54 protein-coding genes and 7 tRNA genes (2 of these 61 only partly in view) are annotated in these 57,671 nt (G+C 45.3%); 28 read left to right on the plus strand and 33 right to left on the minus strand.

The genetic code is table 11. The features are described 5' to 3' along the window. From cysZ to crr, 5 genes are all read left to right on the plus strand, one after another. On the plus strand, positions 1–163 hold the end of the coding sequence (gene cysZ, locus F7Y48_RS03475; RefSeq protein ID WP_025998633.1) for a sulfate transporter CysZ. It extends 581 nt beyond the left edge of the window; the window shows 163 of its 744 coding nt (coding positions 582–744); its start codon lies beyond the left edge, outside the window; the stop codon is at positions 161–163. Between the two features lie 164 nt (positions 164–327). Beyond that, a complete protein-coding gene (gene cysK, locus F7Y48_RS03480; protein ID WP_005382045.1) occupies positions 328–1,296 on the plus strand; it encodes a cysteine synthase A in 969 nt (322 codons plus the stop codon). 300 nt (positions 1,297–1,596) lie between these two features. Continuing rightward, a complete protein-coding gene (locus tag F7Y48_RS03485) occupies positions 1,597–1,854 on the plus strand; it encodes an HPr family phosphocarrier protein (RefSeq protein ID WP_005382043.1) in 258 nt (85 codons plus the stop codon). 140 nt (positions 1,855–1,994) lie between these two features. Further along, positions 1,995–3,719 (plus strand): phosphoenolpyruvate-protein phosphotransferase PtsI, encoded by a 1,725-nt coding sequence (gene ptsI, locus F7Y48_RS03490; RefSeq protein WP_005393100.1) that lies wholly within the window; start codon positions 1,995–1,997, stop codon positions 3,717–3,719. Positions 3,720–3,840: 121 nt separating this feature from the next. Beyond that, entirely contained in the window at positions 3,841–4,350 is a 510-nt protein-coding gene (gene crr / locus F7Y48_RS03495; protein ID WP_005382041.1) for a PTS glucose transporter subunit IIA, read from the plus strand. Positions 4,351–4,430: 80 nt separating this feature from the next. Here the strand turns inward: crr and F7Y48_RS03500 are convergent, their stop codons facing one another. The 16 genes from F7Y48_RS03500 to F7Y48_RS03575 all read right to left on the minus strand — a co-directional run bounded on the left by F7Y48_RS03500 (position 4,431) and on the right by F7Y48_RS03575 (position 21,891). After that, entirely contained in the window at positions 4,431–5,555 is a 1,125-nt protein-coding gene (locus F7Y48_RS03500) for a flagellin (protein WP_316681196.1), read from the minus strand. A gap of 117 nt (positions 5,556–5,672) precedes the next feature. Then, on the minus strand, positions 5,673–6,806 hold the full coding sequence (locus tag F7Y48_RS03505) for a flagellin (protein WP_005393103.1): 1,134 nt from the start codon (positions 6,804–6,806) through the stop codon (positions 5,673–5,675). A 506-nt stretch (positions 6,807–7,312) separates the two neighbouring features. Beyond that, the gene (locus tag F7Y48_RS03510; protein WP_006743025.1) at positions 7,313–8,467 is read right to left on the minus strand and encodes a flagellin; all 1,155 of its coding nucleotides are present in this window, start codon (positions 8,465–8,467) and stop codon (positions 7,313–7,315) included. Positions 8,468–8,890: 423 nt separating this feature from the next. Next, positions 8,891–10,084, minus strand: a complete 1,194-nt coding sequence (gene flgL, locus F7Y48_RS03515; protein WP_005393113.1) for a flagellar hook-associated protein FlgL — start codon at positions 10,082–10,084, stop codon at positions 8,891–8,893. 13 nt (positions 10,085–10,097) lie between these two features. Then, complete coding sequence (gene flgK, locus F7Y48_RS03520; protein WP_316681201.1) at positions 10,098–12,038, minus strand: flagellar hook-associated protein FlgK; 1,941 nt, start codon at positions 12,036–12,038, stop codon at positions 10,098–10,100. Positions 12,039–12,197: 159 nt separating this feature from the next. Beyond that, a complete protein-coding gene (gene flgJ / locus F7Y48_RS03525) occupies positions 12,198–13,124 on the minus strand; it encodes a flagellar assembly peptidoglycan hydrolase FlgJ (protein WP_316681820.1) in 927 nt (308 codons plus the stop codon). Positions 13,125–13,140: 16 nt separating this feature from the next. After that, positions 13,141–14,232 (minus strand): flagellar basal body P-ring protein FlgI, encoded by a 1,092-nt coding sequence (locus tag F7Y48_RS03530; RefSeq protein ID WP_145532375.1) that lies wholly within the window; start codon positions 14,230–14,232, stop codon positions 13,141–13,143. Between the two features lie 43 nt (positions 14,233–14,275). After that, positions 14,276–15,055 carry a flagellar basal body L-ring protein FlgH gene (flgH, locus tag F7Y48_RS03535; RefSeq protein WP_006743029.1) on the minus strand — a complete coding sequence of 260 codons (780 nt, stop codon included), beginning with the start codon at positions 15,053–15,055 and terminating at the stop codon, positions 14,276–14,278. Between the two features lie 30 nt (positions 15,056–15,085). Then, positions 15,086–15,874 (minus strand): flagellar basal-body rod protein FlgG, encoded by a 789-nt coding sequence (flgG, locus tag F7Y48_RS03540; RefSeq protein WP_005382032.1) that lies wholly within the window; start codon positions 15,872–15,874, stop codon positions 15,086–15,088. An 18-nt stretch (positions 15,875–15,892) separates the two neighbouring features. Next, the gene (gene flgF, locus F7Y48_RS03545; RefSeq protein WP_005382031.1) at positions 15,893–16,642 is read right to left on the minus strand and encodes a flagellar basal-body rod protein FlgF; all 750 of its coding nucleotides are present in this window, start codon (positions 16,640–16,642) and stop codon (positions 15,893–15,895) included. Between the two features lie 289 nt (positions 16,643–16,931). Further along, a complete protein-coding gene (gene flgE / locus F7Y48_RS03550) occupies positions 16,932–18,245 on the minus strand; it encodes a flagellar hook protein FlgE (protein ID WP_005393123.1) in 1,314 nt (437 codons plus the stop codon). A gap of 30 nt (positions 18,246–18,275) precedes the next feature. Continuing rightward, the gene (gene flgD / locus F7Y48_RS03555) at positions 18,276–18,986 is read right to left on the minus strand and encodes a flagellar hook assembly protein FlgD (RefSeq protein WP_005393125.1); all 711 of its coding nucleotides are present in this window, start codon (positions 18,984–18,986) and stop codon (positions 18,276–18,278) included. 17 nt (positions 18,987–19,003) lie between these two features. Beyond that, positions 19,004–19,417: a flagellar basal body rod protein FlgC gene (flgC, locus tag F7Y48_RS03560; RefSeq protein WP_005393132.1), complete on the minus strand. Its 414-nt coding sequence runs from the start codon at positions 19,415–19,417 to the stop codon at positions 19,004–19,006. Between the two features lie 5 nt (positions 19,418–19,422). Continuing rightward, positions 19,423–19,818, minus strand: a complete 396-nt coding sequence (gene flgB / locus F7Y48_RS03565; protein ID WP_005382026.1) for a flagellar basal body rod protein FlgB — start codon at positions 19,816–19,818, stop codon at positions 19,423–19,425. A 307-nt stretch (positions 19,819–20,125) separates the two neighbouring features. After that, on the minus strand, positions 20,126–20,953 hold the full coding sequence (locus F7Y48_RS03570; protein WP_005382024.1) for a CheR family methyltransferase: 828 nt from the start codon (positions 20,951–20,953) through the stop codon (positions 20,126–20,128). 11 nt (positions 20,954–20,964) lie between these two features. Further along, positions 20,965–21,891 carry a chemotaxis protein CheV gene (locus F7Y48_RS03575; protein ID WP_005382022.1) on the minus strand — a complete coding sequence of 309 codons (927 nt, stop codon included), beginning with the start codon at positions 21,889–21,891 and terminating at the stop codon, positions 20,965–20,967. Positions 21,892–21,967: 76 nt separating this feature from the next. Here F7Y48_RS03575 and flgA point away from each other — a divergent pair, with 76 nt between their 5' ends. The 3 genes from flgA (at position 21,968) to F7Y48_RS03590 (ending at position 23,598) form a co-directional block, all read left to right on the plus strand. Beyond that, on the plus strand, positions 21,968–22,714 hold the full coding sequence (gene flgA / locus F7Y48_RS03580; RefSeq protein ID WP_005393139.1) for a flagellar basal body P-ring formation chaperone FlgA: 747 nt from the start codon (positions 21,968–21,970) through the stop codon (positions 22,712–22,714). Positions 22,715–22,830: 116 nt separating this feature from the next. Next, positions 22,831–23,145: a flagellar biosynthesis anti-sigma factor FlgM gene (flgM, locus tag F7Y48_RS03585; RefSeq protein ID WP_005382018.1), complete on the plus strand. Its 315-nt coding sequence runs from the start codon at positions 22,831–22,833 to the stop codon at positions 23,143–23,145. A 27-nt stretch (positions 23,146–23,172) separates the two neighbouring features. Continuing rightward, entirely contained in the window at positions 23,173–23,598 is a 426-nt protein-coding gene (locus F7Y48_RS03590; protein WP_012842057.1) for a flagella synthesis protein FlgN, read from the plus strand. A 112-nt stretch (positions 23,599–23,710) separates the two neighbouring features. Here the strand turns inward: F7Y48_RS03590 and flgP are convergent, their stop codons facing one another. Further along, complete coding sequence (gene flgP, locus F7Y48_RS03595; protein WP_047009552.1) at positions 23,711–24,142, minus strand: flagellar assembly lipoprotein FlgP; 432 nt, start codon at positions 24,140–24,142, stop codon at positions 23,711–23,713. 9 nt (positions 24,143–24,151) lie between these two features. After that, positions 24,152–24,790: a FlgO family outer membrane protein gene (locus tag F7Y48_RS03600; protein WP_005382013.1), complete on the minus strand. Its 639-nt coding sequence runs from the start codon at positions 24,788–24,790 to the stop codon at positions 24,152–24,154. Between the two features lie 169 nt (positions 24,791–24,959). Here F7Y48_RS03600 and F7Y48_RS03605 point away from each other — a divergent pair, with 169 nt between their 5' ends. The 3 genes from F7Y48_RS03605 to F7Y48_RS03615 all read left to right on the plus strand — a co-directional run bounded on the left by F7Y48_RS03605 (position 24,960) and on the right by F7Y48_RS03615 (position 27,131). Continuing rightward, a complete protein-coding gene (locus F7Y48_RS03605; RefSeq protein WP_316681374.1) occupies positions 24,960–26,093 on the plus strand; it encodes a flagellar assembly protein FlgT in 1,134 nt (377 codons plus the stop codon). 177 nt (positions 26,094–26,270) lie between these two features. Further along, positions 26,271–26,347, plus strand: a tRNA-Arg gene (locus tag F7Y48_RS03610). Positions 26,348–26,624: 277 nt separating this feature from the next. Next, positions 26,625–27,131 carry a hypothetical protein gene (locus tag F7Y48_RS03615; protein WP_031780328.1) on the plus strand — a complete coding sequence of 169 codons (507 nt, stop codon included), beginning with the start codon at positions 26,625–26,627 and terminating at the stop codon, positions 27,129–27,131. 113 nt (positions 27,132–27,244) lie between these two features. On the opposite strand, the gene F7Y48_RS03620 is transcribed toward F7Y48_RS03615, so the two are convergent. The 4 genes from F7Y48_RS03620 to chiP all read right to left on the minus strand — a co-directional run bounded on the left by F7Y48_RS03620 (position 27,245) and on the right by chiP (position 32,294). After that, entirely contained in the window at positions 27,245–28,207 is a 963-nt protein-coding gene (locus tag F7Y48_RS03620; RefSeq protein WP_006743033.1) for an OmpA family protein, read from the minus strand. A 640-nt stretch (positions 28,208–28,847) separates the two neighbouring features. After that, entirely contained in the window at positions 28,848–30,275 is a 1,428-nt protein-coding gene (gltX, locus tag F7Y48_RS03625; protein ID WP_258670457.1) for a glutamate--tRNA ligase, read from the minus strand. A 178-nt stretch (positions 30,276–30,453) separates the two neighbouring features. Continuing rightward, on the minus strand, positions 30,454–31,047 hold the full coding sequence (locus F7Y48_RS03630; RefSeq protein WP_316681379.1) for a DUF2057 domain-containing protein: 594 nt from the start codon (positions 31,045–31,047) through the stop codon (positions 30,454–30,456). 125 nt (positions 31,048–31,172) lie between these two features. After that, complete coding sequence (chiP, locus tag F7Y48_RS03635) at positions 31,173–32,294, minus strand: chitoporin (RefSeq protein WP_006743034.1); 1,122 nt, start codon at positions 32,292–32,294, stop codon at positions 31,173–31,175. 478 nt (positions 32,295–32,772) lie between these two features. On the opposite strand from chiP, the gene F7Y48_RS03640 reads away from it, so the two are divergent. Both F7Y48_RS03640 and F7Y48_RS03645 read left to right on the plus strand, forming a co-directional pair. Beyond that, positions 32,773–35,502, plus strand: coding sequence for a heavy metal translocating P-type ATPase (locus F7Y48_RS03640; RefSeq protein WP_316681380.1), 2,730 nt, complete (start codon positions 32,773–32,775; stop codon positions 35,500–35,502). 21 nt (positions 35,503–35,523) lie between these two features. After that, positions 35,524–35,973, plus strand: coding sequence for a DUF411 domain-containing protein (locus F7Y48_RS03645; protein ID WP_012842060.1), 450 nt, complete (start codon positions 35,524–35,526; stop codon positions 35,971–35,973). A 55-nt stretch (positions 35,974–36,028) separates the two neighbouring features. Here the strand turns inward: F7Y48_RS03645 and F7Y48_RS03650 are convergent, their stop codons facing one another. Together F7Y48_RS03650 and F7Y48_RS03655 are read right to left on the minus strand one after the other, a co-directional pair. Further along, positions 36,029–36,721 (minus strand): oligogalacturonate-specific porin KdgM family protein, encoded by a 693-nt coding sequence (locus tag F7Y48_RS03650; protein ID WP_005382004.1) that lies wholly within the window; start codon positions 36,719–36,721, stop codon positions 36,029–36,031. A gap of 437 nt (positions 36,722–37,158) precedes the next feature. After that, complete coding sequence (locus F7Y48_RS03655; protein ID WP_316681386.1) at positions 37,159–39,810, minus strand: beta-N-acetylhexosaminidase; 2,652 nt, start codon at positions 39,808–39,810, stop codon at positions 37,159–37,161. A 495-nt stretch (positions 39,811–40,305) separates the two neighbouring features. Here F7Y48_RS03655 and F7Y48_RS03660 point away from each other — a divergent pair, with 495 nt between their 5' ends. Both F7Y48_RS03660 and F7Y48_RS03665 read left to right on the plus strand, forming a co-directional pair. Next, positions 40,306–41,178 carry a TraB/GumN family protein gene (locus F7Y48_RS03660; protein ID WP_006743037.1) on the plus strand — a complete coding sequence of 291 codons (873 nt, stop codon included), beginning with the start codon at positions 40,306–40,308 and terminating at the stop codon, positions 41,176–41,178. Between the two features lie 127 nt (positions 41,179–41,305). Continuing rightward, positions 41,306–41,728, plus strand: coding sequence for a hypothetical protein (locus tag F7Y48_RS03665; RefSeq protein WP_182037321.1), 423 nt, complete (start codon positions 41,306–41,308; stop codon positions 41,726–41,728). 303 nt (positions 41,729–42,031) lie between these two features. Here the strand turns inward: F7Y48_RS03665 and F7Y48_RS03670 are convergent. Then, positions 42,032–42,108: transfer RNA gene (locus F7Y48_RS03670), tRNA-Pro, on the minus strand. Between the two features lie 260 nt (positions 42,109–42,368). Here F7Y48_RS03670 and F7Y48_RS03675 point away from each other — a divergent pair. The 3 genes from F7Y48_RS03675 (at position 42,369) to rluF (ending at position 44,476) form a co-directional block, all read left to right on the plus strand. Next, on the plus strand, positions 42,369–42,509 hold the full coding sequence (locus F7Y48_RS03675) for a DUF3149 domain-containing protein (protein ID WP_005382236.1): 141 nt from the start codon (positions 42,369–42,371) through the stop codon (positions 42,507–42,509). 132 nt (positions 42,510–42,641) lie between these two features. After that, a complete protein-coding gene (gene smrA, locus F7Y48_RS03680) occupies positions 42,642–43,223 on the plus strand; it encodes a DNA endonuclease SmrA (protein ID WP_005393162.1) in 582 nt (193 codons plus the stop codon). 95 nt (positions 43,224–43,318) lie between these two features. Further along, on the plus strand, positions 43,319–44,476 hold the full coding sequence (gene rluF, locus F7Y48_RS03685; RefSeq protein ID WP_054868252.1) for a 23S rRNA pseudouridine(2604) synthase RluF: 1,158 nt from the start codon (positions 43,319–43,321) through the stop codon (positions 44,474–44,476). 65 nt (positions 44,477–44,541) lie between these two features. On the opposite strand, the gene ybaK is transcribed toward rluF, so the two are convergent. The 8 genes from ybaK to hemA all read right to left on the minus strand — a co-directional run bounded on the left by ybaK (position 44,542) and on the right by hemA (position 52,329). Beyond that, complete coding sequence (gene ybaK, locus F7Y48_RS03690) at positions 44,542–45,015, minus strand: Cys-tRNA(Pro) deacylase (RefSeq protein ID WP_005382231.1); 474 nt, start codon at positions 45,013–45,015, stop codon at positions 44,542–44,544. A 102-nt stretch (positions 45,016–45,117) separates the two neighbouring features. Further along, positions 45,118–46,800, minus strand: a complete 1,683-nt coding sequence (ushA, locus tag F7Y48_RS03695; protein WP_182037320.1) for a bifunctional UDP-sugar hydrolase/5'-nucleotidase UshA — start codon at positions 46,798–46,800, stop codon at positions 45,118–45,120. Between the two features lie 151 nt (positions 46,801–46,951). Beyond that, entirely contained in the window at positions 46,952–47,803 is an 852-nt protein-coding gene (gene kdsA, locus F7Y48_RS03700) for a 3-deoxy-8-phosphooctulonate synthase (RefSeq protein ID WP_005384095.1), read from the minus strand. A gap of 53 nt (positions 47,804–47,856) precedes the next feature. Further along, on the minus strand, positions 47,857–48,666 hold the full coding sequence (locus F7Y48_RS03705; protein WP_005384098.1) for a SirB1 family protein: 810 nt from the start codon (positions 48,664–48,666) through the stop codon (positions 47,857–47,859). A 6-nt stretch (positions 48,667–48,672) separates the two neighbouring features. Continuing rightward, a complete protein-coding gene (locus F7Y48_RS03710) occupies positions 48,673–49,056 on the minus strand; it encodes a SirB2 family protein (protein ID WP_005382225.1) in 384 nt (127 codons plus the stop codon). A gap of 40 nt (positions 49,057–49,096) precedes the next feature. Next, the gene (gene prmC / locus F7Y48_RS03715) at positions 49,097–49,951 is read right to left on the minus strand and encodes a peptide chain release factor N(5)-glutamine methyltransferase (protein WP_182037319.1); all 855 of its coding nucleotides are present in this window, start codon (positions 49,949–49,951) and stop codon (positions 49,097–49,099) included. A 3-nt stretch (positions 49,952–49,954) separates the two neighbouring features. Next, complete coding sequence (prfA, locus tag F7Y48_RS03720; RefSeq protein ID WP_006743330.1) at positions 49,955–51,043, minus strand: peptide chain release factor 1; 1,089 nt, start codon at positions 51,041–51,043, stop codon at positions 49,955–49,957. Between the two features lie 29 nt (positions 51,044–51,072). Continuing rightward, the gene (hemA, locus tag F7Y48_RS03725) at positions 51,073–52,329 is read right to left on the minus strand and encodes a glutamyl-tRNA reductase (RefSeq protein ID WP_005384104.1); all 1,257 of its coding nucleotides are present in this window, start codon (positions 52,327–52,329) and stop codon (positions 51,073–51,075) included. Between the two features lie 161 nt (positions 52,330–52,490). Here hemA and lolB point away from each other — a divergent pair, with 161 nt between their 5' ends. From lolB to F7Y48_RS03775, 10 genes are all read left to right on the plus strand, one after another. Then, positions 52,491–53,102, plus strand: a complete 612-nt coding sequence (gene lolB, locus F7Y48_RS03730; protein ID WP_248381591.1) for a lipoprotein insertase outer membrane protein LolB — start codon at positions 52,491–52,493, stop codon at positions 53,100–53,102. Further along, positions 53,099–53,971: a 4-(cytidine 5'-diphospho)-2-C-methyl-D-erythritol kinase gene (gene ispE / locus F7Y48_RS03735; protein WP_046874292.1), complete on the plus strand. Its 873-nt coding sequence runs from the start codon at positions 53,099–53,101 to the stop codon at positions 53,969–53,971. The genes lolB and ispE overlap by 4 nt, the downstream gene beginning before the upstream one ends. Before the next feature lie 27 nt (positions 53,972–53,998). Further along, positions 53,999–54,943, plus strand: a complete 945-nt coding sequence (locus F7Y48_RS03740; protein ID WP_005393176.1) for a ribose-phosphate pyrophosphokinase — start codon at positions 53,999–54,001, stop codon at positions 54,941–54,943. A 151-nt stretch (positions 54,944–55,094) separates the two neighbouring features. Next, positions 55,095–55,685: an aminoacyl-tRNA hydrolase gene (pth, locus tag F7Y48_RS03745; protein WP_005384112.1), complete on the plus strand. Its 591-nt coding sequence runs from the start codon at positions 55,095–55,097 to the stop codon at positions 55,683–55,685. Positions 55,686–55,695: 10 nt separating this feature from the next. After that, complete coding sequence (gene ychF, locus F7Y48_RS03750) at positions 55,696–56,787, plus strand: redox-regulated ATPase YchF (RefSeq protein ID WP_005393178.1); 1,092 nt, start codon at positions 55,696–55,698, stop codon at positions 56,785–56,787. A gap of 284 nt (positions 56,788–57,071) precedes the next feature. Continuing rightward, positions 57,072–57,148 (plus strand) — tRNA-Met (locus F7Y48_RS03755). 40 nt (positions 57,149–57,188) lie between these two features. Next, positions 57,189–57,273: transfer RNA gene (locus F7Y48_RS03760), tRNA-Leu, on the plus strand. Between the two features lie 32 nt (positions 57,274–57,305). Beyond that, positions 57,306–57,380: transfer RNA gene (locus F7Y48_RS03765), tRNA-Gln, on the plus strand. A gap of 77 nt (positions 57,381–57,457) precedes the next feature. Next, a tRNA-Met gene (locus F7Y48_RS03770) sits at positions 57,458–57,534 on the plus strand. Positions 57,535–57,588: 54 nt separating this feature from the next. Continuing rightward, positions 57,589–57,671: transfer RNA gene (locus tag F7Y48_RS03775), tRNA-Leu, on the plus strand (it continues 2 nt past the right edge of the window).

Genomic DNA, 57,671 nt, shown 5'->3' on the forward strand with positions numbered 1-57,671 from the left:
CGACATGCGTTACAAATTGAAACAAAAGCAAGGTAAGGCCTATGGCTTTGGGGTATTGGTGTCTGTGTTTACGACGATCCCAATTTTGAACCTCATTGTCATGCCTGTAGCAATATGTGGCGCAACCGCTATGTGGGTGGCGGAGTTTAAGCACCAACGATAGTCGATTAGAGATTAAGGAAAGGGATCAGCGCCAGCTTTTCCCTTTTCTTTTATCAAGTTCTGGGCCAACCTAATAAGATATAACTTTTTAATCCTTTTCCCTTTTTTTCATACCGCATATTCTTCTATCCATATTCACACAACGTGTAATGAAGGAACATCACTATGAGCAAAATCTACGAAGATAACTCTCTTACTATCGGTAATACACCTCTCGTTCGTCTAAACAAAGTAAGCAAAGGCAAAGTTCTCGCGAAAATTGAAGCGCGTAACCCTAGCTTCAGTGTTAAGTGCCGTATCGGTGCAAACATGATTTGGGAAGCAGAGAAAGCGGGGCTTCTTAAGCCAGGTGTAGAGCTTGTAGAACCTACCAGTGGTAACACAGGTGTTGCTCTAGCATTCGTAGCGGCCGCTCGCGGTTACAAGCTAACATTGACCATGCCTGAATCAATGAGCCTAGAACGCCGTAAGCTACTTAAAGCACTGGGCGCTAACCTTGAGCTGACTGAAGCGGCGAAAGGCATGAAAGGGGCGATTGCTAAAGCAGAAGAAATCGTAGCAAGCAACCCTGAGAAGTACCTACTTCTTCAACAATTTGACAACCCTGCGAACCCAGAGATCCACGAAAAGACTACGGGCCCTGAGATTTGGGAAGCGACAGACGGTGAAATCGACGTATTCGTTGCTGGTGTCGGTACGGGCGGTACTATCACAGGTACAAGCCGTTACATCAAAGGTGAAAAAGGCAAAGCCATCACTTCTGTCGCAGTTGAGCCAGCAGAGTCTCCAGTTATTGCACAAGCACTTGCTGGAGAAGAAATCCAACCTGCTCCGCACAAAATCCAAGGTATCGGTGCTGGTTTTATCCCAGGTAACCTCGATTTAGACATTATTGACCGTGTTGAGCAAGTCACCTCAGAAGAAGCGATTGAGATGGCTCGTCGCCTAATGGAAGAAGAGGGTATCCTAGCTGGCATCTCATCTGGCGCGGCTGTTGTTGCAGCCAACCGACTTGCAGAACTCCCTGAATTTGAAGGAAAAACAATTGTAACCGTTCTACCAAGTTCAGGTGAGCGTTACCTAAGTACAGCACTCTTTGCAGGTATCTTTACCGAAAAAGAGAACCAACAATAATATGTGTTCAAATCAATTTTTAGTTTAAAAAAGCCCCGTTTAGGGGCTTTTTTGTTGATCCCTGCCCTACCTTTGGTAATATCAGGGTGTTTTATTTCTAGCTTCAAAATAAAGAAGCAGAACACAAAAAGGTTTCAAAGTGATTACGCACGCAAACAGTTGCGTAGTTACCAAACTTTTGACTAGTATCAGAACTGACGCGCTTTGAACTCTTCCCGTGCTAGCGCACAAGATGTAAAGCAGTTAAGCTAAAATCTAGTCACAAACTAACAAAAAAATACATTTATTGGGGTATATCACATGTACGAGAAGCAAGTAGAAATCACAGCAGAAAACGGCCTTCACACTCGTCCAGCTGCACAGTTTGTTAAAGAAGCAAAAGCATTCGACGCAGACATCACTGTGACTTCTAACGGTAAAAGCGCTAGCGCTAAGAGCCTATTCAAACTACAAACACTAGGCCTAGTAAAAGGTACTCAAGTAACTATTTCTGCTGAAGGCCCACAAGCTCAGCAAGCAGTTGACCACCTAGTTGCTCTAATGGACCAACTACACTAATCCGGTCTCCTACTCCAGAAGCCATTTTGTGAAAGCAAAATGGCTTCGTTGGAAATAGGCTCAAAACTAAGCTAAAACTATTCGTTAGCGCACCCATTATTCTCCCGTTTTATAAAGTTGACCAAACTTAAGGTAAGGCTATGATTTCAGGCATCCTAGCATCTCCTGGTATTGCAATCGGTAAAGCACTACTACTTCAAGAAGATGAAATTGTCCTAAACACAAACACTATTTCTGACGATCAAGTAGAAGCTGAAGTTCAGCGTTTCTTCGACGCTCGTAACAAATCTGCAGCTCAGCTAGAAACTATCAAGCAAAAAGCGCTTGAAACGTTTGGTGAAGAAAAAGAAGCGATCTTTGAAGGTCACATTATGCTTCTTGAAGACGAAGAGCTAGAAGAAGAGATCCTAGCACTTATCAAAAACGACAAGATGACAGCGGATCACGCTATCCACTCAGTTATCGAAGAGCAAGCATGTGCTCTTGAGTCACTAGATGACGAATACCTAAAAGAACGTGCAACTGACATCCGCGATATCGGTTCTCGTTTTGTGAAAAACGCACTGGGTATCAACATTGTTTCGCTTAGCGACATCAATGAAGAAGTTATCCTAGTTGCTTACGACCTAACGCCATCTGAAACGGCACAAATTAACCTAGACTACGTACTTGGTTTTGCTTGTGATATCGGCGGTCGTACATCTCACACTTCAATCATGGCTCGCTCTCTTGAGCTTCCAGCTATCGTTGGTACTAACGACATCACGAAAAAAGTTAAGAATGGCGATATGCTGATTCTTGACGCGATGAACAACAAGATTGTTGTTAACCCATCAGAAGCTGAACTAGAAGAAGCGAAAGCGGTTAAAGCGGCATTCCTAGCTGAAAAAGAAGAGCTAGCGAAACTGAAAGACCTGCACGCAGAAACGACTGACGGTCACCGTGTAGAAGTTTGCGGTAACATCGGTACAGTGAAAGACTGTGACGGTATCCTCCGTAACGGCGGTGAAGGTGTTGGTCTGTACCGTACTGAATTCCTATTTATGGACCGTACTGCGCTACCAACTGAAGAAGAACAGTACCAAGCGTACAAAGAAGTTGCAGAAGCAATGAACGGTCAAGCTGTGATCATCCGTACTATGGATATCGGCGGCGATAAAGATCTCCCATACATGGATCTTCCAAAAGAGATGAACCCATTCCTAGGCTGGCGCGCTGTACGTATCAGCCTGGATCGTCGTGAAATCCTTCGTGATCAGCTACGTGGCATCCTACGTGCGTCTGCACACGGTAAACTGCGTATCATGTTCCCAATGATCATCTCTGTCGAAGAAATCCGTGAGCTTAAGAAAGCGATCGAAGAGTACAAAGAAGAGCTACGCGCTGAAGGCCACGCATTCGACGAAAACATCGAAATCGGTGTTATGGTTGAAACTCCTGCTGCCGCAGCGATCGCACACCACTTAGCGAAAGAAGTATCTTTCTTCTCTATCGGTACAAACGACCTAACTCAGTACACGCTAGCGGTAGACCGTGGTAACGAGATGATCTCTCATCTTTACAACCCACTATCACCAGCAGTACTAACCGTGATCAAGCAAGTTATCGACGCTTCTCACGCAGAAGGTAAATGGACTGGTATGTGTGGTGAGCTTGCAGGTGACGAGCGTGCAACGCTTCTACTTCTAGGTATGGGTCTGGACGAGTTCTCAATGAGCGGCATTTCAATCCCTAAAGTGAAGAAAGTAGTTCGTAACTCTAACTTCGCAGAAGTGAAAGCAATGGCTGAAGAAGCCCTTTCTTTACCAACAGCTGCAGAAATCGAAGCAGTGGTAGAAAAGTTTATTGCTGAGAAAGCTCAGTAATCGGTAGTACCAAGTAATTCAATACTTAATGGCCATTAGACGGCGAAAAAAGTCGTCTAATGCGCTATATTGGTATACTATAATTCGACAGAATAAAACCAAACCTTAGGAGCATGACACAATGGGTCTGTTTGACAAACTTAAGAAGCTTGTATCTGATGACAGCGCTGACGCTGGTGCTATCGAAATCATCGCGCCACTTTCTGGTGAGATTGTAAACATCGAAGACGTGCCAGATGTTGTTTTCGCTGAGAAAATCGTTGGTGACGGTATTGCTATCAAGCCAGCAGGCAACAAAATGGTAGCTCCTGTAAACGGTACTATCGGTAAGATCTTCGAAACTAACCACGCATTCTCTATCGAGTCTGACGACGGTGTTGAGCTTTTCGTTCACTTCGGTATCGACACAGTTGAACTAAAAGGCGAAGGCTTCACGCGTATCGCTGAAGAAGGTCAAACTGTTAAAGCTGGCGACACTGTAATTGAATTCGATCTAGCTCTTCTAGAAGAGAAAGCGAAGTCAACGCTAACTCCAGTTGTTATCTCTAACATGGACGAAATCAAAGAGCTGAACAAGCTTTCTGGTTCTGTGACTGTTGGTGAAACTCCAGTTCTACGTGTAACTAAGTAATTTTTACTTAGCCGAACACGAAAAAACGCTGCCATTGGCAGCGTTTTTTATTACCTGAAGTTTATGCTTTCTTACCAGATTCAACTGAGTAGACCAAGTGCCGAACTCGGCCTTTGTTTTGCCTGAGCCAATAACGCAGTTGTCGCATCTTGGAGCACTTGAGAACGCACCATTTCCGTAGATTCTCTTGCGAAGTCTGTATCTCTTATTCGACTCTTGGATTCCGTAACACTCCGATTCACGGTATTTAAGTTATACACCGAACCATTTACACGGTTCTGAAAGCTGCCAATTTCACTTCGGTGCGAATCAACGTACTTAATTGCTGCATCAATCACCCCAATTGAAAACTGCGCCTTACCAGCCGTCGACATATCGATGTCATCCATTGTGACTGATTGACCGGTGCTTATATCAAGCTCATCCGCTAAACTGCCTTCTAGATGCACGCCCTCTGGCGCAATCATCGTAGAGGCAAAGAATTGCAGCTCATTATTTTCCGTTACTGAGGCACTCACTAGCGATTGTTGAGCATTGATGTAAGTGGCGACCTGTTCTATGCGATCACCCAATTTGAGCCCAATGGATTCCGTTTGGGTTTGCCCTTTACTGTCTTGGTATTCGACTTTTAGAGTTTGGTTATCTTTAGTGACTCGCCAATCTTTATCGACCGCATCACCAACATAATGCTGCCCTCCCATCTCTGGGATATGGCTACGCATATTACGTAACGTCAAAGAGATTGAGTTAGCGTTCGCTCCAATATGGAAACTTTGTGAACCGTAAGATCCATCAAACAGGTTTTTATCCGCAAATGTCGTTGTGATCGCGACACGATCAAGCTCATCCTGCAGCGCTACGACCTCGTATTGGATGCTTTGTCGGTCACTGGTATCGTTACTACCATTTGCCGCTTGAAGCCCTAGAGAGCGTAAACGTTGCAAAATATCACTGCTCTCATGTAACGCGCCTTCCGCGGTTTGCGCGACCGAATAAGCATCGTGCGCATTTCTTAAGGCGACATCAAGCCCTCTCGTTTGCACATGGAGAGTATTGGATATCTGTAAACCTGCCGCATCATCACTCGCCGAGTTAATTCGAAAACCAGAAGTGAGGTTCCGTTGTGACTCGACGTTTTGCGCTGCCGCTTGACTCAGGTGTCTCTGCGCCACCATCGCGGCAACATTGGTATTTAAAGAGACCATCTAATCGATATGAGTGCCTTGTCGAACATCCTGTTGGGACGCATCTAAATCGTTATAGCCGATAAGCAAAAAAGCCAGGGATGAGCCTGGCTTTTGTATCTTGTCTTATTAAGGTGATTAACCTAGCAGACTTAGCGCTGAGTTTGGCGCTTGTTTCGCTTGCGCAAGGATTGAGCTTGACGCTTGCGATAGAATTTGTGACTTGGTCATTTGAGTCGTTTCTTTCGCGAAGTCAGTATCTTTGATACGGCTCTTCGACGCGTTCACGTTCTCGTTGATGTTATCCAAGTTACTGATTGCATGGTTGAAACGGTTCTGGAATGCACCCAGCTCTGCGCGGTGGCTGTCTACGTATTTCAGTGCCGCATCGATGATAGCCACAGATTCTTGTGCGCCACCAACTGAGGTTACGTCGATAGTATCTACCGTTACTTTTTTACCTTCGCCCAAACCTAGCTCGCCAGATAGGCCGCCTGAAAACTCGACTTCGCCTTCGACTTTGTTGTTGCCAGCAAAGATTTGCAGTTTACCGTCTTGGTCCACTGAGGCTTTCACTAGGTCAGTTTGACCGTTAATGTAAGTCGCAAGCTCTTCGATATCATCACCCGCTTTTGCGCTGATGTTGATTTCTTGCTCTTGACCGTAGCTGTCCGTTAGGTTGATTTTTAGGTCGTTCTTACCTTCAGCAACGTTCCAGTCTTTACCTTTACCACTTTCAGCTTGGTAGCTCACACCGCCCATCATTTTGTTGTCTGAACGCATGTCTTTTAGCTCAAGCATCACTGCTTCACCGTTATCCGCACCGATTTGGAACGATTTCGCACCGTGTGTGCCGTTTAGTAGCTTGTTACCACCGAAAGACGTGGTTTCTGCGATACGGTTTAGTTCGTCGTTTAGCGCGGTCACTTCTTCTTGAATCGCCACACGCTCTGATTTCGAGTTTGAGCCGTTTGCTGATTGTAGAGACAAGTCACGCATACGTTGAAGAATGTTAGTGGTCTCGTTCATTGCACCTTCAGCGGTTTGTGCAATTGAGATACCGTCGTTCGCGTTGCGAACCGCCACATCCAGGCCACGGCTTTGTACGTTCAAACGGTTCGAGATTTGTAGACCCGCAGCGTCATCTTTTGCGCTGTTGATTTTGAACCCCGAAGACAAACGCTCCATAGAGGTTTGTTGAGCTGAGTTTGCGTTGTTTAGGTAACGCTGAGCCGTCATCGCTGATACGTTAGTGTTTACATTCACTGCCATGGTGATTTCTCCAATTGATTTTCCGGTATAGCGGTTTCCGACGTCTCGGAAAACCAAGTAGTTCTCTCAAAGTTACCCCTATTAACGACACCAAATTCAGAAGCTTTAGAAAAAATTTTAAAAAAATAACATTGCGAGATTTGGCTAAAAAAATTGAAGAAAAGTAAGAAAAAGTGCTCAAGTTTCCACAAATCGAGCCGAGTGGGCCAAATTGTATAGAAAATCAGCAAAAGGAAACAATTGAAGGTAAGTTCGCAGACGATAGACGTGAGAATTAGAAAAGAAAAAGCCCCTTTTCCTTTGAGAGAACTGGGGCTAGGTTGGTCGCCAGAGCCTATGTGGAGATCAAGAGAAATGAACACATTTCCGGCATACCGAGTGCAACTTTACATTGAAAATGATTGGCAGGTGAGAGATGAGAGAGCCGCTCATTCTATTATAAAGTTGCTTGCCAAAAGCCTGCATTCCCATCCACGTCTGAATGTATTGAGTACAGGCTAAGTAAACTACTGCAATAGTGACATTGCGGAGTTTGGCAACTGTTTCGCTTGAGCAAGAATCGATGTACCTGCTTGTTGCAAAATTTGTGCTTTGGTCATTTGCGTGGTTTCTTTCGCAAAGTCCGTGTCTTTAATTCGGCTGTTCGACGCGTCAACGTTTTCTTGGATGTTTGCCAAGTTGTTGATGCTGTGACTCAGACGGTTTTGCTTCGCACCCAGATCCGCACGTTGTGAATCCACGTATTTCAGTGCCGAATCCAGCACAGAGATAGCGTTTTGAGAACCTTGTACGGTTGTCATATCAATATCTTGTACTGATGTTCTAAGAGGTTCATCGCTCAAACCAAGCTCAGACGCCAATCCACCCGAAATTGAAATTTCACCCTGAACGTTTGGATGTGCAACAAAAACTTGTAACTTGCCATCTTCACTTACAGACGCGTTGATCATATCAGACTGACCATTAATGTACGTTGCAAGCTCTTCGATGTCGTCACCTGCTTTTGCATTAATGTTGATTTCTAGATCATCGACATTGCCGTCTTCGTCTTCACCCATACCTGGCAAAGTGATTTTTAGATCCGATTTAGCTGGGTCAACGCCCCAATCTTTATCTTTACCGTTTTCCGATAAGAAGGTCACACCGCCCATGCGAGTATCGTCCGCACGAATGCTGGTTAGCCCCATAATCATTGCTTCACCTGAGCTCGCACCAATCTGGAATGCCGCTTCACCGAATGAGCCGTTCAATAGACGACGGCCACCGAATGACGTGGTTTCTGCGATACGGTTTAGCTCGTCAATCAATGCCATTGACTCTTCGTTGATCGCCTGACGCTCAGCCGGAGAGTTAGTACCGTTCGATGATTGAATAGCAAGGTCACGCATACGTTGCATGACAGATGTTGCCTCATTCATCGCACCTTCAGCGGTTTGTGCAATCGAGATACCATCGTTCGCGTTACGCATTGCGACATCTAGACCACGAGACTGTGCAGTTAAGCGGTTAGAGATCTGTAGACCTGCCGCATCATCTTTTGCACTGTTAATCTTATGTCCTGAAGATAAGCGCTCCATCGACGTATTTAATTCGTCAGTCGCTTTGTTTAGGTAACGCTGCGCGGTCATCGCGGAGACGTTAGTACTAACTGTTACAGCCATTTTGCTCTCCTTTTGAGTTCGCAAGCTTTTGCGAAGCGGCCAGCTTTACTCTCATTTGGATAAGCACTGACCGTAAAAATTACTTGCTAAATCTGCCTTAAACGCAGGGTTTAGAATCTCTAAATCTGTTCTGATATTTTCAATACAATTTGTGTGCCAACTTATAAAATTTATTTCACCGCCTTTAAAAGAAGCACATAAACAATAAGTTAGCGTTATCACTAAACCATTTCCGGATAATGAGGCTCATCTTGCTTCATGGATATTGACCGCTACTTTGTTGCCGCCCGACTTGCCTCTTGCGTCATTGCCGCTTTGGGTAAAATCGTGCCGCATAGCATGACTCTCAATTTACGTCGATTTATCGCACTTAAGGCTTTGCACATAAGGCATCAAAAATCAGACAGTGTGTCTTAAGTCAGACTAAATATAGTTAAACAACGTTAGATCTTTGGTCTTACCGAATGCTTGTTGCGATGCCTGTAACGCTCGTGAGTTTTCACTGAACTCGATAACGGCTTTAGAGTAATCCAAATCCTCAAAGTTGCTCTTCGCTTTCGCCAGAGACAAATTAAAGTCTTCGTGGTTTTGCTCTTGGATATCGAGCGTGCTCAATCGAGCGCCCGCATCAGTACGCGCTTTATTCAAATGGATAAAAGCAGCGTGAAATTCTTCTGTCATTTGGTGCAATTTGGCGGTCGCCGACGTATCCGACACCGATTTATCTGACCACGCCATTGCATCCTTGAAGGTATCGAAAATGCTGAACTCTGCCCGCTTTTCGATCTCGATGCTATCGCCAGGCGTAATTTGACCTTTTACGTGCACTTTCAGGCCTTTGTACTCAATGCCTTTTTCTGGAGAAAACTCATCGGCATCCACGACTTTACCGTTACGCTCTAGTTGGTAACCAAATTTGCCGTTGTTCATATCGACAAATGTCACGCGATACGCGGCATCATCCTTCGTATCAACGTTAGTGGCTCTGTTTAATAGCAACTCAGAACCGTTTTGTAGATCGTAATTCGGCTGATAGTCGCCAAATGGGTTTGGTATCTCCATAAACAGCTTGCTGCCAGGATCGTTCATTGGCATCTCAAGCATGCTGGAGACTTTCATTTTGCGCTGGTAATCGTCTCCAGCGTACTGAACACTACCGTCTTTATCGCGATAGAATGGTTGGCTTTTTGGCTTAGTGCCAGCAAACACGTAGTTACCAGATTCATCTTGCGAGTTCACTAAGTTAAGGAAGTTGTTCGCAATCTCTTCTAGCTCACGCTTCTTTGCTTGTCGGTCTTCCGCAGAAAACGCACCGTTAATCATCTCCATCGTTAAACGCTTCGACTCGTCGGCAAAATTCTCCGCATTGGCGATATTAACTTCGTGGTTTTCTAGACGATTACGCACCAACACTATCGAGCTAAGATATTGTTGTAGCTGTTCTTGTTGCTGACTAATATTTTGAATGTAATGCGACGCAAGGGGATCGTCGCTAGGTTTCAGTAACTTTTTCCCTGAAGCAAGTTGCTCTTGGTTATGGTGAACCTTATTCTCTTGACGACGCAAATCATTTTGTACGGACTGATAGTTATGGAAACTAGAAATTCGGGTTAGCACTTATCTCTTCTCCTTACCTCAGTTGTAAAATGGTATTGAAGGTATCATTCGCCGCTTGCATCACACGTGATGAAGCCATGTACGCTTGTTGAAACTTCATCATGTTGGCCGCTTCTTCATCGAGGTTAACGCCAGAGATAGAAGCAACGCGCTCTTGTGCCGCCTCATGTTCTAAGCGAGCGACAGAGGCTAATCGGTTTGCTGTAGAAGATTTCAATCCGACTTCGGTATTGAGGTTGTGATAAACATCAATCAAAGTACTGGATTTTCCGTCCATCATCTTATCTGTTTGGATCTTCTGCATTTTTCTCAAGTTGCCATTACCACCTTCCGAAGGCACCAAGTTAGCGGTGAACTTGTCATTCATCAGCGCACCTTCGCTCAGCTCAAATACAGTCGCATCGCCGTTTTTATACAGCGGATGACTTTTCGGCACTGAGATTTCAATCATCGGGTTATCTTTGTCTAGCGGGTATGAGTATTTGTCCGATAGCAAATTGCCTTTGTTGTCCGTGATCTTTAACCATGGCTTATCATGTTTCTCGTCGGCTGGTTGTACGGTGACCTCAAATTCTTTGACATCTCCCGCCTCACGAATTTTGAACTTGGCATTACCTTGAGCAAAAGTGGTTGAAGCTTCATAACTTTGCGCGGCAATGGCTTTTGCATCATTGGTTTCCATCTTGATGATGGCTGCGCCACTTCGTGTTGGGCGCAACAATACGCGCTCACCAGCGACAAGACCTTCACCAATTTGCACTTTCATACCATCCAGAACAAACGAAGAATCCGATTGATCAATGTTCAACGACATTTGCTCACCTTTCGGTGTTGTCACGCTATACTGGTCGCCATCATAACGTAGCGAATATTCGCCACCTTTGATCGCTGAGATATCATCAATGTAAACCGCAACATCAGCCTGAGAGTCAGGCGCAGCAAAAACTCGAGATTTTGCCACCAGCTCAGAGTTCACGTCGGTAAATACGTCTTTACCTATCTTACCGTTAAGATCCAGACCTTGAGATTGCAGCTGATTAATTTTGTAGGAAAATCCCGTCGCTAAACGGCCCATTTCATCCTGAAGTTGTGGAATGTGTTTGTCGCGCATTTCAAGCAAGGCACCGATTTTGCCATCCATGTCGTCAGACTTGATCGCTTTAATGCCATCTCCTTCCACCATTGCTAATCGTCTTTGGTGAACATCAGGATAGCCGTCAATCATTTTGAGCTGGCTCGCTTCCGTGCCCGAAACTAGCGTGTGTCCATTGCCGATGTGAACATTAAACCCTTCCGCATTTTTGCGTGGGGTTACGGTTACTTTGGTGTACTCAGATAGCTCAGTAACCAGCTTTTCATGCTGGTCCATCAAATCATTGTGTGGACCGGGTGTGCGCATCATTAACCGATGCACATCGCGGATTTCCAACGCAAGTTGGTTCACGCGTTCAATGCCCATATCCAATTTTTTATTGGTCACATCAGATTGCAATCGCACGGTTTCATGGAAGTCATTTAATGTATCAGAGAAGATTTTCGCCTTTTCCAATACCACTTTCCGTGCCCCCAAATCGTTCGGGGTATCTGCCATGGTTTTGACCGCATCGAACCACTCGTTCAAGTTCTCTGGAATTTTCTTCGATGCAACTGAGCTCAACATGCTAGAGAGCATATCAAGATTGTCTTGGGTATCCGTTTTGTTGGCATTGTTGGTTGACGACAAGTTCAGTTCATTCACGGCAAACTGATCCCACGAGCGGCGAACATTTTCCACATGCACACCCATGCCGTAGGTAGAACCACCAAACATGCGCGGATCATTCGTACCTTGGATAACAGACTGGCGGCTATAACCCTCTGTATTAACATTAGAAATGTTATGACCAGTGGTGTTTAATTGTCTCTGAGCAGTAAGCACACTTTGAGTACCTACATTCAGAAGATCTGACGCCATACATGCCCCCAAAAACGAAATAAAATCGGCAAAACCGATCACCTAGACACATCAAAGCAAAAGGTGTGCCAAATAAAATAGAGGTGTGAATATTCAGAAAAAGTAAAGGCTTGCACTGTGGCAAGCCTTCGAAAACAACATGAACTGGCGAAGAGTAAATTACATACTTTCGATTTTCTGCTTCACCTGCAGGACTTTGTCTGCATAATTCGGATCGGTCGCGTAACCCGCGCTGTGGATGCCGCGAATGAACGACTCTGAATTCCCTCGCTGTTGCAATGCCGTCTCGTAACGTGGGTTGTCATTTAAAAAGCGCACAAAGTCATTAAAGCTGTCTTCGTAATTTGAGTAGGCGCGAAACGCTGCCGTCTCTTTCACTGGCGTATTATCGTGGAACTCTAGCGTTTGAGTCGTCACTTTGTCACCCTGCCAACTTCGATCTGCTTTGATGTTAAATAAGTTGTTGCTGCTGCCACGCTCGTTCTTCACGACCTTTTGTCCCCACCCGGTTTCCAAAGCCGCTTGCGCAAGTAGCAGAGATGGCTCGACACCTAGGGCTTTCGCGGCTTTCTCCGCGTATGGCTTCATCGAGTTGACAAAAGATTCTGGCGAATCGAATCGAGTTGGTTCATTGCTTGGTCGAGATAGCTGACCAGATTCAATCAAGCGCTGTTCAATCTCACGCGCTTTTTTCGGGTCAACACGACGATATTCCACGGCATTATTTGCCGCATCACGCATTGCCGTTTCACTCTTGTCGTTACCTTGCCCAGCAGTTAATTGCTTAACAATCATATCGGCCAAGCCCATTGAACCAGACGAACTGAGCTCACTCGCCATCTGCTCATCCAGCATTTGTCGGTAGAACTTCTCGTTCTGGCTGTTCATCATGTTGGACTCAAAGCCCTCATTGGCTTCTCGCATGGATTTCAACATCATGGAGGTGAAAATAGATTCGAACTGACGAGCCGCTGCACGCAGTGCTTCTTGCTCGCCATCTTTACCTTCTTTCACTGCTTTTTGACGCAGGGTATCCAGCGAACTGATGTCATGAATAAAACCAATGTCGTTAGGATTGTTCATTATACCTACCTCCTAACCATTAAATGATGATCAACTGGCCTTCAATGGCACCAGCTTGTTTCAATGCTTGCAAGATAGCCATCAAATCCGACGGCGCTGCGCCGACTTGGTTAACGGCACGGACCAAATCATCCAACGTTAAGCCTGGCTCGAACTTAAACATCTTGCCCTGCTCTTCGCTAACTTCGATATCCGAGTCTGGCACGACAACGGTTTGCCCACCAGAAAAGCCGTTAGGTTGGCTAACATTCAGGTTTTCTTTGATTGCGACCGTCATTCCGCCATGGGTTACCGCAGCAGGTTTAAGGCGAACATGTTTACCAACTACGATGGTACCCGTGCGAGAGTTAACGATGATTTTGGCTGCGCCATCTGCTGGGTCGAATTCTAGGTTTTCAATTGCCGATAAGAACGCCACACGCTGGCTGACGTCACGAGGAGCACGCACACGTACCGACGTCGCGTCTACCGCGCTCGCCATTTGTGGGCCAAGGAAGTTGTTTACCGCATCCGCCATACGTTGAGCCGTTGTGAAGTCTGACTCAAGCAAGTTGAACGTGATGTAATCGCCACGACCAAATGGGTTTGGAATTTCTCGCTCTACTGTCGCACCACTAGAGATAAGACCAACGGTTGGATTGTTACCTACGATTTTTGAACCGTCAGCACCTTCAGCGCTGAAGCCGCTCACCACTAAGTTACCTTGAGCAACCGCGTAAACTTGACCATCGAGACCTTTGAGGAACGTTTGCAGTAGCGTACCACCACGCAAACTTTTGGCACTTCCGATGGAAGAGACTGTCACGTCTACTTGCTGACCTGGTTTAGAGAAAGGCGGCAACTCTGCCGTTACCATGACTGCAGCAACGTTTTTAATTTTTGGCTTTGTGCCCGGCGGCATCTGAATGCCGAAGTTTTGCAGCATAGCGGCGAAACTTTGCTCCGTAAACGGGTTCGCTTCGCCTGTGCCAGGTAAGCCTGAAACCAAACCATAACCCACGAGTTGGTTGCTTCGTACACCTGCCACTTGCGCGACGTCTTTGATACGTGCAGCTTGGGCAGCGGTAGCAAACAGAGCAACGCTCATCAGTATTAAAAGGAGTTTTTTCATGCTTACTTATCTCTTGCAGTCAAATTGCCGTCAGCACGGCGTGTTATAGCGCTACATTAAAGAATCGTGCCAAGAAACCCGGCTCTTGCATATCTTGTTGTACACCGGTGCCAGAATACTGAATTCTTGCGTTAGAAACGCGGTTTGATGCAATAGTATTGTCGAAACTAATGTCATCCGGACGAATAGTGCCGCTTAAACGTATGTACTCATCACCCGTATTAAGCGTCATCCATTTTTCTCCACGGATAACGAGGTTGCCATTTGCCAAAACTTCAATCACCTCAACAGTAATGTAACCACTGATGCTGTTACTCTGCTTAGCAGAGGAGTCACCCGCAAATGAGTTTGAGTTATTTAAGTCATAAGAGAAATTGTATTTGCCACCAATTTGCAGCTCTTCCCCGCCCACTTGAAGCGGGTCCATTTGCGCTTCATTGGTTTTCGATAAATCGGCATTGGCGCTTTTCGTGGCGCTGGTTGTCTCATCCAGAGTTACGGTAATAATGTCGCCAATACCACGTGGCTTGGAATCGTCGTAAAGATCGGTAATGTGCTCGGCGCTAAACAGTGAACCTGTTGCAGCAGCATAATGCTCAGGTTTCTTTTTCGGATGAATAGGAGCCCATGCAGGATCACCCGCAACCGGATCGCTTCTGCCACGCAGTGTATCCACGATACCGCTGCTCTCTTCTTTCGATTTATCGCCTTCTACCGCGTCAACCACCGTCGTTGCTTGTGTCACTTCATCCGTTTCAATCGGCTCTAACATGGCACAACCCGACATCGTGGCAATCAAAGCAAGTAGACAAATACGTTTCATCGTGAGCTCCTCAATTCTTGCTCTTAACCGTTATAACTGCTGGTTAACGAAGCTCATCATCTTATCGACTGACGAGATCACTTTTGAGTTCATTTCGTAAACACGCTGGGCTTCGATCATGTTGACCAACTCTTCCGTTACATTCACGTTAGACGCTTCCAGCATGGATTGACGGATTTCACCCAAACCGTCCAAACCAGGAACACCTTCTTGTGGATCGCCACTGGCACCCGTTGGTAAGTAAAGGTTCTGGCCAATTGGCTCTAGGCCACCTGGGTTAACAAAGTCTGTAATGGTTAGCTGACCAACGACTTGGTTGTCTTGCTGACCACGGACGCGAACCGATACTTCACCATCCGTACCGACAGTGATAGAAATCGCATCTTCTGGAATCACAATTTCAGGTTCTACAGGGTAGCCAGAACCCGACGTGACTAACGTGCCTTCACCATTTAACGTGAACTGACCGTTACGGGTGTAACCGATGTTGCCATCCGGCAATGTCACTTGGAAGAAGCCGTCGCCTTCAACCATCATGTCTAGTGCGTTGGTCGTTGTCTGCGCATTACCATGTGTGTGCACTTTTTGCGTCGCAACCACTTTAGAACCCGCACCTAGCATCAAGCCACTCGGAAGCTCAGTGTTCTGAGATGATTGGCCGCCAGGCTGGTTGATGTTCTGATAGAACAAATCTTCGAATACCGCACGGCTCTTTTTGTAGCCCACAGTAGAGGCGTTCGCCAAGTTGTTCGAAATCGTGGCAATGTTGGTTTGTTGGGCGTCTAGACCTGTTTTACTTACCCATAGTGCTGGATGCATAGTGAACCTCTAACTCTGTTAACTCATACGAAGCAGTGAATCTGAAGATTTATCCATCTCTTCAGCAGTGCTCATCATCTTGACTTGCATTTCAAACTGACGCTGTAAGTCAATCAATGCGGTCATTTCACCTACGGCATTCACGTTACTGCCTTCAATCGCTCCTGTCTGGAGGCTAACAGTCGCGTCTGCTTCGTAAGGTTGGTTTGGAGTTTTATGGCGAAATAAGCCATTGGTGTCTTTAAACAAGCTTTGATCATTAGGCTTAACAAGCTTAATGCGATCAACCGCTTGGAATTCTTCTGCCGGGGCACCTTGAGGAAGTACAGAGATGGTGCCATCCCGACCGATTTCAATTTTAGAGAGAGGAATAGGCAAAGTAATCGGCGCATCGTTTTCACCCAGCACCAAATGACCACTTGCGTTGGTAAGCATGCCATTTTGATCGACTTTTAGGTTACCGTTACGGGTCAACCCTTCTTTACCCGTGTGATCGAGTACCGATATCCAGCCGCTGCCTTCAATAGTCACATCCAGATCACGCCCTGTTGTAATCACGCTACCTTGAGCAAAGTTATGCCCTGGACGCTCTGTCATGCTGAACACACGTGAAGGATGGCCTTCACCATAAGCCTGCATTGAGCGAGCCTGTGCTAAATCCGCACGAAACCCTGTCGTGCTTACGTTAGCCAAGTTATTAGCACGCAATTGTAGTGCCTGCATATTTTGCTTGGCCCCACTCATTGCGAGAAACAGTGCGCGATCCATAAATTACTCCAAAAACTTCTCTGTACACGGAGTAAAAGCAATAGTTATGCCAACATGGAATTAGCTTATTTATCAAATATTTAAATAAGAAACAAAAGATTAAGAGGGGTTTCAGTGGCAGAAAACTGCAACAAGGGGCAAGGTTTTGATCCACATGGCGGCAACGGCGGCAAATCAGAGATCAAAGCATGCTTAACCTGAACTGAGGTATTTTCAGGCTAAGCATCAGATGAATGTCATGATGTTATCAAGCCAAGCGGCGAAAGCTCGCCTAACTTGATGATGCAGATTATCGGATCTGCAGGATATTTTGTTGTAGCTGGTTGTGCACTTCTAGCGAACGTGAGTTTGCTTGGAAGTTACGCTGAGCAGAAATCAGGTCCACCAGCTCCTGCGTCATATCAATGTTTGACTGTTCCAGCATACCGTTGTTGATGGTGCCAAAAGAGCCTTTGTTAGATTCACCCCAAATCTTGTCACCAGAGAACTGAGTTGAATCCCATTGCGTACCGCCCTTCTTATCCAGACCTTGCTCGTTTGGAACACGTACTAGCGCGACACGACCCAATGTGACGTTTTCACCGTTTGAGTAAGTCCCCATTACGCTGCCGTTTTCATCGAAGTCAACCTTGGTTAGGAAGCCCGTTGTTGCACCGTCTTCATCGAACTTGGTCAGTTCGAACGGAGCAGCAAACTGTGTTGCCGAGCCTAAACCGAAATTAAGCGTCTGCGCAGGATCGGCACCATTCATATCGACTGGTGTCGTGTTCGTCGCCGGATCGCCCAGTGCCACAGACGTAATTGGCTGACCATTGTTCAAGCTCGCCAACGTACCATCGTTGTTGAACTTCATGGTATGACCCACATGGCCTGTTGGCGTTTGTGCATCACCTGCCGCAACATTTAAAGGCTTTTCACCTTCTTTATCTGTCACGGTGTAGTAAGTGTTCCACGTGTTTGGCTGAGTCTGATCTTTCAAGTAGTACGTCGTTAGCTTGTAAGACTGACCCATCGAGTCATAAATAGTCGAAGAAGTTGAACGGTTGTATGTATCTGGGTCTGAAAAATCAAACTGAGTCGGATCTTTCAAATCGCCGTTAGCTGGCAAGTTCACGCCCACTTCAATGTTTGCTGTTTGCTTTGGCTTACCAAATTCAGCAGGAATATTGATAGGTTGTGGCTCGTATGAAGAAACCTCACCAGAGCTTGGATCCACTTGGTAACCCAATAAGAACTCATCGTTCGCGGTCACCATGTAGTTTTCTTTATTTAAATGGAATGCACCATTACGTGTCAGTTCATTCTGTTGTGGAGTCAGACGCTCCTTCGCCACGGCGAAGAAACCTGTACCCGAAACACGCAGATCCATTGGGTTGTTGGTGTAAATGCTTGAGCCTTCATGGAACTGCTGCGCCACTTGGCTTGCTTGCGCACCACCACCCGGCGTGGTTTTTGCGTTAGTAAATAAAGAGTTAGAGTAAACATCAGCAAACTCAGCACGGGACTCTTTAAAGCCGTACGTGTTGGCGTTCGCAATGTTGTTACTGGTGGTGTTCAAATCCAGTTGTGCGGCGGACAAACCGCTTAAAGATACATATGACATTCCAAAATCTCCTAATCTAGCGAGCTATGACTACGCTTTGCCAACTTCCAATACTTCTGCAAGTCGAACTGGCGATTCAAAACCAGCCAGATTGAGTAATACGTTTCCGTCACCTTTGCCGAGCAATACGCTATTTACGTTGGCATATGTCGATACTGGGAACTCTTGCGACTCCCCTTCAACCAAGCCAGACGCTTTCACTTTGTATTTGCCAGCAGGCAGTGGATTTCCGCTTTCATCTTTACCGTCCCAAAGCACACGCGTGTCGCCGGCTGGTTTCGCCCCTACCTCAAAAGTACGAACCAGTTGGCCAGCTTCATCCTCTACACGAACAAACAGATTATCGATAGATTGTGAAAGCTTAACCATTGCCGCCATTGGCGCGTCGTCCTGCTTCACACCTGCCGCTCCTGGGACCAATACGTCACGTCCTACCAAAGAGGAAGCTTGTAACGCTTGGTTTGATGTCATTGACGAGTTCAAACTCTCAAACTGAGTGTTCATCTTGCCAATGCCATCAACGGTCGCAAATGAAGCCATTTGCGCAATCATCTGGTCATTACTTACCGGCTTAAAAGGGTCCTGTTGAGACAATTGCTTCGTGAGCAATGATAAGAAGTCTTCCTGCTTTAGGTCCTGCTTACCCGTGCTCTCTTCCGTCTTCTTGTTACTCTCTTGTAGACTTTTAAGCTGGTCGATATAGGACAAGCCGCTTTGACCAACGTTGTTAATTCCGGCCATACGCTACCTCCTTATCCTTATTGACCCATCTGCAGCGTACGCAGCAGCATTTGTTTACTAGAATCCGCTACTTGCACATTGGTTTGGTATGCGCGAGAAGCTGAAATCATGTTCGCCATTTCTTCCATTACATTCACGTTCGGCTTGTAGATGTAGCCTTCTTCGTTTGCAAGGGGATGGTCTGGGTTGTACTCCGCACTCAGCGGTTTATCGCTTTCTACAATGCCCATCACTTTCACTGGCACCGTATCACCGCCACGCATGGCGTTACTTAACTCAGCACCAAACACAGCATGGCGCGCTTTATAAGTGTCTTTCGCAGAGCTGCTGACACTGTCGGCGTTCGCCAAGTTGCTTGAGGTAGTGTTCAGACGAACGGATTCAGCGCTCATTGCGGAACCTGTCACATTGAAAACGTTAAATAAGCTCATCTAAATTATTCCCCTTTGATTGCTTTGGTTAAGTTCTTGAATTTGCTGCCTAGAAAGTCGAGTGATGCTTGGTGTCTGATTTGGTTTTGCATAAACAAGTTACGCTCTAAATCCAAATCTACCGTGTTGCCATCACCTGTATCAGGTTGCGTAGGAAGACGATATAGCTTGTCCCCGACCAACGTTGTAGTGGCAGGAATATGCCGACCATCCGTACGACTAAGACCAATGCTTGCCCCAGATGTTGCCGCTTGCAATTCCTTCGCAAAGTCTAAACCTCTTGCTTTGTAACCAGGCGTGTTGGCTTGTGCAATGTTGGTGGAAATCACCTCAGCATTGCGCTCACGTACGCCCACCGTGTGCTGGTGGATGCCTAGTGCATTGTCAAAAGATATAGCCATGTTTGCCTCTACAATTAAGAACTGACCGTGATTGATAACCAAAAAGCAACTATCATGCCAAAAATATAAATCGCTCTATCTACTTAATAGCTATCACCCATTGGAATAGCAATAAGTGAGCCAAAGTGACTGGAATGTCATGTCGTTTCACTTTGTTCACTTAATAAAGATACACCGTGATGAGGGAACAAAGCAAAATCGCGCTTCAATTTAGCAAGTGAAAACGTGGAAACACTCGAAGGCAGGAAACCAGCAAACAAAAAAAGCCTGACACGAGGTCAGGCTTTTTATCAATGAAGAGATACCGCTATTTAAGCTTGTAAATGATACCCGGATTACAGCGCACCATTTCAAATTTATCAGTCAGACCAGTTAGCGACTCTGATGCCCCTAACAGCAGATAACCACCTGGGTTTAAGCTGCTCGCCATTTGGTTAAGCACTTTTGATTTCATTTCCGGTGAGAAGTAAATCAGCACGTTGCGACAAAAAATAATGTCGAACTTACCCATCAGTGCATAACTGTCCATCAAGTTTTGTGGACGAAAGTTCACCAAACGTTTGACGTTGTCTTTGACTTTCATACGGCCACCGTCCGCATTCTCAAAGAAGGTGCGGCGACGTTCTGGTGAAAGTCCGCGCCCTAGAGCCAAATTGTCATACACACCTGCACGACACATTTCAAGCATACTTGCTGAAATGTCTGTTGCTGTAATAGACACGTTTGGTAACAAACCCGGCTTGCGCTGTTGCGTTTCCAGAATCGTCATTGCAATAGAATACGGCTCTTGGCCCGATGAACTGGCTGCAGACCAGATCTTGATTGGGCGCTTGCTTGCCGCTACTTCTGGCAATAATTTGTCAGCTAAAACTGTGAACGGATAAGTATCTCGAAACCACAAGGTTTCGTTAGTCGTCATCGCGTCCACAGCGGCCACTCGTAATTCACGATTGCGCCCTGTAACAACATCACGTAGCAAATCTGATAACGATGCGAGCTTAAACTTCGTCACTAAAGGACTCAGTCGGCTACGCACAAGGTATTGCTTGCTATCACCTAACACGATGCCACATTGCGATTCTAGAAAACGGCTAAAGTCACGATACTCTTGATCACTGATTGTAATAGCAGTCATTAATGTCTCTTTTATTGTGTTAATGCAGATTTAACCGCGTTACCCAATTCATCTGGGTTAAATTTCGCAATGAAGGTATTGGCACCTACACGCTCAACCATAGCCTGGTTGAATACACCACTTAATGAAGAATGGAGGATAACATAAAGGTCTTTCAAATCGGCATGTCTGCGAATTTCAGCCGTTAAGGTATAGCCGTCCATTTCTGGCATTTCAATATCGGAAATAACCAACGAAATTTGATCGTAGATATTGCCTTCTTGAGCCATTTCAATCAACTTATTGTACGCTTCTTTGCCATCTTTGACAGATACGACCTCGAAACCGATTGATGTAATCGCACGCTCTACCTGTTTACGCGCGACAGTCGAGTCATCAGCAATCAATATACGGCGTACAATAGGCTTTTCTTGTTCTGCTTGCGCGATTTCTTCACCGATAGCGGAATCCATCGTTTCATCAACCGGCGCAATCTCTGCCAGGATTTTTTCAACGTCAAGGATTTCAACCAGCTCGTTGTCGATGTTCGTCACTGCGGTCAAGTAGTGCGCTTTACCCGCACCGTCTGGCGGTGGCAAAATCGCTTCCCAATGCATATTGATAATACGCTCAACCGATGATACCAAAAATGCTTGGATCGTACGGTTAAATTCTGCGATAACAACAAAACATTTATCCAGATCAGTGGTTGGGCGGCCACCAATTGCCAGGCTCAAATCAATAACGGACACGGTATGGCCGCGGATATGAGCGATACCTTTTACCAGCGGGTGTAGATTTGGCATTGAAGTCAGCTTAGGGCACTGCAGTACTTCTTTCACTTTGAATACGTTAATGCCGTAGCGCTGTCGGCCCATCAGTCGAAAGGTCAATAATTCCAATCGGTTCTGACCGACGAGTTGCGTACGCTGATTCACCGAGTCAAGAATCCCCGTCATATGCTCATCTCCATCTCAAACTTTTTGTTTTTAAATGATACTCTACCACTGGCAAGCACGATACCAGGGAGACAGTATGGCGTATTTCACTTTCACTTCGACACCATTGACTATGACAATATGTAGAGCGCTAATTACAAAGTACGCTAAGTCTATCGGCATTTTGCTCAGTATGTTTAGCTTTTTTGTTCATTCAGCTTCAGATAATCAGATCGAGCAAATAAAAACGGCAGCAGAACAACATATTCTTGCTACAGTTGATCAGCCTGATGGTGGCGAGCTATCTGTTAATGCGGCAGATATCGACTCGAGAATAAAAGCAACGGATTGCCCAGTGCCCCTAGATACGTCAGCTTCTTCCACCAGCAGTACTCGAAGCAACATCAATGTTCTAGTGGAATGCCCACCTGATGACTGGAAAGTCTATGTGCCTGTAAGGATCTCTGTATCGGTGCCAATGATCGTCGCAACACGAACACTAGGGAGAGGAGAAATCGTCAGCGCATCGGATGTCACCACTTCTATGATCGAGCTGCAGCGCTTTCGCAAAGATGGCTTTTCTAACTACGATCAAGTGGTTGGCGCAAAGCTAAAACGCAACGTTCGCTTAGGTGATGTTGTTGAGCGTAATGATGTCTGTGTCGTTTGCCGGAATGAAAAGGTCACAATTAAAGCGGTGAATTCTGGCATGACAATCACCACGCAAGGCACAGCATTGCAAGATGGTGCGGCTGGCGATCAAGTAAGAGTGAAAAATGATAAGTCACAGCGTATAATAGAAGGCATAGTGACTGGCATTGCGGAAATCACTGTTAATTTTTAACACCGACTGGTAGCGTGTTTAAACTGATCAATAAAAATGCAAAAAATGACTAAAGTTATTTTTGCACTGGTCGATAGTCTGGATACCAGTATTACGATACAAGGCAAAGGTTAAACATGGCAGGTATAGATAATATACGTTCAGGGCAAATGATGACGACGACAAGTCGTGCACCTGCGCGTAACGATTCCAATGCTACCAGCACGACTGAATCGAAAAAAGCACCCGCACAACAAGACGCTGTATCACTCAGCCAGCAAAGTAAAGCCGTCAGTAAACTCCAGAAGGATATGGCAGCTTCTCCGGCATATGACAGCGCCAAAGTTGCAGCAATCAAAGAAGCTATCACAAACGGTTCATACAAAGTCGATCCTGAAAAATTGGCTGACAACATGATTAAGTTTGAAAACGAATTGCAAGGCAAAAGCTAACTGACTTAGGCCGAAGGTAAGTATTTTATGGCAGCATTAGTCGATCTCGTTAATTTCCAGCTAGAAAATGCTAAGGCACTTTCCGCTGTTTTACGCCAAGAAACACAAGCAATAACGGCGCGTGTCTCTACCGAGATTGAGAACATTGCCAAACAGAAGATGACGCTCATTGATCAGCTCAGAACAACTGATCAGCGAATCGCCTCTCACCCGCACGTCAATCAACTTACTGAAGATGAGCACCTAAGTCAGGTTGTTGCTCAAATCCAATCGATCGTCCTCGACTGTCAACAAGTCAACAAAGTAAATGGTGAATCGCTTAGTCGCGCACAGCTGAGTTTCAATAAACTCAATAACATGCTTCAGCGAACTCATGGCAAAGTGGGCATGACCTACAATGCCGGTGGCAAAACCCATACTATTTCGACACTTGGCACCAATATAAAAGCCTAAACGTCACTCCTGCCCCACCACCTCTAGAATGTAGATATAAAAAAGCGACTCATTGTTGCCAATCAGCCGCGGGAAAGATTATCTGGTCTTCTGAAGTAATGCGCTTAGGGCATTAGAACAAGGTTTGTTGACGCTTCTCAGGCACCTGTTGAACTTCTCCGTAATCACGTAGCTTATCCATTTTACGAATATCAAGACGCAACTCTGTAACGTAACTGTCCTCAACAAGATAACTACGCACAACTTCTGCACCGCGAATCACACCATCAACCGCGCCTGTAGTGCTCTCAATACCTAAACGCTGGTCTTGCAGTTCTGCACGTCCACTAACACGCATACCATACACTTGTTCTGCCAGTTCACGGTACGCATCAATTTTTGATGCGCGCATCGCTCGTACGCGCTTTTCTTCTACTGTGCGGCCTGTTTGCTCACTGACACTCGCATAACCCACTGCCACTAAGATTTCATCTTGACGCATCTGTTGTAGTGGCTGACACCCCACCAATACCAGTGTGGCAATAATAAATAATAACTTCTTCATGCTTCTATCCTATGGACGCAGAATCACAGTGTACGGCTGACGAATGGTTGGGTCTGAGCGAATCAACACGCCATCTTGCGTACGGATACTGTTTAACGTATCTAAGTCACGACCAATACGGTCAGCCGGAAGGAAACCCTGCGCCGTTGCTACAACCACACGGCTCTGCATACCGACCACACGTGCATTGACCAGCACCCCGCCCTCTTGGCGAAGCATCGTGCCGGTCAGTACATACTGAATTTGTTGCTCTTGCGCCAGATCTTGCCAATCACGGCTTAAAGCAAAATCGCCCTGCTGCGTCACTTGGATAGAGCCCGTAGTTTTGAAATCAACCACTTTAAACCCTCGGCGCTGGAACTGATGGATAAAACCTTCCGAGACCGAGTTACCTAACCAGTTTGTTGCATCCATATTTTGTAGATCAACAAACGAGGTAATCGCAATCGGTGTCCGCGCAGATACCGCCACATTAGAAACCATCAGGTCTTCGGTCATGCTTTCAATGAAAAAGTCCATCGTATGACGTGGACTATCCATAAGCATGAACTGGCTTCCCGAGTACGGTTCTTTACCATTGTAAATCGGTGAGTACGCGCACGATGTCAGAAGCGTCATCATCGATGCGGCGACAAGCCACTTTTTCATGGTTTGATTCTCCAGATAATCTTAGGTGATACCGTTCTTGATTAATTCCTTTCTAAGAAAGTGAATATTGGAACAGTCTTTGCTTTTCTTTGTTTGCCTAACGAAGAAAAATCCACCAAACTTCACTGAAATTGTTAAAGCAATATTTATACCCGAACGGTTGTAATCAATGAAAAAAATATTAAACAGTCTGTTTTTAATCACTTTAGTGATGCTTGTGCCTTTTAAAGTAATGGCATCTTGGTATGAAGTAACAGGCGTTGCCACTATCGTTTCTTCAGAAGAGACGGCAAGGCTCCATGCGTTGGAAGACGCGCTGTTCAAAGCCGTCAATTTTTCGGGCGCAGATATTGGCAGTATTAGCAATTTGATGCCGCTGTTAGAGGAAAGCCGTAACGAGTACCAGTTTACCAACCATGAAGTCCGTTACATTTTGGTCGAGTCTGAGCGTAAACGTCGAGGTAAAGTCGAGGTAAAAATTCGCGTCGATATTTATCCATCGGCAACGGGTTGCCACACCGATCAATACAAAAAGACGCTCCTTGTCGGCAATATTGAGGTTGCCTCACCACAACAAGCGGTGATGGGACAGATTTACCAAGTGGGTGACGATTTTAGCCGCGTGGTGAATCGCCAGCTGGATCAAACCTCTCGCAGCTTTGTGTCTGTGGGTACAACGGACTATTCAATTAGCAGTAACTATCCCGCTCGTACTCAAATGATCGCACAAGACAACGGCGCACAATACATCATTGGGGGAGTCATTACCGATCTCACTGCGACAGTCGAATCTCAGCTACTGCAAGATGACATCATCAATCGTCAGTTTGCGTTAGAGATGAAAGTATTTGATGGTAAAACTGGCCATGAAGTCTTCAACAAAGCCTACCGTGAAGTGGCGCGTTGGCCATTTGCCAAAACGAGCCAAGTAGATACTCGCAGTGCGCGCTTTTGGGCGTCTACCTATGGCGAGATGATGCTACGCGTTAGTCGCAATATAATGCTGGATCTAGAGTCAGAGCTGTCTTGCAAAATTACGCTGCCAGAGGTCGTTGCTGTCTTCGGCAATACCGTAACGATGGATCTCGGCCGTATGCATGGCGTAAAAGAGGGAGACAAATTGCAGCTTTGGCACACCGCATCATTTATCGACCAAAACGGACTACCAAGAAATAAAGTATCGCAAAGTGAAATTACATTGACGGTATCACGTATATACGAACACGAAGCCGAGCTTACGATTGATCAGCCAAATTTAGCCTCTAGTGTTCAAATTGGCGACGTAATGAACAAGATCCTATAAAAGCAAACATTAAGTCTTGAGATATGCTCACTTTTGAATATCATAGGCAGCGCATCTTATTTGATTATACCAATGACCGTAGTGAGTCGTTCAAAGTGATGCTGATAAAGACCTAAACAAAGTTGCTAGGTTTGCATTCAGTAAAACGGTTCAATGAACTGCAACTATTGGTATTACGCCCCCATGGCACAGCTGGATAGCGCAGTCCCCTCCTAAGGGACAGGTCGTAGGTTCGAATCCTACTGGGGGCGCCATATCATAGCCTTAGTTCCCACTTGAGCTAAGGCTTTTTTGTATCCACTATTTCGAGCTTCACAGAGCGTTTGCAAGTAACGTGTGAAACAATTTCTTCAGTAATCAATATGATCGTCTCACTCCTTTACTCGACGAGATAAAACCTTTTACTGTTCCGACCTCTTCCCCTTGAAATCATTTCAACAAGCCCTATTTACAGTTTTGTATTTTATTACTTTAATTATCTATGAGTTTTGCTTACCCTTTTAGCTATTAATAAAATTATTAGTTAGCACTATGTCTAAGAGCAATTTAATAACTAACACTGGACACCGCTTTATTTCTAAAGGCAAGACTGCCTTTAAGATTCATATCCATACCCCCGAGGACACGGTACTGCACCGCTCGGTTGGGTTTGTTCGTATTGGAGAAAAGAAAGGCTTACAAAAAGCCATTAAGCTGAGAAACGAATTAGGCCGGCAAATGTGGGGCAAATTTTGGCGACGTCTTTTGAAGGATCCTTATCTCATGACCAGACTCCCACACAGCGTTGAGCCAAAAATTGTTCACAAGCCTAACCCCACTCTTGAAAACCCAGATAACCGAGATACCTGTTACATCGCTAAGTGGCGAGAGTTCAATGACGACGGTGACTACAAATACAAAACGGTGGTTCGCTCTATTAGTAAATACGGCAAGCTTGCCGCCTACATGCAAACCAAAAAAGCGTTGCTAGAAGCACATAAAGACAACTTGGAAATCCTAACGTTCATGGGGCGCTTAAACAGCATTGACCTCAAGTGATGTTTACCGTTTTTAACTTTTCAGTCCGTTTCAAATAGAAATGAAAAAGCCCCAAAGAGCGAACTCTTTGGGGCTTTCAGCTTTAGTCTTCTATACTACGGTCGGATAGAAGCTTATTGCTGAACTTGGTATTCAAATTCTGGAACAACGATTTCTACGCGACGGTTTTGCTGACGACCTTCACGAGTGTCGTTTGAAGCGATTGGATTGTTTTCACCTTCGCCACGCGCTTGAATACGTGATGAATCAATGCCTTTTTCAACAAGTGCGTTAGCTACAGATTCCGCGCGTTTCTCAGAAACTTTTAGGTTGTAAGCTGCTGGGCCAGAAGTATCTGTGTAACCTACAACTTCAACGTTCGCTTGTGGGTGCTCGTTTAGGAAAGCAACTAGGTTATCAAGTTTTGCAGCGCTCTCTGGTTTTAGAGTTGTGCTGTTTAGATCAAAGCTACCAGTGCCGATTGTTTGAGTTTCGAATGTTTTCGTTACAACTACTGGCTCTTCTACCACTTCTTCTACAACCACTTCTTCAACAACAACTGGCTCTTCTACGATTACTGGCTCATCGTTGCCACCGAATTTGAAAGAAACACCCAGTGTTGCTGTGTTACCTGTCGCACGAGTTACATCGTTGCTGATATCAGTCAGAGTTTGGTATTCCGCGCGAGCAGTTACGTTTTGGCTTAGGTTGAACTCAAGGCCAGCTGCGCCTAGGTAAGAGTAATCATCTTTACCATCAAACATTACGTAAGCGCCACCCACTTTACCGTAAAGTGCGATGTCTTCAGTGATTGGTAGGCTGAATTTAGGTGCAAGAGTGATTGCTTCTACATGGCCACCGAAAGAAGTTTGGTTAAAATCACCGATGTTGTCGAAACCTGCTTCTACTGCGAAGTATTTATTCATTTCGTAACCAACAAAAGCGCCAAGAGTAGAGTCGTCTTTGTCACAAGCCTGGCCCGCTACACACGCGTCTTCCATCCATGACTTACCCATCTTACCACCAACGTATACTTCTGCTTGTGCTGCTGAAGCCATAAGTAGAGACGCTGAAATTACCGCTGCTAATTTTTTCATTATTGATTCCTCTAAAGAAGTTCTTTTGTTAGATGCCGAAATGCGCCGTCTGACTGACGTTGTATTTCAATTCTTTTTATTCATTCCTTGAGTGAGATACTTAGTCAGCTTCTTTTTATGCACATGCATTTTTTTTATGGAAGCTACTTACGTACATTTCCTGTTCAGTGATACATATCGCCATCTCGGTATCACTGACGGGGTGAACTATAACGCTAAGAAATCGCGAGAAAAATCCCAATTCTGTCAATTTATTGTCATCAAAAATCTCAACAACATGTGATCTTAAGCAAAAAAATCCCCACACAATCACGACGCAAACGTTTGCTTTATTTTCTGGAACACTACAACTTAAGCAAAGTTTTTTCTTAAAAATGAGACAACAAAAATGGAACTTTAAGGAAGGCGGATAAAAATCAATCAGATATTTGATATATAATCGCTCGTTTTTTATTCATGCCAACGATGTTTGGATTAAAAAATCTTATCCATACCTAGGTGAATTACGATCCTAAATACCACATCCTTCACCGACATATGAGAAGGTTTCTCATTATCTAAGGTTCAGATACAAAAAAGCCGCGGGTGTTTACCGCGGCTTTGTGACTATTTATTCAAAAGAACGTTTAGTTCAAAGCAATTATGCGTTTGCTTCACGCTCAGCAATGAACTCAAGCGCCATCTTAATACGAGCAACACAACGCTCTTTACCAACCAGTTCCATTACTGCATCGACAGAAGGAGACTGACCACCGCCTGTTACAGCAACACGTAATGGCATACCGATTTTGCCCATGCCGATTTCTAGCTCTTCACAGACTGCTGCGATAACACCATCTTTGATGTTTGCTGTTGTCCACTCGGTCAGTGCTTCAGCTTTCGCTAGAGCAAGCTCTAGAGGCTCTTTAGCCACACCGCGTAAGTGTTTCTTCGCTGCGCCCGCTTCAAACTCAGAGAAATCTTCGTAGAAGTAACGGATTTGCTCAGCTAGCTCAACCAGCGTGTTGCAACGCTCACCCACTAGCTTGATCACGTCAGTGATAGCAGGACCATTCGTTACGTCTAGTTTTTGTTGATCTAGGTGCCATTGTAGGTGCTCTGCAACGTACGCAGGATCTGAGTTCTTGATGTAGTGGTTGTTCAACCATTGCAGTTTATCCGTGTTGAAAGCAGACGCTGACTTAGATACTGCGTTTAGGCTGAACAGGTTGATCATCTCTTCTTGAGAGAAGATTTCTTGGTCGCCATGAGACCAACCTAGGCGCACTAGGTAGTTGTTTAGTGCTGCAGGCAGGTAGCCCATATCGCGATATTGCATGACCGATACTGCACCATGACGCTTAGACAGTTTCGCACCGTCATCACCTAAGATCATTGCACAGTGCGCAAACGTTGGTACTGGTGCACCTAGTGCTTCGTAGATGTTGATTTGACGAGGCGTATTGTTGATGTGGTCTTCACCACGAACAACGTGAGTGATACCCATGTCCCAGTCATCCACTACTACACAGAAGTTGTAAGTAGGTGAACCGTCAGTACGACGAATGATTAGGTCATCCATTTGATCGTTGCGAATTTCGATGCGACCACGAATTTGGTCTTCGAATACTACGCTGCCCTCTTTTGGGTTACGGAAACGGATAACACATGGGTCGCCGTCTTTTGCCGCTTCGTTTGCCGCTTTGATTTTTGGATGGTTCGCATCATAACGAGGCATTTCTTTGTTTGCTTCTTGCTCTGCACGGATTTCATCTAGCAGCTCTTTAGACGCGTAACATTTGTAAGCTTTGTCTTCAGCAAGAAGCTTATCAACCATTTCGTTGTAACGGTCAAAACGTTGAGTTTGGTAGTAAGGACCTTCATCCCACTCCAAGCCTAGCCATTCCATGCCTTCAAGAATTGCATCAACCGCTTCCTGAGAGTTACGCTCAAGGTCTGTATCTTCGATACGTAGAACGAATTCACCACCTTGGTTTTTAGCGTATAGCCAAGAGTAAAGTGCAGTACGCGCACCACCAACGTGTAGATAGCCAGTTGGGCTAGGAGCAAAACGAGTTTTAACCGTCATTTGAGTTCCTTAGGGGTAATGAGCAACGAGAGATCTCTCGTTGTAATGTCAAGGATAAAAGTGGCGACATTTTACCACCGTAAGTCAATTCTACAATCGGTTTGACACCAGAAATACAAACAGGGCAGCACCAATAAAGGTACTGCCCTCCTATTTACTGTTAAAGTGCAGAACGAAATTACTTCAGGTTACGCATCGCCCATTGCATAAATTCTTGCTGCTCTTCACGACTTAACTCATTAAACGATACTTTGATTGTTTTAGTTTCCGCCGGAGAAGACGCAATGCTTGCCTTGGTCGATTCTTTGGTCATTGCATTGTTATAGTCAGCCACTTCTCGCTCGTAATCACGAAAACCTTGCAAGCCACCTTTACGAAGTTGAACCATAGAGAATGCCACTTCTTTTCCGTTTTTGTCTTTCAATACCACTTTTGGATCGAGTTCAAAGGCTTTCGCTTCTTCGATGGTACGAAACGCTTTGTAAGTCAGCGATAATTCGGCGTCTTTTTCTGCTTCAAACTCTAATACCAGTGGCTGCGAATCGAACTTACGGCGCTTGCCATCTTCAAAGACAATTTGTCCAACCGTCACCGCCAACTGATTTTCCCCGCCCTTAAGCTCGATGCTGTTATTTTTGGAAATCCACTCAGGGTACACGAACTCACCGTTGAGAACGCGAGGAACCAGTTCAGCTTGCAGAGTCAGTTGAGCAGCAAAAGCAGGCGCAGAAAGCATTGCGCAAAGTCCGAGAAGTGTCGTTGTTTTTTTCATCGTGGTTTCTCACTTTATACCAATTTAGATAAGCCTCTGAAACTTACAGGCCTGTCATTCCAAAGGCTTATTTGAATCAGTATCAAGACAAAAAGGGCGTTTCCGCCCTTTTAGCTGCTTCTTTATTAGAAGTAGTATTCAACACCCACAGAGAACTCATCGTAGTCCGCAGATTTCCAACGCGCTTCTGTTGGTTTATCCAGTTGATATGCACCGTCGCCAAAGTCTAGAGTACGAGCACGTACGTAAAGCACTGCCGATGGGTCTACGAAATACATAACTTGTGCAGATAGTACATCGTCTGCTGTATCGTTAATTGTCTTACCATCACGCTCTAGATCAAAGTTCGCTGCGTAAGCCAGTTTGTATTGCCAATCACCAGTGGTGTACATGATAGCGGCAGACATTGCGTCTTGCTTCTCACTCACGCCGTTGCTTGCGTCAGCTTCCATGTATTTGTATTGCGCGAAGAAAGAAATACCGTTATCAAACCAGCCTTGAGCACCCACCAAGTATGTGTTGTTTTCCCACGTTTGGCCTTCCATCTTAATGTTACGGTTACCCTCGTATGCGGCATCTAACTGGATAGGACCAATTTTGTAGTGCGCTGCGATACCACCCCAGTAATCATCACCTTCACCCAGACCCGCTTTGTCACCTGCACCTGCCGCGATATCTAGAGAGAATTTGTCCGCATACATTGGCGAGTCCCAACGAATGGTGTTTGATTGACGGTCTTGATACTTAGCACCACCGATTGCACCACCCCAGTCGTAAACATCACCGAGACCTGGGTTAGATGCAGGCCAGTCAACCAATTCGTACATCGGTGTTAATACTCGACCTAAACGAACTTGACCCCAAGATGCACTTTCAAAACCGACGAATGTGTCACGTTCACCAAGACCTGCACCCTCGCCGCCAAAGCTAGGGTCAACGTAACCACCTTCGATTTGCCAAATAAAAGTAGGACCGAAGTTAGCAAATTGTTTTTTACCGCGGAAACCGATGCGAGATTCGTTGTTTAGCTGCATGCCACCTAGATCATCGTCCGTTGCTTTGTTGCCAGAATCGTAATCGCGGTACGCGGCCTGCATCGCGATGATCCCGTAAACTTCATAAGAGAATGAATCTTTGGTTAGGAACTCTTTTGCTGCGTCACTGTTTGCACCATCAGCAAATGCAGCACCACTGAACATCATGCCTGTGATTGCCGTAGCAAGTAGGCTTTTCTTTAGGTAAGACATTTTTAACCCCTATATTTTTTAGTTTTTTCCATTTTCAAATTCGCTAACTAGGACATGGCAGGAACTTGAAACAATGTTTGGACGGGGCAAATATGACAAACTTTTTTCGCACTAAAAAACTTTCCCTACAGCAATCTGAGCGACTTCAAAATGAGAAGATCAAAAATAATATAATTAATTAAAAATCAAAAACTTAAAGTTAAATATAAAAAATCAAAAACGTTAAAAGCACTTTTTGACACTGAACTGACATTGAGAGCATCTTAAAAGCGTGAGCGACTTCATTCATCTTTTAGGTGTTTTAACGGAACTTTATATTCAGAGAGAAAAAACCTTGAGATCACTCGCAAGTAAAATGGCAGTGAACTTGTGTGATTCAAGCGATTTTGACGAAATTGTTGAGAGCAAAAAAGGGGATTGACCTTACCCTTGCAGGAAGGTTTAAGCTCAATGTATCACTATTATTGAGGTGCAGATTATGTATCAGTTTGTTATACCTTTATCAGGGCTCAACTGCATGGGCTGTGCGAGAAAAGTTGAGAAGGCTTTACATGCGAATCACGATGTAGAGATCCTCACTTTGTCCCCAACGCAAGTCGAGGTCAAAACCGAGTCCTCTCTCAAAGAGCTTGTCTCATCAATTGAATCTCTTGGTTACCAAGCAGGAAATCAGTACGAGTTAAACCTTTCAGGCTTAAGCTGCGGCGGCTGCGTGAAAAAACTCTCGTCTTTATTAGACTCTCATCAAGACGTTATTTCTTTCGAGGCTTCAACAACACACTTAGAGATTCGTACCCTACTCTCCGAGCAACAAGTCATTGAGCTAGTTGCTAGCTTGGGCTATACGGCCAACAATAGCGCTGTTACTGATAACTCAGTTGCTGAAGAGCAAAAGGCAATCACTCCCGATCAACGCCAAAGCCAGACACATCAAAGCGAAAAAGGCGACCAAGCAACGCCTGACGAGCAACCAGCAGGCACGGCTCAACTACAGATGTTGATTCAAGGTATGACCTGTGCAAGCTGTGTCGCATCAGTAGAAAAAGCCCTTACTAATGTACAAGGGGTTGAAAAAGCTCAGGTAAACCTCGCAGAACAAAGCGCACTGGTGTTTGTGACTGAAGACTCAGATTCGTTACATCAATCTATTTTGCAATCTGTCAAACAAGCGGGTTACCAAGGCGAGGTTTTACAAGACGCCGCGACACAGCAAGAAAAGCAAGCGCAGCAACAACGTCAACAGCAAAAACGTTTTAAGTTGGATGCAATTGCAGGCCTTGTTGTGGGTGCCCCTTTGATGATTTGGGGTGTTGCTGGTGGCAACATGATGATTCGCAACACCAATGACCAATTGGTTTGGGGCGCGATCGGTATTGTGTGTTTACTGCTGCTTGCCACTGCCGGAAAACAGTTCTTTAGTAACGCTTGGTTAGCAGCCACTCACAAGCGCGCCACGATGGATACCTTAGTTGCGCTCGGTACTGGCGCAGCGTGGTTCTATTCTATGCTTGTGGTGATTTTCCCAGATTGGTTCCCAATGGCATCTCGTCATGTTTACTTCGAAGCCAGCGCGATGATCATTGGTTTGATTTCACTTGGTCACTATATAGAAGCCAAAGCGAAAGCAAACACAACTCGCTCGCTTCAGGCTTTGGTGAACTTACAGCCTCAACAAGCGACCGTCATCACTGAGCAAGGTGATAAACAAATCGCGGTAGAAGAAATCACTCTAGGAATGAAGTTACGTATCAAGCCGGGAGAGAAAGTGCCCGTCGACGGTACGGTAATCAATGGTGAATCGTATATCGATGAGTCCATGCTAACAGGTGAGCCCGTTCCTGTATTAAAAGCACAAGAGGCACATGTATCCGCAGGGACATTGAATACCGACGGCTCTCTCACTATAGAGGCTACCGGAATCGGCGCAAATACGATGCTCGCACGTATTATTCGTATGGTGCGCAGCGCTCAGAGCAGCAAGCCCGCCATCGCGAAATTGGCAGACCAGATTTCATCGGTGTTTGTCCCTGTCGTTGTAGGCATAGCAATACTGGCCGCGCTTGTTTGGTTTGCCGTTGGCCCAGAGCCAAAAGCGAGCTATATGCTGGTGGTCACCACAACCGTACTTATCATCGCCTGCCCTTGTGCTCTAGGCTTAGCAACCCCACTTTCTGTCACGGTGGGAGTGGGTAAAGCCGCAGAACTCGGCATTTTGATCAAAGATGCTGATGCCCTGCAGCTAGCGAGTAAAATAGATACGGTTGTGTTCGATAAAACAGGCACGCTTACCCAAGGTAAACCGAGTGTGCAGCAAGTGTTTACTCACACCACCAGCCAAGAAGAGCTGTTGGGGTTAGCGTACGCCGCCGAGCGTCAGTCAGAGCACCCACTAGCAAAAGCGGTATGCGACTTTGCTAATCAGCACGACACGCAAGAAGTGACTCTCGATAAATTTGAAAACGTTCGTGGGCGCGGCATTTTGGCAACGTATCAAGGTAAACCGCTGCTTATTGGCTCGCTTCAATTTATGCAAGCGGAAAACGTTGCAACAGAGGCACTTCAGGATGCAATTGACGAATGCGCTCAGAATGCATGGACTCCGGTTGCCGTTGCGCTCGATGGTGAGTTAGTCGGCCTGATCGCCATTGCTGACCCAATCAAATCAGATGCAAAACAAGCGCTCTCTGCATTAAAATCGCAAGGCATCAAAACGGTAATGCTGACGGGTGACAACCAACACGTAGCCAACGCTATCGGTCAAGAACTTGGTATTGATGAAGTAATCGCTCAAGTAATGCCAGATGAGAAAGCTCAGCACATTGAGCAACTTCAATCCCAAGGCCATGTCGTGGCAATGGTGGGGGATGGCATCAACGACGCCCCTGCTCTCGCGTTAGCCAACCTTGGTATTGCAATGGGTAGCGGCAGTGATGTCGCCATTGAAAGTTCGCAAATGACCATCCTGAACACGTCACCAATGGCGGTGGTACATGCGATTGAACTGTCGCGCGCTACACTTAAAAACATGAAGCAAAACCTATTTGGTGCCTTCGTTTATAACTCACTGGGGATCCCTGTTGCCGCAGGCGTACTTTATCCTGCATTTGGATTTTTGCTCAGCCCAGTTGTCGCAGGTGCGGCAATGGCGCTGTCATCTATTACTGTCGTTAGTAATGCAAATCGACTACGACTTTTTTCAGTAAAATAACCACTTATATTTGAGGCTATTATGAAGTTGAAATTATTGACCTTTGCAATGCTTGCGACCGCATCCGCCAACGTATTGGCAGCTGATGTCATTAACCACAAATCGCCATACTGCGGCTGCTGTGGTGAATGGACAAAACACATGGAAGAGAACGGATTTACGGTCGAAGAGAAATTGCACGATGACATGAACGCCATAAAACGCGATCTAGGCATCAAGAACGAACAGCTTTACTCTTGCCACACAGCAGAAATCAACGGCTATGTGTTCGAAGGTCACATTCCAGCTGAAGACATTAAAGCATTCTTAGAAAATCCACCACGTAACGCAAAAGGGCTCTCGGTACCGGGCATGCCAATGGGTTCCCCTGGTATGGAGTATGGCGATAAAAAAGACAGCTACACTGTTTACGCCTTTAACGAAAAAGGCCAAGTGTTCGAATATAGCCACCACGAAGGCAACGACAAATAACAAGAAAGCCCAGCAAATCAATTGCTGGGCTTTTTCTTAATGGACAAATATAAGATTAGAAGCCGTAAGAGGCACCAAATACAAACGCATTGTTAACTAGGCTATCACCACTTGCGTTTTCTGCACCGTGTGCTTGGCTACGGAACTCAAAGTAAGGCTGAACACCTTTACGTGTCCACGTTGCGCGAAGTTCGTGGTCCATCGTTTCCGCTTCAATCATGTAGACGTTGTTGTAGCTTAGCGTCACATCTTCATTCATCACGTAACCAATACGGTTATCCATGCGGTAGTCTGTATCCGCATCTGCGTCTGTCGCATCAATATGCGCACGAGTACGGTTACTTAGCGAGATACCGTTATCGAAGTTGTAACCGATCTTAACCAATGGACGGTACTGTACGTTCTCGCCAGCAGAGAACAAGTGTTGGTAACCCGCTGCAACCCATAAATGATCGGTAATGTTAAATGACTGCTCACCACCCACAGTGATTGCTGGTGTTGTGTTACCCGCGCCACCGTTTTCTGTTTCCAGTTTACCCAGCTGAATACCATCAAACTCGGTGTAAACCGTAAAGCCACCAAATTGGTTATCAAAAGTATGACCAGCTTCCAGTGTAGACGTAACGTCCGAACCATGGATTCGACCATCATCGTGGAATTGAACGTTACCTGTTACGTAAGAAGAACCAGCAAAAGCGCTAGAAGCGAAAGCGAGAGAAAGAGCACTCAGTGCAAAAATGTTTTTCATAATTACTGCCTTTATTTATTCACGTTATGCGACGGTTTTAAAGGGCTTCTCTCCCTTTTATCGCAAACTTTGGAATGTGCCTCCTTGGCGATCGCAATATTGTTCCAATTAATTCGCGATGGAAAATAAAACATTTTAAAAAGTGATCTTGTTCAAACCGACGCTCAACAACCCTGATAAAAGTAAGGTAAATACAGGCACTTACCGTATTTTTCTATAATGATTCAAAAAATAGAAGTGTGATCATAAACAGGTAATTTATTGACATTTAGCAAATTAAGTCGATCCAGTTCACAATAACCCTGACCATTACAAGCTAAAACTTATTTATCAATGAAAAATAATCAGACATTGGTCACACTTAATTTCCCATAAAAATAAAGAAACCCTCAACATGACATTGAGGGTTTGCTTAAATTTAGCTGAGAAGATTAAGGTTATTTCACGCTAGTTACGCGGCTTGCTCTTTCCCCTGTCGCCGATACAGAGCGGATAAACACTTCTCCTTTCACACTTGGACGAGCATTGTCTGCGTAAGTCAGCCAGTTTTGACCGTCTAACGAGTATTGCAGTTCAACGCCAGGGAACTGAACGTTCATAGCTAGCTTGCCGTTTTCTACTTTCGCACCAGGAATTGGAAGGCGGTAGTCGATACCAGATTTTTCTAGCTTAGCCAGTTCACGTTGGCCAAGTACGTTCGCAAAGCGGTTGTAGTCTTGGTTTAGCGATGCTTTATCAACTAGGTTAGAGTTTTGCGAGTACTCAACACCGACTTTGTAGTCATTCTCCCAATCTGCACGGTGCCATGCACGCTCTGCGGCTGCGAGTACGCGAGGAAATACCATGTACTCGTATTGCTCGTCGTTACGTACTGTCTCAGACCAAAGCTGTGCTGATAGACCGTAGAAAGGTTTCGCTTCGATTTCACCTTTACCAGTAAAGCCGTTGCCATCGCGGTCTACAGAGGTTTCTGCGTTCTGAGGCATGTTCTCTGGTGCAAAGCCAAACATCTTACGCGTATCGGTTGCACGTGTTGCCCAGTAGTAACCACGCTCTTTCGGATCAACTTCGTATGGCATGTCCATGTACACATAGTCAGGGTTAGAAACGATCACGTCGTAACCTTTCTCAGACCATTCGTACACTGATGATGTACCACCCCAGTAAAGAACGTCCCAGAAGTTAACACGCGTATTTTCTGTTGCGAATGCTTTCTCACCTTCGCTGTATTTCAAACCATCTTGCCATGCTTGGAAGTTTGGAATGCCTTTCTCAGCAACTAATTTTGATACTTCTTGTGCAAAATGACTCGGTAGGTGAGCAAAATCGCTCACTGTGCCGTCTGCGATTAACGCCTGACACTGTGGAGATTGCGCGAATGGCTTGTCTTGTTTCGACAGATCAATCGTGCCCTTCCAGCTAACTTTGTCTTGCGCGTTCACGTCTTGGAAACCAGCGCCAAGCTTGATGTTCTTCGCTTCATCGCCACCAAAGTGCCATGTCGTTAGCGGTGCCCCAGCTTCAGCGTGCATTGCTGCCACTTCTGAAATTACTTTATCTACGAAGCGAGTGGAAGATTCCATACACGGGTTGATAAAGCTTTGCTTATCGTAGAACTGAACCGTAGTGACATTAGAAGTATCTTGAGGATCCATCAGGCGGTATTCGTTCGCTTCAGCTTCCTTACCTTCTTCCATCAGGCGGTCGTAACGTGCTTCCATTGATACTACCGCTGCACGCGCGTGTGCTGGCATATCGATTTCGGGAATGACTTCAATGTTACGCGCTTTCGCGTATTTCAAGATTTCCACGTAGTCTGTTTTACTGAAGTAGCCAGAGCCAAAGTTGTCTGTCGTTGGACCGGAACCAAGCTGAGGCAGTACGCAGCTTTTCTCTTGTGTATCGAAACAACGATTAGCGCCAACCTCTGTCAGCTCAGGTAGGCCTGGGATTTCTAAACGCCAGCCTTCATCATCGGTTAGGTGAAGGTGAAGTTTGTTCATCTTGTACGCTGCCATTTGGTCTAGCGTTGCAAGAATTGCGTCTTTAGAGTGGAAGTTACGAGCCACATCCACCATCACACCACGGTAATCAAAGCGAGGTGCATCTTGGATAGACAGTTGTGGTAGAGAATCAGCATTTTGGCTATCTACCAGGCCAAAGATAGATTGTACTGCGTAGAAAGCGCCTGCTTGGTCGAACGCTTTAATCACAATACCGTCGCCTTTGATGCTCATCTCGTAAGCACCAGATTTTGCTAATTCACCGGTGAAGTCTGCAGGAACAACAGTGATGCTTACAGGAAGATCACCACGAACGTCCACACCTACCACTTCTGCACGATCTTGAATTGCTGCGAATTGAGTCGCATCGAATGCGTCTTTAGGCAGCGCAATACCATCCGCGATATCTACTTTGCCTTTACCCGCTTCAACGTGCATCGGTGTTGGTAGTAACGTGGTTGATACGTCTTGTGTTGCTAGGTCTTCGTTTTTCTCAAAACGAGACACAGCGTTTGCAAATACATTGTTGTCGTCTGGTGTACGTTTTAGGTTGTTACCTTCAAGACCCGTCACAAAAGACGCAACATCTTCAGTATTTAGAGAAGCAATCATCTTAGGTTCTGCGTTTGGAGCAGAAACGAATGCACCTGGCATGAAGTCAGTTTCAAATAGTTGCCAGTATTCACCAACCAATGGAAGAACAACCTCCTCACCCGCAGCGAAGCCATCAAACTTATCTGTTGGTTCTAGCTTATGTAGGTCACCCGTTACACGAGAAATTTTGAACTGATCATTATCTACATCCAAAATCAGACGAATGCTGTGGAAGTAGATAGCCCAATCTTTTGAGTTAACCGCTTCACCTTGGTTAACTAGCGTCATGTTCACCTTGTTACAAGAAGCCCACTCAGCCCCTAAATCCTGACAAGCAAGACCTTCGTTTGCACCGTGGTTAGTCAACACTTCATATTGGATATCAAGGTTATTAGCCAGTGAATTTACAGCTTGTTGCTCAGAGCTTTGCAGAGCAGAGCAACCTGCTAATGTGGTGATAACAGAAACAGCAATCAGACTAGGTTTAAACATCTTACTTCCCCAAAAAAGTCAGTGGTTCAAAACGACAATGATAAAAATCGCGGCTCCTCAAATGCGAGGGGCCTAACAGTTGCATTCAACATACAACCAGTTATTTCTAAGCGTAAAATAAATAGAAATAGGAAGTGATCTAGTTCAAAAAATGATACTCAGTAAAAACCATAAAAACTTAACTTTCATGAAGTTACAAGCCACGTCAAAATCGAACAACTTGTTTTGACGAGTTTGCTGCGATCTAGGTCACTAATATTCATGAGTTACGACTGATTTTGTAAGATTTGGATCACGCCTAATTATTTTGTGAACCATTAGTAAGCGAATGACCTATTTATCTTTCGTGAAGTGACTCTCATTTATTCATCGTCAAAACTCGTCAATATTTTTAGAAATGACGATTTTGTCGAATATCCCCACTAGAGAAATTGCACTTAACCTCAAGCATTTTTGCGTATAAAGTTTAAAGGTATCTTACCTGAGGACCATTCTATGTTTCGTCTCTTGACACTCATATCATCCCTACTTGTTGCCTTTGCTCCCTTTTCCTCTTATGCAGAACCGCAACATTGGTTAGCAAAAAAAGGGGAAACCGAGCTGATGATCATTGGCTCTGTGCATGTGGGCGATAAAACGATGTACCCACTCCCTAAAACTATTACTCAGCACTTAAGCCAAAGCGCTGGGTTGATTATCGAAGCAGATGTCAGAAACTCTGAAGGCTTGGTTTACCCACAAACAACCATCCTTTCTAAAGATGTTTTAGATAAGGCTCAACGTCGCCACTTAGTCGAGATAGCACAAGATTTAGGGTTGCCTGAAACTCAACTTTTAAATTCTCCACCATGGACGGCTGCATTAACCATCCAACTCGCTTTAGTAAACAAACTGGGGTATGTCTCTGATAAAGGGGTCGACATGCACTTAATAGGACTCGCTGATAAAAAACAAATCCCGGTCATTCCACTGGAGTCCGTGCAATTCCAAATTGATTTAATAGCAGGTCAATCAGAAGGCGGTAAAGAGATGCTCCTCTCGTCAATTGAAGAATATGACGGTGGGGAAGAATTGGTTCAGTGTTTGATAGAAAGCTGGAAGAGCGGTGATGGTAGTATGTTGGTCGAGGCATCATTAACCGATCAAGCAACAGAAGATTTTAATCAGGCTTTCTTATATGAGCGCAATCGAGATTGGGCAAAAAAGCTTGATACTGGCAGTGTCCTACCTCAACGTTCGGGTCGCTATACCGTTGTTGTCGGCAGTTTGCATTTAGTTGGTAAAGATAATCTAATTGAGCTGCTTAAAAAAAGGGGCTTTGACATAAAACCACTCGGTAAAACCCGCCAAGCTAGGTGCCATATTTAGAAATTTATTTGAAGGCAGCCGGCCTCATCAATGATGAATAGCAAGGCATCACGCTAACACGATCACTGACAATGGTTTACTCCTCTGCTAAAACGACTCTAACCTATGCGGATACATAATAACTCATATGAAATTTAAAGCTTTATTCCTATGCGTGAGCAGCATGATGCTCACTTCATCGCTTGCTTATGCTAAACCGTCATGTAACGTAGAAAATTTTCAAGCTATTGATATAACCCCAGAAGCAAAAGGCGGGGTATTAGATAAAGAGAGTGGCCAGTTTCTTATTACCGAAAAACCAATGATGCGTTGTGCGAACATCACTTTTTCCACTAACCATACCCGAAATCGCGTCGCACATATGATGAATCAAGGCTTTGAAGCTGTTTACTTTGATGGAAGTACGAGCAAATCTCAATCTGTCACGTTTGATGAAGACGAACTAAAAGCAGGTTACATCAAAGTTGGTCCAAACCATCCAAAGACCGCTTATGTTTGCTTCACAACTTCTGAAACTCCTATCAGCACTATCTCGTGTGACATCAAGTAATAAATTTACTCGCTCTAAAAAATGAAAAGGCCCTACATCTCTGTAGAGCCTTCCTCTTAATACGTGTCGGTGAAGTGCCATATTCTAACGTCAGGTGAACCCATTTGGCTCGATACTATTGAAGTCTAAAATTACTAGCGCTAAAAACGACGAAAGCCTGCTCATTGAGCAGGCTTTCTAAAAGTGGTCGGTGAAGTAGGGATTCGATTGGACTGGCATTCCAGACCCCGACCCTCTGGCTCCAAATAAATATCACCAAATACGAAAAAGGCTCTACATTTCTGTAGAGCCTTTTTCTCAATATGGTCGGTGAAGAGGGATTCGAACCCCCGACCCTCTGGTCCCAAACCAGATGCGCTACCAAACTGCGCTATTCACCGAGATGTTTAACTGAGGACTTGTCCCCGTCAACGAATGCGTATATTACGGATTCTGAACTGTGACGCAAGTGCTTTTTACAAAAAAACCTTAGGTCTTAATTCGTTTGATGAATAACTGAACACTAGCACGTAAAATGTGACTGATAACTCACAACAAAATACAGTTTATTAACCTTAGCAACATAATTGATCCAGATCAGTGTGCAACAAGGCACTGCCATTTAGTTTTATGCCTGTCGGGAACATCTTGGAGGAAACGTATGGACTTTTGGCTTGATCTCCTATTTGGTAATGCAGTGGGTCTATCGTCAATGATAGTAATCTTTGGGGCAATTGGTCTGATGTTATTTTACGGCGGTTTCTTCATATACAAGATCATGAACGACAAATCTCCTCACTAGATCTCGCTTAGCTCTAGAAACGCTTTGCACCGGAGTCGGTTACTTGCCTACTCCGGTTTTTTATTTGATCTCAATGCACCACTCATTGATATAATCCTATTATTCCTCCCTGTTCTTAATGAGATTACTACTATGTCTCACGATGACGATTTTGATCTGTTCCAACAGATGATGGGCGATGTAAAGCCGATCACTCAAGACACCGCCGAACACAAAAAAGTACACCAAGTAACCGAAGCGCAGCTCGCCAAGAGAGAAGCGGCAATCTGGCTAACAGAAGATGACCCAGAATACCTGTCACTTGATCACGCAGAAATGCTGAAACCAGAGGACTTTGTTGAGTTTAAACGTGATGGCGTACAAGACGGGGTTTACCGCAAGCTTCGTCTTGGCAAATATCCAATCCAAGCACGCCTAGATCTGCATCGTAAAACATTGAAAGAAGCTCGTGATGAAGTCGTAAAGTTTTTAAAACAGTGCCTATCAATGGACATACGAACGGTCGTTATTGTCCACGGCCGAGGAGAACGCTCAAATCCACCAGCACTAATGAAAAGCTTTGTTAGCAGCTGGCTACAACAAATCAGGGAAGTTCAGTGCGTGCATAGTGCGCAACGCTTTCACGGTGGAACCGGAGCCGTTTACGTTCTACTTAGAAAAAGTGCGGAAAAGAAATTAGAAACTCGCGAACGTCACCAAAAACGGTTGGGCTAAATTTCACCCTAATGCTAGAATGCCCGCCCTTATTCTTCCTTCCCTTTCACGGGAAGGAAACTTCATTCGCCGTTGTGAAACGTTAGGAGACAAAAATGTCACAAGACAACGCTAAACGATTAAATAAATTCATCAGTGAAACTGGCTTTTGTTCACGCCGTGAGGCAGACAGACTAATTGAACAAGGTCGTGTCACCATTAATGGAAACAAGCCTGAAATGGGTACAAAAGTGCTACCTGGTGATGATGTTTGTGTGGATGGTAAGCCAGTTGCAGCAAAAGAGAAGCCGATTTATATCGCTCTCAATAAACCAACAGGCATCACCTGTACAACAGAACGAGATGTACCTGGAAACATCGTTGATTTTATCGGTCACAAAAAACGTATCTTTCCGATCGGCCGCTTGGATAAACCCTCTGATGGTCTGATTTTTTTGACCAACGATGGCGACATCGTTAACAAAATCCTCCGTGCTGGCAACAGCCACGAAAAAGAGTACGTTGTGCGCGTGGACAAACCGATTACAGGTGAGTTTCTCAAACAGATGTCGAGCGGCGTTAAGATTCTCGATACCGTCACTCTACCTTGTAAGATAACGAAAGAGACTAAGTTCTCTTTCCGTATTGTGCTCACTCAAGGACTTAACCGCCAAATCCGTCGTATGTGTGAAGCACTAGGTTACGAAGTCTTTAAGCTTCGTCGTGTTCGAATCATGAATATCTCTCTTGACGGTATTCCGAACGGAAAATGGCGTTACTTAACTGACGATGAAGTCGCTGAGATTCTTGCTATGTGCGATGGTTCGGTGGGTACAGAAGAGGCATCAAAAACAGACTCTAGAGGTCGTAATATTCGTAAAGCGACCGACGCAAAGCTGTTTGATAGCCGTGAAGAAAACCAAGATTCTACTGCTCGTCGTAACCAGAAGACACGAACTTTCCGTGGTAACAATGCTGATGAATTCCGTCACGCACCAAACTCGAAAAAAGGCCAACAAAAGCGTCGTCAGCGTGATGATGAAGGCGGACGTCCAGCTAAAGAACATTACAAAGCGAAACCACAAGGTGAACGTAGCAGACCGCAAGGCGAGCATGGAAAATCGCACCGTAAACCAGATGCATCGAGCAATACGCACTCAGCAAACAAGCCTCAATCACCGAGTAAGCCTAAGCAGCATTACATGAACCCAAATGCCACGAAGCCAAGCAAACCAGCTAAACGCACCGGTGGTACATTGAGTCTGAAGAAGTAACGCTTCACTAACAGGCAAGATCAAAAAAAGGACGCTCATGAGCGTCCTTTTTATTTGTCATGAGTTTACAAACAAAGAGGTGCAAACTGACCGCGAGTTAAGCTCAGCAAATCTCTCGGGGCTAACTCGATTTCTAAACCACGTTTACCTGCACTCACACAGATGGTGTCTTGCTCTGCTGCGCTTTCGTGCAAAAAAGTAGGTAAAGCTTTCTTCTGCCCCAGTGGGCTAATCCCACCAACAACATAACCTGTGGTCTTTTGCGCGATTTCCGGATCAGCCATATCGGCCTTTTTGCCCTTCGCTGCTTTCGCTGCCAGTTTTAGGTTCAGCTTTTGATCAACAGGGATAATCGCAACCGCAAGGTTCTTTGGCTCGCCGTTCAAGCAGAACAGCAAGGTTTTAAATACTGTTTTCGGATCCTGCCCCAGTACTTCAGCAGCCTCCAAGCCATAACTATCGGCTCTAGGGTCGTGCTCATACTGATGAATCGTGTGTGGAATTTTTTTCTTTTTCGCAAGATTAATGGCCGGAGTCATCAAGATTCTCCTCATAAAAACAAAAAGCGCAGATTGAATCGGCTCTGCGCTTTTAGTTAATGATATCAGCGAGTTTGAGTCAATCGCTTTTTCTCTGTTGGGTTACTGATCAATCGCCGTATCAACTAAATACGTGATTTCACCTGAAGGGGCATACTCATTAACATCAATAGGGCTATGTGTTTCTAAATAATCCTTCAAAACCTCAGCATCGGTAAAACCTGTATTTACATACCCTGGATGATCGTCGATTTTAGGGTAACCATCACCACCAGCGGCATTATAGCTTGGTACGGTAAAGCGGTAATTACCATCTAAGCGAAGTTGTTTATTCCCAATGAACACATTGGTTACCTCACCATTATTGATACTCATCGCAATACCCGCAAACTGCGCGTAAGCTCCAGAGTCGACAGGCTTAGTTGCAACAACATTTAGGTAATCCAATACTTCTTTGCCCGTCATATCAACGTAAGAGACCATATTGCCAAATGGCTGAACAGTCAGCACATCTTTGTAGGTAATGTCACCTGCTGCAATCGAATCACGAACGCCGCCAGAATTCATTACGGCGAAATCTGCTTTTGCACGTTCCATATGAGCCGTTGCAATCAATCGACCTAAGTTAGTTTGCTGGTAACGCACCACATTGCGGTCACCCTCAAGCTTACCGTTAGATTCTGCAATCTTCACGTTTAGCTTGCCCTGACCTTTTTCTTGATAAGGACGAAGAAACTCAAGCATCGCTTCGTCTTGTTCAATCTCTTCTTGGATCAAAACTCGTTGCGACTGACCATCAACTTTAATTTTCTTTTTCAAGTTTACTGGGATCAGATCGTAGCTCACCATCGAGAGTTCACCATTACGAAACTCGTAATCGGCGCGTCCCACATATTTCCCCCACTCATGTGCCTGAACAATATAAGCACCATTTTGTTGATCAGGCTGACATTCATCACCCGGTTGAAAGCTCTTTTTGATGACGTTTGGACCTTCCATGCAAACCGGCTCTTGTGAGTGACCACCAACAATCATATCCAGATCACCTTCATTCAAATAACGAGCTAACGCTACATCACCAGGTGCATTGATGCCTCTATTGCCATTCTCATAGTGTCCCATATGTGTGACAGCAAAAATAAGGTCTGGGTACTCCGTTTCTTTCAGCTCAGCAATTAGGTTCTTGGCTTCTTCTTTTGGGTCACGGAAGTCAATTTGTTCAATGAATTCAGGGTTGCCAAGTTTCGCTGTATCTTCGGTTGTAAGACCAATTACTGCAATCTTAATACCCTGTTTTTTAAACATCGCGTACGGTTGGAATAGGCGCTTGCCAGTATTTTTATCGTAAATATTGGCAGACAACATCGGAAAACTTGCCCACTCTTGCTGCTTGAAAAGCACATCCAATGGATTATCAAACTCATGATTACCTAGCGCCATCGCATCGTAACCAATTTTGCTCATGCCTTTAAAATCTGGCTCCGCATCTTGTAAATCAGACTCAGGTACTCCAGTGTTGATGTCACCACCAGAAAGCAGTAATACACTGCCCCCCTCTGCTTGTATTTCTTCACGCAAATCATCTATTAACGTTTTACGTGCTGCCATACCGTACTCGCCGTATCGATTTTGCCAAAAACGACCGTGATGATCGTTAGTGTGTAGCACGGTCAATTTATAGGTTGTATCGGCATTCCATTCTGGTGCAGGTTGCGTAGCACACCCAGCTAACGAGGCCAAAATAGCGGCACTCAACGCAGTTTTAATAATCAGACGCTGCTTCATTTATTTACCTTTTTTCTTATTGGGAGTCACTGATGCACATTCCCAGCGGCCTAGAGCCTTTACAGCAAGAAGCTGAGAATGATGCGCCATCTGATAAAAAAATAGCCAACACGAGGTTGGCTATTGCATTTGATCACCAGTCATCTGGCGTTTACTTGATATCGATATCTGCAAAGCTCTTGATCAGATCATCAAGAGATTTCATTTGCGCTAGGAACGGTTCTAACTTGTCTAGCGGCAGTGCAGATGGGCCATCACAGCGTGCTTGGTCTGGGTTTGGATGCGCCTCGATAAATAGACCTGCGATGCCTGTTGCTAGACCCGCTTTCGCAAGTTCAACTGTCTGCTCACGACGACCGCCAGACGCCGCACCTGACGGGTCACGCATCTGTAGTGAGTGCGTTACGTCAAAGATGATTGGGCTGCCTTTCGATGCATTTTTCATCACACCAAAGCCAAGCATGTCTACGACTAGGTTATCGTAACCGTGGCAAGAGCCGCGCTCACATAGGATGATCTTGTCGTTACCGCATTCCGCGAACTTCTCAACGATGTTACCCACTTGACCTGGGCTCATAAATTGAGGTTTCTTCACGTTGATAACCGCACCTGTTTTGGCCATAGCTTCAACAAGGTCAGTTTGACGAGCTAGGAATGCAGGAAGCTGAATAACGTCTACCACGTCAGCGACAGGTTGAGCTTGCGCTTCAGTGTGAACGTCAGTGATGATCTTCACACCAAATGTGTCTTTTAGCTCTTGGAAGATTTTCATACCTTCTTCAAGGCCTGGGCCACGGTATGAATGAACAGAACTGCGGTTTGCTTTGTCAAACGACGCCTTAAATACGTAAGGAATGCCAAGTTTTTCCGTTACTTTTACGTAGTGCTCACAGATCTGCATCGCAAGATCACGAGACTCAAGAACGTTCATGCCTGCAAATAGGGTGAATGGCTTGTCGTTAGCAACCTGAATGTCGCCGATATTAACGATTTTCTGTTCCATTTTGATTCTCTTTTTCTGTCCACGACACGCCACAGTTCGGCACATCGATAAAATTAGTGAAGTGTGACGTGCGTTTCACTCATCACATTAACTTGTGATTTTAGTAGCTCAGAAGCCGGATCGTCAGGGCATTGGTCAATAAAGTACTGAAAATCTGACACCGCCACTTGAGGGCACTCTAGCTGTTGGAAGATAAAACCACGATCACGAATCTCGTATGGGTCATCTGGCACAAAGGTTAACGCAAGGTTCGTACAACGCAACGCCAGCGTGTAGTGCTCTTCACGTAACATCGCACTTTTGATCAACGCTAACCAGCGACCAATAATGGTTGGATTGTCAGCTTCTTCAAAGTGTTCTGGCTTTAACTGAGCCAACGGTCCTTCTTGCCCAATAAGCCAAGCTTGGAGAATTCTTTCCCCCACATACTCACCATTAAATGGGTTAATGTAGTCTGGCTTTTTATGCATCCAATCGACTTTTAGCAGAAACTGAGTAGGGAAAGTGACTCCCTTCAACGGGAAACCCAGCTTTTTGCCTAGATATAATAAAATCGAACCTAAACTAACCGGAATACCTTTTCGGCGCTCCAACACTTTATCGATAAAGCTGTTGTCCGAAATAAAGTATTCCTGCTCGTCGCCTTTGAATCCCCACTCATGGAAAAACAGTCGTAGGAATGCATCAAATCGTTGCTCTTCATCGGTTTCATGAACAAGCGTGGCTTCTGCATCTTTGTAAAGACGCTCTAACTCTTGTTTCGCCCAATGTACTTTGGTTTCTGGGTTAATCGCTTTGTTTAGCTCAAGCGCACCTTCCACCAACGGTATATTGTCAAAATCTTCGTCAAAAAACTCTAACATGACGTCTTATCCAAATAACGTAGGGCTCTTAGACACAGCAATGTTTGCAGCCATGACCAACCAACCTAATGCGCCGAAAAAGCCAAATATCTTCAGTAGGTTGTTTTTCGCAAGCTTCAACGAGAAGAAACCGAGTGCAATGTACGCCAGTACGCAGGTGATTTTGTTTGTTAACCACGGTGCGGCATCAGTAAACGGGATGAAACCAGTAATGAAAATAAGCGCGATACCTGACACTAGCAATGCAGTATCAACGATGTGGGGAAACACTTTCAAAAAGCGATTATTTCGCTTCGGTGAGTTCATCATCATTAACACGAATCGGATCGATAATAGTGTCGCGCTGAGCGCAATCGTCACTAAGTGTATGTGTTTTAGAGCTACGTACATTTTTCTTCTCTTTTTAGTTAGTGTTTGCTGACTTCCGTGATTAACAGGCAAAACAACCGAGCGTTACTCGATCGTTACCGCCGTAATCTTTTTCCGTGGCAACTTGTTGGTAACCAAAACCACGCATTATCTCACGTACGGCATCACCCTGATCATAACCATGTTCGAATGCCAGCCAACCGCCCACTTCAAGATACTGACGAGCAAGATCCGAGATATGGCGGATATCGGCTAAACCATTCTCCTTAGCAACTAATGCAGATTTTGGCTCAAAGCGCACATCACCTTGGGATAAATGTGGATCTTTTTCATCAATATACGGCGGGTTGGAGACAATTAAAGCAAACTTCGTACCCTCTGCAATAGGCTCGAACCAACTGCCTTGAGCAAAGGTCACATTTTTGATGTTTAGCTGCTCAGCATTGTACTCTGCAAGTGCTTTCGCTTCTTGCTTGAGATCTACGCCCATCACTTGACGTTTTGGCATTTCAGATGCGAGTGCGATAGCAATTGCCCCCGTCCCCGTTCCAAGATCTAAAATAGGTCCTGTTTGCTCATAGGTCTTATCGAGTGCAACTTCGACCAAACGTTCTGTATCCGGTCTTGGGATCAAGGTGGAGGGAGAAACTTTGAACGGTAGAGACCAAAACTCTCGCTCACCAATAATATAAGCGACGGGTTCACCAGCTAAACGTCGTTCAAGTAGAGCGTCGAATTTTGCTTGTTGCTCTGCTTCTAATGTTTTTTCTGGCCAGGTCAGTAGATAAGTTCGTGGTTTGCCAAGGACATGGCAGAGGAGTACAGCTGCATCGAGAGAAGGCGACTCTTTGCCGCCTTCTGCCAGTTTCGCCGTCGCACTTTTCAGTGCTTGCTCAATTGATTGAACTTGGCTCATCGATTAGCCGTTCTCTGCGAGCGCCGCAAGTTGGTCTGCTTGGTGCTCTTGAATCACAGGATCAATCAAGCTCTGCAGGTCACCTTCCATCACTTCGTTCAAACGGTAGATGGTCAGGTTGATGCGGTGATCAGACACACGACCTTGTGGGTAGTTGTAGGTACGAATACGGTCACTACGGTCACCAGAACCTAGAAGGTTACGACGTGTATCAGACACTTCTGCAGCACGACGCTCTTCTTCCGCTTGAACGATACGAGCAGCAAGAACCGCCATCGCTTTCGCTTTGTTCTTGTGCTGTGAACGCTCGTCCTGACACTCTACTACCGTACCCGTTGGTAAGTGGGTAATACGGATTGCAGAATCCGTGGTGTTAACGTGCTGACCACCCGCGCCAGATGCACGGAACGTATCGATTTTCAGGTCTGCTGCTTTGATTTCTGGCAGATCCGCTTCTGGGATTTCCGCCATCACCGCTACGGTACATGCAGAAGTATGCACACGGCCTTGGGATTCAGTTGCAGGAACACGTTGCACACGGTGACCGCCAGACTCAAACTTCAGTACGCCGTACGCACCATCGCCGCTCACTTTTGCGATCATCTCTTTGTAACCACCGTGTTCAGCTTCGTTTGAAGACATCACCTCGATGCGCCAGCCACGCTTTTCTGCGTACTTGCTGTACATACGGAATAAGTCACCCGCGAAAATACCCGCTTCGTCGCCACCCGCACCTGCGCGAATTTCTAGGAAACAGTTACGATCATCGTTCGGATCTTTTGGCAAAAGAAGAATCTGTAGCTCATCAGTAAGACGCTCAATAGTCGCTTTCGCTTCTTTGATTTCTTCTTGCGCCATTTCACGCATTTCTTCGTCGTCTTCGTTTGCCATCTCTTCAGCGGCGACAAGATCTTCTTGCGCTTGTTGATAAGCTTGGAAGCACTTGGTTACTTCTTCTAGCTGAGAGTACTCTCTTGATAGAGCACGGAATTTGTCCTGATCTCCAATAACATCAGGATCACCAAGAAGATGTTGAACTTCTTCGTAACGTTCTACTAGCGTTTCTAGCTTAGTCAGAATAGAGGCTTTCATAGTGTCGTTTTCTTAATAAAAAGCGTGAGTTATAGATCATCCAAGCCGAGTGTCTGGCGGATAATCGTTAATTTTGCTGGTTCGCCTTGCTCTGCCGCACTTTGCAGTGCGCGAGTTGGGGCGTGAATCAGTTTGTTGGTGAGTTTATTACTCAGCTCGCGCAGCACTTTCTCTGGATCTGCGCCCGCCGCTAAAGATTGCAAACTTTTGCTTAGTAACTCTTCACGAATTTCGTTGGCTGATTTGCGATAGTCGCGAATACTATCGACGGCTTGCAGTGAACGCAACCACGTCATAAACGCAGCGCTTTCTTCACTAACAATCGCTTCGGCTTGAATCGCTTCGACTTTACGCTGCTCAATGTTGCTGTCGATGATAGATTGCAAGTCATCAACCGAATACAAATATGCGTCGTTCAGTTCACCGACTTCCGACTCTACATCTCGCGGCACCGCAATATCGACTAACAAGATAGGTTGATGTCGGCGCTGCTTCAGAGCCGTTTCGACCATACCTTTGCCAATAATAGGCAATGGGCTCGCCGTTGAGCTAATCACGATATCCGCTTTCGCCAAATGTTCAGGAATTTCGTTCAAACTGATCACTTCTGCGCCAAATTGATCCGCTAAGCCTTGCGCACGCTCTTTAGTGCGGTTCGCGACAATCATTTTTGTGCAGCCGTTGGATGCTAAATGCTTTGCGACCAGTTCAATCGTCTCTCCCGCACCAACCAAAAGCACGGTTGAATCAGATAACGACTCAAAAATATGTTTTGCCAATGTACATGCGGCATAAGCCACGGACACAGCATTACCGCCGATATCTGTTTCTGTTCTCACACGCTTGGCGACTGAGAACGTCTTTTGAAACAGTTTATCAATTGAAGCATCGACGGCTTGATGATCTCGCGAGTCAGAAAATGCTTGCTTTACCTGCCCCAAAATTTGAGGCTCACCCAACACCAGAGAATCTAGCCCGCATGATACGCGCATCAAATGCTTAATTGCGGCTTGTTCTTCATGCACATACAAACTCGGCATTAAATCTTCGCGGCTCACTTGATGAAATTGAGCAAGCCAATCGATCAACTTGTTTCGCGCTCCTTGCTTAACATCGCAGTACAACTCAGTTCGGTTACAGGTTGAAACAATCACACTGCCGTTAACCGCTTCGTGCTCTCTAAGTTGCTCGAGTGCAGGGCCGAGTTTATCCGGACCAAACGCCACCTTCTCTCGCAAGTCGACAGACGCTGTATTGTGATTGATTCCAATAGCAAGCAAGGACATCTAACGTGGTATCTCTGGGATAGGTTATAAAATAGGTCCAGAATTTTACTGTAAGCACGCATTTATTGAAAGGGTAAGCCGGATTTGTTTTCCTAACTGCGACTTTTCAATGCTATAGTTGTGAGCGATTCCCGACGAAACTGATTAATAAGCCATCAAACATGACGTTACGCTCCTTTATTCTTTTTTTCTTGTCGAGCTTACTGCTCGCTGGTTGTTCCTCCGTTCCTGAAAGTGTTACCAGCGTTGAATGGCAAGCTCATGAGCAACGACTCGAGACCATCCAAGATTTTCAAGCAACGGGAAAACTTGGTTATATTGGCCCAGACCAAAGACAAAATTTAAATTTCTACTGGAAACATTCTTCAGCACTAAGCCAGTTGCGTTTAACTACGATTCTCGGACAAACGGCATTAAAGCTCACCATCACCCCACAAGGTGCCACAGTAGAAACTTACGACGATCAGGTCCTTTCCTCTCGCAGTGCAAACCAGCTAATTTACCGTCTTACGGGGTTAATGATGCCCGTTGAACACATGCCTGACTGGCTATTAGGCCTACCGACCGATGCCGACAAATTCCAATTGTCCCCAACCAATACACTGCAAGCGTTAAACAAACAAATTGGTTTAAATGATTGGCGTATTGCTTATCAACGGTATGGCGATGTTCAATGGCATGAGCAGTCTCTACCACTGCCAAATAAGCTGAGACTCACCACTGCTGACGTCAAAATAAATCTAGTGATCACAAAATGGAACATCACCCAATGATCGAACTTTCAACCCGCTGGCCATCACCAGCGAAATTGAATCTCTTTCTATACATCAACGGTCGCACAGAAAATGGCTACCACGAGTTACAAACCTTATTCCAATTCGTCGATCACGGCGATGAGCTCACCATTCAAGCAAACCATTCTGGTGATATTACGATTTCTCCAGATATAGAAGGTGTGCCTCTTCAAGACAATTTAATTTGGAAAGCAGCAACCGCACTTCAAGCATACTCAGAGTGCCCTTTTGGCGCACATATTGAGCTACAGAAAGTGCTACCTATGGGTGGGGGCATTGGTGGGGGCTCATCGAACGCGGCTACAGCATTAGTGGCACTGAACTACTTATGGCAACTGAATCTAACTGACGATGAACTGGCTGAAATTGGTTTAAAACTGGGCGCAGACGTGCCCGTGTTTGTGCGCGGATTTGCAGCTTTTGCTGAAGGTGTTGGCGAGAAACTCTCCCCCGCTTATCCCGAAGAAAAGTGGTATTTAGTCGTCAGACCGAATGTTTCTATCGCAACCGTCGACGTTTTTTGTCATCCAGATCTAACGCGAAACACCCCAAAACGAGATCTAGAAACACTTTTAAATACACCAAGCGTAAACGATTGCGAAAAAATTGTACGAATGCTCTACCCAGAGGTTGATAAGCAACTTTCTTGGCTGCTACAATACGCGCCGTCAAGATTGACGGGGACAGGATCTTGCGTTTTTGCTGAATTTTCGAGCAAATCTGAAGCAGAAACTATCCTTGCACAACTCTCTGATAAAGTCTCGGCATTTGTCGCTCAAGGGCGCAATATTTCGCCATTAAAAGAGACTTTGGCTGAATACCAATCAGCCTCACACCGACCTATTTAAACTGGACGCAAACCCGAGGTTTCCACCGTGCCTGATATGAAGCTATTTGCTGGTAACGCAACACCTGAACTAGCCCAACGTATTGCTGATCGTCTTTACATCTCTCTTGGTGATGCATCTGTTTCTCGCTTTTCTGATGGCGAAGTTGCAGTTCAAATCAATGAGAATGTTCGTGGTAGCGATGTTTTCATCATTCAATCCACTTGTGCACCGACTAACGACAACCTAATGGAATTGGTTGTTATGATTGATGCAATGCGCCGTGCTTCAGCAGGCCGTATCACTGCAGTTATCCCTTACTTCGGCTACGCTCGCCAAGACCGTCGTGTACGTTCTGCGCGTGTGCCAATTACTGCAAAAGTTGTTGCTGATTTCCTATCTAACGTTGGTGTTGACCGCGTTCTAACTATCGACCTACACGCAGAGCAAATTCAAGGCTTCTTCGATGTACCTGTAGACAACATCTTCGGCACGCCAGTGCTACTTGAAGATATGCAGGCTCGCGGTCTAGATAACCCTGTTGTGGTATCTCCTGACCTAGGTGGCGTTGTTCGTGCTCGCGCAACAGCAAAAGCACTAGGCGACATCGACATCGCAATCGTAGATAAGCGTCGTCCACGTGCAAACGTTTCTGAAGTAATGAACCTAATCGGTGATGTTGAAGGTCGTGACTGTGTGATCGTTGATGACATGATCGACACAGGTGGCACACTATGTAAAGCAGCTGAAGCACTAAAAGAGCGCGGTGCTAAGCGTGTATTCGCTTACGCTACTCACGCTGTATTCTCAGGCAACGCTGCGGACAACATCAAGAACTCAGTTCTTGACCAAGTTATCGTAACTGACTCTATCTCTCTATCTAAAGAGATGGCTGCAACAGGCAAAGTGACAACACTAAGCCTATCTCGCATGCTAGCTGAAGCGATTCGTCGTATCAGTAACGAAGAGTCAATCTCTGCAATGTTCAACTAATCCGAACATTTCAGTTAGACTGATTTCAAAAGCACCCCTCTTTGGGGTGTTTTTTTATTTGTACTGATAACCAGAAAATCCCTTGGTCGCCCACTGCGAGAATTCTGTGCTATCATACTGCGCTTTTTGAGATTCCAGAGAGATCCTAACCTTGAGTCAACAAATCAAACTTCTTGTTGGTCTTGCTAATCCAGGACCAGAATACGCCAGAACTCGTCACAATGCGGGCGCTTGGGTTGTAGAAGAATTAGCACGCGTTCACAACGTTACACTGAAGAACGAACCAAAGTTTTTTGGTCTAACAGGACGCATTATGGTCAATGGCCAGGATCTCCGTTTGCTTATCCCAACCACCTTCATGAATCTATCAGGTAAATCGATCGCAGCGCTTGCGAAATTTTATCAAATTAAACCTGAAGAGATCATGGTTGCTCATGACGAGCTGGACTTACCGCCAGGTGTCGCTAAGTTTAAAAAAGGTGGGGGTCACGGTGGACACAACGGTCTGCGTGACACCATTAGCAAACTGGGCAATAACAAAGATTTTTATCGTCTTCGCATTGGCATTGGTCATCCGGGACACAAAGATAAAGTGGCGGGTTTTGTATTAGGTAAAGCGCCAGCTAAAGAGCAAGAGCTTTTAGATGCAGCAGCTGATGAGGCTGTTCGTTGTCTAGATATCCTGATTAAGGATGGCCTATCTAAAGCACAAAATCGCCTCCACACGTTCAAAGCTGAATAAGGTTACTATCATGGGTTTTAAATGTGGCATCGTTGGTCTACCTAACGTAGGTAAATCAACTCTGTTCAACGCACTAACTAAAGCGGGTATCGAAGCAGCAAACTTCCCGTTCTGTACCATTGAACCAAACACTGGTGTGGTTCCTGTGCCAGATCTACGTCTAGACGCACTAGCTAAGATCGTTAACCCACAGAGAGTTCTTCCAACGACGATGGAGTTCGTGGACATCGCTGGTCTTGTTGCTGGTGCATCACGTGGTGAAGGTTTAGGTAACAAATTCCTAGCTAACATCCGTGAAACAGACGCGATTGGCCACGTTGTACGTTGTTTTGAAAACGAAAACATTGTTCATGTTTCAGGTAAAGTTTCACCTATCGAAGATATCGAAGTGATCAACCTTGAACTTGCAATGGCTGACCTTGATTCTTGTGAGCGAGCGATTCAACGTAACGCGAAGAAGGCAAAAGGCGGCGATAAAGACGCAAAATTTGAACTAACAGTACTAGAAAAACTGTTACCAGTACTAACTGAAGGCGGCATGGCGCGCACAGTTGAGCTATCTAAAGAAGAGTTAGCAGCAATCGGCTACCTAAACTTCCTTACACTGAAGCCAACTATGTACATTGCAAACGTAAACGAAGATGGTTTCGAAAATAACCCATATCTAGATGCGGTTCGCGAGTTCGCAGAAAAAGAAAACAACGTCGTTGTACCTGTATGTGCAGCTATCGAATCTGAACTATCTGAACTAGAAGATGAAGATCGCGAAGAATTCCTAGCGGATATGGGGATCGAAGAACCGGGGCTGAACCGTGTAATTCGCTCTGGTTACGAGCTACTGACTCTACACACCTACTTCACGGCGGGTGTTAAAGAAGTACGTGCGTGGACAATCCCTGTTGGTGCAACTGCGCCTCAGGCTGCAGGTAAGATCCACACTGACTTCGAGAAAGGCTTTATTCGTGCAGAAGTAGTCGGTTACGACGATTTCATCCAATTCAATGGTGAAAATGGCGCAAAAGACGCAGGTAAATGGCGTCTAGAAGGTAAAGACTACATCGTAAAAGATGGTGATGTTGTACACTTCCGCTTCAATGTTTAATTAAATGAATGAGTTTTAAACACTTCATTTACACTAAAAGCCAGCTGCTAAGCTGGCTTTTTTAATACCTTAAGTAAATGAGCAAAAATAAATTACCTAACTGCAAGCTAATTTATTTCCAGTTTTAGATCATAAACACGCCTCTTTGTTTAAAAAGGAAGCGAACGAGGTTTTTTCCGAAATTTATTAAAAAAAACTGTTGACGGATCTCACTCAACTTCGCATAATGCGCGCCGTTCCCAACGACAAGGCAACGAAGCGTTGAGAGCAAAAAATATGGTTTTGGCTACGTAGCTCAGCTGGTTAGAGCACATCACTCATAATGATGGGGTCACAGGTTCGAATCCCGTCGTAGCCACCATTCCTAAGTGTTCTTTTTATCAGAGCAATTAGGAATAGATGCGGAAGTGGCGGAATTGGTAGACGCACCAGATTTAGGTTCTGGCGCCGCAAGGTGTGAGAGTTCAAGTCTCTCCTTCCGCACCATATTTTAAATAGTCATTGTGACTATTGCCTGCAGGTCTATCGCCAAGCGGTAAGGCAGCGGCTTTTGATGCCGCCATTCCCTGGTTCGAATCCAGGTAGACCTGCCATTATTCAAGTGAGATTCCTTTATAAAAGGGGTTGTCACTGAGAGCGTGAAGGTTTATATTGTCTCGCTCCAAAAGATGGCTACGTAGCTCAGCTGGTTAGAGCACATCACTCATAATGATGGGGTCACAGGTTCGAATCCCGTCGTAGCCACCATGAACAACGTTATTTAGGTTTTTACCAATTACCTTGATAACTACAGAATAAGTTGCGGAAGTGGCGGAATTGGTAGACGCACCAGATTTAGGTTCTGGCGCCGCAAGGTGTGAGAGTTCAAGTCTCTCCTTCCGCAC

The organism is Vibrio sp. 2-1-2a (assembly GCF_032648565.1).
In the GTDB taxonomy this organism is placed as follows: Bacteria; Pseudomonadota; Gammaproteobacteria; order Enterobacterales; family Vibrionaceae; genus Vibrio; species Vibrio diabolicus.

What these genes read in the sequence shown, in the direction of transcription:
- cysK (WP_005382045.1), top strand. Translation starts at nt 328, where the DNA reads ATGAGCAAAATCTACGAAGATAACTCTCTTACTATCGGTAATACACCT.
- F7Y48_RS03485 (WP_005382043.1), top strand. Translation starts at nt 1,597, where the DNA reads ATGTACGAGAAGCAAGTAGAAATCACAGCAGAAAACGGCCTTCACACT.
- ptsI (WP_005393100.1), top strand. Translation starts at nt 1,995, where the DNA reads ATGATTTCAGGCATCCTAGCATCTCCTGGTATTGCAATCGGTAAAGCA.
- crr (WP_005382041.1), top strand. Translation starts at nt 3,841, where the DNA reads ATGGGTCTGTTTGACAAACTTAAGAAGCTTGTATCTGATGACAGCGCT.
- F7Y48_RS03500 (WP_316681196.1), bottom strand. Translation starts at nt 5,555, where the DNA reads ATGGTCTCTTTAAATACCAATGTTGCCGCGATGGTGGCGCAGAGACAC.
- F7Y48_RS03505 (WP_005393103.1), bottom strand. Translation starts at nt 6,806, where the DNA reads ATGGCAGTGAATGTAAACACTAACGTATCAGCGATGACGGCTCAGCGT.
- F7Y48_RS03510 (WP_006743025.1), bottom strand. Translation starts at nt 8,467, where the DNA reads ATGGCTGTAACAGTTAGTACTAACGTCTCCGCGATGACCGCGCAGCGT.
- flgK (WP_316681201.1), bottom strand. Translation starts at nt 12,038, where the DNA reads ATGGCGTCAGATCTTCTGAATGTAGGTACTCAAAGTGTGCTTACTGCT.
- F7Y48_RS03530 (WP_145532375.1), bottom strand. Translation starts at nt 14,232, where the DNA reads ATGAAAAAACTCCTTTTAATACTGATGAGCGTTGCTCTGTTTGCTACC.
- flgH (WP_006743029.1), bottom strand. Translation starts at nt 15,055, where the DNA reads ATGAAACGTATTTGTCTACTTGCTTTGATTGCCACGATGTCGGGTTGT.
- flgG (WP_005382032.1), bottom strand. Translation starts at nt 15,874, where the DNA reads ATGCATCCAGCACTATGGGTAAGTAAAACAGGTCTAGACGCCCAACAA.
- flgF (WP_005382031.1), bottom strand. Translation starts at nt 16,642, where the DNA reads ATGGATCGCGCACTGTTTCTCGCAATGAGTGGGGCCAAGCAAAATATG.
- flgE (WP_005393123.1), bottom strand. Translation starts at nt 18,245, where the DNA reads ATGTCATATGTATCTTTAAGCGGTTTGTCCGCCGCACAACTGGATTTG.
- flgD (WP_005393125.1), bottom strand. Translation starts at nt 18,986, where the DNA reads ATGGCCGGAATTAACAACGTTGGTCAAAGCGGCTTGTCCTATATCGAC.
- flgC (WP_005393132.1), bottom strand. Translation starts at nt 19,417, where the DNA reads ATGAGCTTATTTAACGTTTTCAATGTGACAGGTTCCGCAATGAGCGCT.
- flgB (WP_005382026.1), bottom strand. Translation starts at nt 19,818, where the DNA reads ATGGCTATATCTTTTGACAATGCACTAGGCATCCACCAGCACACGGTG.
- F7Y48_RS03570 (WP_005382024.1), bottom strand. Translation starts at nt 20,953, where the DNA reads ATGACTGCTATTACAATCAGTGATCAAGAGTATCGTGACTTTAGCCGT.
- F7Y48_RS03575 (WP_005382022.1), bottom strand. Translation starts at nt 21,891, where the DNA reads ATGACGGGGATTCTTGACTCGGTGAATCAGCGTACGCAACTCGTCGGT.
- flgA (WP_005393139.1), top strand. Translation starts at nt 21,968, where the DNA reads ATGGCGTATTTCACTTTCACTTCGACACCATTGACTATGACAATATGT.
- flgM (WP_005382018.1), top strand. Translation starts at nt 22,831, where the DNA reads ATGGCAGGTATAGATAATATACGTTCAGGGCAAATGATGACGACGACA.
- F7Y48_RS03590 (WP_012842057.1), top strand. Translation starts at nt 23,173, where the DNA reads ATGGCAGCATTAGTCGATCTCGTTAATTTCCAGCTAGAAAATGCTAAG.
- flgP (WP_047009552.1), bottom strand. Translation starts at nt 24,142, where the DNA reads ATGAAGAAGTTATTATTTATTATTGCCACACTGGTATTGGTGGGGTGT.
- F7Y48_RS03600 (WP_005382013.1), bottom strand. Translation starts at nt 24,790, where the DNA reads ATGAAAAAGTGGCTTGTCGCCGCATCGATGATGACGCTTCTGACATCG.
- F7Y48_RS03605 (WP_316681374.1), top strand. Translation starts at nt 24,960, where the DNA reads ATGAAAAAAATATTAAACAGTCTGTTTTTAATCACTTTAGTGATGCTT.
- F7Y48_RS03615 (WP_031780328.1), top strand. Translation starts at nt 26,625, where the DNA reads ATGTCTAAGAGCAATTTAATAACTAACACTGGACACCGCTTTATTTCT.
- F7Y48_RS03620 (WP_006743033.1), bottom strand. Translation starts at nt 28,207, where the DNA reads ATGAAAAAATTAGCAGCGGTAATTTCAGCGTCTCTACTTATGGCTTCA.
- gltX (WP_258670457.1), bottom strand. Translation starts at nt 30,275, where the DNA reads ATGACGGTTAAAACTCGTTTTGCTCCTAGCCCAACTGGCTATCTACAC.
- F7Y48_RS03630 (WP_316681379.1), bottom strand. Translation starts at nt 31,047, where the DNA reads ATGAAAAAAACAACGACACTTCTCGGACTTTGCGCAATGCTTTCTGCG.
- chiP (WP_006743034.1), bottom strand. Translation starts at nt 32,294, where the DNA reads ATGTCTTACCTAAAGAAAAGCCTACTTGCTACGGCAATCACAGGCATG.
- F7Y48_RS03640 (WP_316681380.1), top strand. Translation starts at nt 32,773, where the DNA reads ATGTATCAGTTTGTTATACCTTTATCAGGGCTCAACTGCATGGGCTGT.
- F7Y48_RS03645 (WP_012842060.1), top strand. Translation starts at nt 35,524, where the DNA reads ATGAAGTTGAAATTATTGACCTTTGCAATGCTTGCGACCGCATCCGCC.
- F7Y48_RS03650 (WP_005382004.1), bottom strand. Translation starts at nt 36,721, where the DNA reads ATGAAAAACATTTTTGCACTGAGTGCTCTTTCTCTCGCTTTCGCTTCT.
- F7Y48_RS03655 (WP_316681386.1), bottom strand. Translation starts at nt 39,810, where the DNA reads ATGTTTAAACCTAGTCTGATTGCTGTTTCTGTTATCACCACATTAGCA.
- F7Y48_RS03660 (WP_006743037.1), top strand. Translation starts at nt 40,306, where the DNA reads ATGTTTCGTCTCTTGACACTCATATCATCCCTACTTGTTGCCTTTGCT.
- F7Y48_RS03665 (WP_182037321.1), top strand. Translation starts at nt 41,306, where the DNA reads ATGAAATTTAAAGCTTTATTCCTATGCGTGAGCAGCATGATGCTCACT.
- F7Y48_RS03675 (WP_005382236.1), top strand. Translation starts at nt 42,369, where the DNA reads ATGGACTTTTGGCTTGATCTCCTATTTGGTAATGCAGTGGGTCTATCG.
- smrA (WP_005393162.1), top strand. Translation starts at nt 42,642, where the DNA reads ATGTCTCACGATGACGATTTTGATCTGTTCCAACAGATGATGGGCGAT.
- rluF (WP_054868252.1), top strand. Translation starts at nt 43,319, where the DNA reads ATGTCACAAGACAACGCTAAACGATTAAATAAATTCATCAGTGAAACT.
- ybaK (WP_005382231.1), bottom strand. Translation starts at nt 45,015, where the DNA reads ATGACTCCGGCCATTAATCTTGCGAAAAAGAAAAAAATTCCACACACG.
- ushA (WP_182037320.1), bottom strand. Translation starts at nt 46,800, where the DNA reads ATGAAGCAGCGTCTGATTATTAAAACTGCGTTGAGTGCCGCTATTTTG.
- kdsA (WP_005384095.1), bottom strand. Translation starts at nt 47,803, where the DNA reads ATGGAACAGAAAATCGTTAATATCGGCGACATTCAGGTTGCTAACGAC.
- F7Y48_RS03705 (WP_005384098.1), bottom strand. Translation starts at nt 48,666, where the DNA reads ATGTTAGAGTTTTTTGACGAAGATTTTGACAATATACCGTTGGTGGAA.
- F7Y48_RS03710 (WP_005382225.1), bottom strand. Translation starts at nt 49,056, where the DNA reads ATGTACGTAGCTCTAAAACACATACACTTAGTGACGATTGCGCTCAGC.
- prmC (WP_182037319.1), bottom strand. Translation starts at nt 49,951, where the DNA reads ATGAGCCAAGTTCAATCAATTGAGCAAGCACTGAAAAGTGCGACGGCG.
- prfA (WP_006743330.1), bottom strand. Translation starts at nt 51,043, where the DNA reads ATGAAAGCCTCTATTCTGACTAAGCTAGAAACGCTAGTAGAACGTTAC.
- hemA (WP_005384104.1), bottom strand. Translation starts at nt 52,329, where the DNA reads ATGTCCTTGCTTGCTATTGGAATCAATCACAATACAGCGTCTGTCGAC.
- lolB (WP_248381591.1), top strand. Translation starts at nt 52,491, where the DNA reads ATGACGTTACGCTCCTTTATTCTTTTTTTCTTGTCGAGCTTACTGCTC.
- ispE (WP_046874292.1), top strand. Translation starts at nt 53,099, where the DNA reads ATGATCGAACTTTCAACCCGCTGGCCATCACCAGCGAAATTGAATCTC.
- ychF (WP_005393178.1), top strand. Translation starts at nt 55,696, where the DNA reads ATGGGTTTTAAATGTGGCATCGTTGGTCTACCTAACGTAGGTAAATCA.